This is a genomic window from Chryseobacterium foetidum (assembly GCF_025457425.1).
GTDB lineage: Bacteria > Bacteroidota > Bacteroidia > Flavobacteriales > Weeksellaceae > Chryseobacterium > Chryseobacterium foetidum.
Genome location: NZ_JAMXIA010000001.1, coordinates 3,514,293 through 3,571,963 on the forward strand (window position 1 = coordinate 3,514,293; position 57,671 = coordinate 3,571,963).

Genomic DNA, 57,671 nt, shown 5'->3' on the forward strand with positions numbered 1-57,671 from the left:
AGACTGGACGAAAAGAAAGCCCGAACATGGAAAATCGTACAGTGAATATGTAGAAAACTACGAAAATCTGCAGAAAACGTTCAATCCCACTCAGTTTAATCCACAAAAATGGGCTGATGCTGCAAAAAAAGCGGGAATGAAATATGTGGTTTTCACGACAAAGCATCACGATGGTTTTGCGATGTTTGATACCAAAGAATCTGATTACAAAATTACTTCTCCCAAAACTCCTTTTTCCAAAAACCCCAAAGCGGATGTGACGAAAGAGATTTTCAATACCTTCAGAAAAGACGGTTTTAAAATCGGAGCTTATTTCTCAAAACCCGATTGGCATTCCGAAGATTATTGGTGGCCGTATTTTCCACCAAAAGACAGGAATGTAAACTACGACCCGAAAAAATATCCTGAAAGATGGAACAGTTTTAAGAAATTCACATTCAATCAACTCAACGAAATCACTTCCAATTACGGTAAAATCGACATTCTCTGGCTCGATGGAGGCTGGGTTCGCCCGTTTCACACGATCGATCCAAGTGTTGAATGGCAACGAACCATAAAGGTCGAACAGGACATTGACATGGATAAAATCGGAATGATGGCAAGGAAAAACCAGCCCGGAATCGTCGTTGTCGACCGCACTGTTCCCGGAAAATGGGAAAATTACGTGACACCCGAACAGGCTGTTCCGGAAAAAGCGTTGTCGATTCCATGGGAAAGCTGCATTACGATGGGAGATTCCTTTTCATATGTTCCTAATGATAATTATAAATCGTCTCAAAAAATCATTGAAACTTTGGTGAAAATTATTTCAAGAGGCGGGAATTATCTGATGAACATTGCGCCCGGACCCAATGGTGATTACGATCCGGTTGTTTATGAAAGATTTAAGGAAATTTCCGGCTGGATGGATCATAATCAATCGGCGGTTTTTGCAACAAGAGCGGTTGCACCTTACCACGACGGAAATTTTTATTATACCCAAAGCAAAAACGGTAAAACGCTGAATGTTTTTCATTTGGATGAAAAAGCAAACTATCAGTCACCATCTACTTTAAGCTTTATAATTCCTGATAACTTTAAGCCAAAATCTTTGAAAGTTTTAGGTTTAAAACATAAAATTCAGTGGAAAAAATCAGGAAATTCAATTGAAATTACTTTACCGAATGAACGAGCTCAATTGAAATATTCAACTGTAATTCAAATAACACAATAATGAAGTTTAAATTAAAATTAATTGCAATTTCATTGTTATGTTCTGTAATTATTTCAGCACAAAAACCTTTATACAAAGACCCAAAACAACCGGTAGAAGTACGAGTTCAGGATTTGCTGAAACGCATGACGCCCGAAGAAAAATTCTGGCAATGCTTCATGATTCCCGGCGATTTGGACAACGTTCCGAAAGGTCAATATTCACATGGAATTTTTGGATTGCAGGTGAGTGCAGGAAATCAGGGTGGCGGGGTTGCCGGACAATTGCTGAAATACAATGCCAATGAAGATGCGGAAAGACTGGCGAAAAAAATCAATGCCATTCAGAAATATTTTGTGGAAGAATCCCGATTGGGAATCCCGATTATCCCTTTTGATGAAGCTTTGCACGGCTTGATGCGGGAAGGGGCGACGGCTTTTCCGCAGGCGATCGGTTTGTCGGCGACGTTCAATTCTGAGTTGATGAAAGAGGTTTCAACGGCGATTGCAAAAGAATCAAAACTGAGAGGAATCCGTCAGATTTTGACTCCGGTGGTGAATCTGGCAAGTGACGTTCGTTGGGGGAGAACAGAAGAAACGTACGGAGAAGATCCGTTTCTGACTTCCGTGATGGGTGTGAATTTCGTCAGTTCATTTGAAAATCAGGGAATAATTACTACTCCTAAACATTTTTTGGCGAATGTTGGTGAGGGTGGAAGGGATTCTTATCCGATTCATTGGAGCAAAAGATATCTGGAGGAAACGCATTTGGTTCCTTTCCAAAAAGCTTTTCAGCAGGGAAAAAGCCGTTCGGTGATGACTTCTTATAATTTGTTGGATGGAAGACCTTCAACGGCAAATCATTGGTTGCTGACCGAAAAACTAAAAAAAGAATGGGATTTTAAAGGCTTTGTCATCAGCGATGCAAGTGCGGTGGGAGGTGCAAATGTGCTGCATTTTACAGCAAAAGATTACGATGATGCTTCTGCACAGGCGATGAATGCGGGGCTTGATGTGATTTTCCAGACAGAATACAATCATTACAAATTGTTTATGCCACCGTTTTTGGATGGAAGAATTTCTAAAGAGAGAATTGATGATGCGGTTTCGAGAGTTTTGAGGGCGAAATTTGAACTGGGTTTGTTTGAAAATCCGTACGTTTCAGATAAAAATATCAATGAATTAAAGAAATTAAATCACAAACCTTTAGCGGAAAAAGCAGCGATTGAATCTTTTGTTTTACTTCAGAATAATAATCAGACACTTCCGATTTCGGAAAAGGTAAAGAAGATTTTAATTGTCGGAACTGATGCTGTTGATGCTCGACTGGGTGGTTATTTCGGACCTGGAAATAAAAAGGTGAGCATTTTGGACGGAATTAAAAATTTCGTCAAAAATAAAAATGTTGAAATTATCTATTCTAAGGGGATTGACTGGAATTTGAAGGAGTTTAAAACGATTCCGTCCGAATTTCTGTCTTTCGAAAATCAAAAAGGTTTGTATGGAAAATACTTTTCAAATTCTGATTTAAAAGGAAATCCTGCGTTTCAAAAACAAGACGAACAATTGAATTTTAAATGGACTTTATATTCCCCAAATCCTGAAAAACTGCAGCCGGACAATTACAGCGTTCGTTGGACAGGAGAACTCGAAGCTCCGAATTCAGGAAAATATCAATTGGGACTTCGTGGAAATGATGGTTTCAGATTGTTTTTAAATGGAAAACTGATTATCGACAACTGGGAAAAGCTGAGCTATTCAACTAAAACTTTCGATGTTGATTTTGTCAAAGGTCAGAACTATGATATTGCGATTGAGTTCCATGAAAACAGAGGAGAAGCAAATATTGAATTGATCTGGAATTATGGATTAAACAATTACCAAAAGGATTTTGATGAAGCGTTAAAATTGGCTCAAGATGCAGACTACATCATCGTTACCGCGGGAATTCATGAAGGTGAATTTCAGGATCGTTCTTCACTGAGTTTACCTGGAAATCAGGAAGAATTTATACATAAAGTTTCAAAATTAAATAAGCCGACAACTGTGGTTTTGGTTGGAGGTTCAGCGATAAAAACGACAGATTGGAAAGATAAAGTCGGAGCGATTTTAGATGTCTGGTATCCCGGCGAAGAAGGCGGAAATGCCGTAGCAAAAGTGCTTTTTGGAGCAGAAAATCCTTCAGGGAAATTGCCTGTTACATTTCCAATTGAGGAAGGGCAGTTGCCTCTGACGTACAATCATCATCCGACCGGGCGGGGAAATGATTACCACGATTTGAGTGGCGAGCCTTTGTATCCGTTTGGTTTTGGAATGAGTTATTCGACTTTTGAAATATCTGATTTACATTTAAACAAATTGAAATTTAATGAAAATGAAACGATTGTAGCCAAAATTAAAGTTAAAAATACAGGTTCAAAAGCCGGAAGTGAGGTGGTACAGTTGTATGTAAAAGATTTGCTGGCATCCGTTTCCAGACCGATTCTGGAACTGAAAGGATTTCAAAAAGTATATCTAAAATCCGGCGAATCACAAGAAGTTTCAATTGAAATTCCGGTCAAAGAACTTCAGTTTTTAGACGAAAAAATGAACTGGATCGTGGAAAAGGGAACGTACAGAATCATGGTTGGAAATTCATCAAAAAATCTTCCGCTAAAACAAAATATTGAGGTGGAATAGTGTTTTGGATCAAATATGATGATTAGCTGTAATGATAAAAAAAATAGTATTTCCTGATTTAGTTTACGCCTTTGTATATCTTAACAGCAGCCCATATTAAAAATTTTTTGTCTGACTTTGCGTTAAATTAAAAAATTATATAAAATTCTAATTCAACAATGTAAAACCATTTTCTTTTAGGGAACGGTTTTTGCAACTTTTGTGCAAAATAATTCTCACACATCACATCATTAAATTTATGAAAAAATATCTTCTACCGGCAGTCGCTGTGCTGTGTTTCAGTTGTAAGGAAAATAAAAATCAGAATACTTCAGAAACCGAAGTGGTGACCAAAACAGATACTTTAAAACTTCCCGCGCCAGATGAGAAAGGTGCTAAAAACAAATTCAGCAACGTCATCGGATGGCCAGCAGGAAAGACGCCAACAGCTCCTGAAGGATTTACGGTAACGCGTTTTGCGGAAAATATTAAAAGTCCGAGAAACATGATTCAGGCTGCAAACGGCGATATCTTTGTAGTACTTTCCAACTCTGAAAGAACAAAAACCGAAAAAATTAAAAATGACATCAGCGGAAAAAGTGATGCTGAGGTCGGCGGGAAATCTGCGAACCGCATTATTTTGTACAGAGATGCCAACAAAGATGGCGTTGCAGAATCATCTTCCGTTTTTCTTGATAATTTAAATCAGCCGTACGGAATGCTGATCATTAAAGATAAATTTTATGTCGCCAATACCGATGGACTTTGGGTCTATCCTTACAAAGAAGCTGATACGAAAATTACACAGGCGGGAAAGAAAATTGTTGACCTGCCAGCGGGAGGTTACAATAATCACTGGACGCGAAATTTAATTGCCAATAAAGATCAGTCTAAAATCTATATTTCCGTTGGTTCCGGAAGCAATGTCGGCGAAAACGGAATGGAATATGAAGTGAGAAGAGCCAATATTCTGGAAGTCAATCCTGACGGAAGCGGAGAAAAAATCTACGGATCCGGACTTCGAAATCCTGTCGGAATGAGCTGGAATCCTTCTACCGGAGAACTGTGGACGGTCGTAAATGAAAGAGATGAATTGGGCGATGAGCTCGTTCCGGATTATCTGACCAGTGTAAAACGCGATCAGTTTTACGGTTGGCCTTACGCTTACTTTGGAAAAAATGAAGACCCCAGAAGAAAGGGTGAAAAACCTGATTTGGTTGCAAAAACCATTGTTCCGGATGTTCCGTTGGGATCGCACACTGCTTCTTTAGGACTTACGTTTTACACAGGAAATCAGTTTCCTGAAAAATATAAAAACGGAGCTTTCATTGGGCAACACGGTTCTTGGAATCGTTCCTCGTTGGTGGGTTATCAGGTCGCTTTTGTTCCTTTTGCCAACGGAAAAGCTTCAGGACCGTATCAGCCATTTTTAACCGGATTTATTGCGAATGAAGAGAAAGGTGACGTGTACGGAAGACCTGTCGGAGTACTGCAAATCGCCGACGGTTCGATTCTCGTTGCTGATGATGTAAGCGGGATTGTATGGAGAGTGGCACACAATAAAAAATAATTTCACTCCTAATTTTAATTTAGATAAAATGATAAATTCAGCAATCAAAATGTGGTATGAAATCTGTAATACTTCTTTTAAAATACAATTGATTTTCTTTAAAAGAGATTCAATTATTAAAATGTAAAGTCATGAAAAAGTATTTAATATCAGCACTTTTAGTCGTAGGATTATCTACTACAGCTTTAGCACAGAGACATCCACCTCGTCCTACGCCACCGCCGCATCCGTCAAAAACTCAATTGACAAACAGTAAAGCGAGTGAACTGGATAAACGATACCGAACAGAAAAGAAAATGATTATGAACCATCCGCTGGCAACGAAGAAAATGAAAAATGAGCAGCTGAAGGCTTTGAATCTGAGATATCAGAATGAGAAGAAACTTCTCAGAGCTGCAAGATAATTTTAAATTAAAGTGAAAACAGAAAAAAGAGAATGCAAATGTGTTCTCTTTTTTAGTTATCGGTGAAAATCCACATGACTTTTTTCCGAACGTGCTCACATCCATTTGCTGAAACGCAAAACATCCAATATTTTTCCTTAAATTCGCATAAAATTTTAAACTAATGAATTACGATATTATTGTCATCGGTAGTGGTCCTGGTGGATATGTTACAGCAATCAGAGCAGCACAGTTGGGTTTTAAAACTGCAATTATCGAGAAAGAAAATTTAGGAGGAATTTGCCTTAACTGGGGTTGTATTCCAACGAAAGCTTTGTTGAAATCTGCTCAGGTTTTTCATTATATCAATCACGCTGAAGATTATGGTTTAAACAAAGTGGAAGCGAGTTTTGAGTTTCCGAATGTGATCCAGAGAAGCCGTGGTGTTGCCTCTAAAATGAGCAAAGGAATCGAATTCTTAATGAAAAAGAACAAGATCGACGTAATTCTTGGTACTGCTAAAGTTCAGAAAGGTAAAAAAGTTTCTGTAACCGATAAAGACGGTAAAGTAACTGAGTATTCCGGAACCAACATTATCATTGCTACAGGAGCGCGTTCAAGAGAATTGCCAAACCTTCCACAAGACGGTAAAAAAGTTATCGGATACAGACAGGCATTGTCTCTTCCTGAGCAACCAAAATCTATGATCGTTGTAGGTTCGGGAGCTATCGGAGTTGAGTTTGCTGATTTTTATAACACAATGGGTACGAAAGTAACTGTTGTTGAATTCTTGCCAAACATCGTTCCCGTAGAAGATGAAGAAATCTCAAAACACCTCGAGAAATCTTTGAAAAAAACAGGGATCGAAATTATGACCAACGCATCTGTTGAAAGCGTAGACACAAGCGGAAACGGTGTGAAAGCGACTGTAAAAACAGAAAAAGGAAATATCACTCTTGAAGCTGACATCCTGTTATCTGCTGTGGGAATTGCTGCGAACATCGAAAACATCGGTCTTGAAGAAGTAGGAATTCAAACAGATAAAGGTAGAGTTTTGGTGAACGAATGGTACGAAACTTCAGTTCCTGGATACTACGCCATCGGAGATATTATCCCGACTCAGGCTTTGGCACACGTTGCTTCTGCTGAGGGAATTACCTGTGTAGAAAAAATCAAAGGAATGCATGTTGAGAAAATCGACTATGGCAATATTCCTGGATGTACTTACTGTCACCCTGAGGTAGCTTCTGTTGGTCTTACCGAAAAGCAGGCTAAAGAAAAAGGTTACGAAATCAAAGTTGGGAAATTCCCTCTTTCTGCAAGTGGAAAAGCCACTGCAAACGGAAATACAGATGGTTTCATCAAAGTAATTTTCGATGCTAAATATGGCGAATGGTTAGGTTGCCACATGATTGGTGAAGGCGTTACCGATATGGTTGCTGAAGCTGTTGTTGCAAGAAAACTGGAAACGACAGGACACGAAATCATCAAATCTATTCACCCGCATCCAACGGTTTCTGAAGCCATTATGGAAGCTGCTGCAGCTGCTTATGGTGAAGTGATTCACATTTAATTAGAAATTTTTATTCTAAATATTCAAGCCACAGATTCGTCTGTGGTTTTTGTTTTTCCTAAACAATTTTTCTCTTTTATTTCACTTATTTTCTTAATTTTATTCCATCAATAAACTACAAATTAAAATAAAATTATGTTTAAAAAATTAGCTGCGGAAGCTTTAGGACTGGGAGATATTGGTAAAATTATTCCTGCTCAGGATTATGATAAAGTAGATTCTGATGATTATATTTTATCTGAAGACAATGAGAAAATTTTCTTTCTGATTAAATCCCGTAGAGACGAATATTGCTTCACCAACAGAGCTTTAATTCACATTGACGGTGCAAGTGCAATCGACAGAAAAAGGGTTTTAAGAAGATACGAATACTACCAGTTTCCATTTTCGAATTTGACTTTGCAAACTGCGGGAACCATCGATCTTGATGCTGAAATTTCATTCAATATCGGGAATGTTCCTTTAATGATCAGCGTTGCGAAAGCTCAGATTGATCAGCTGAAAGATTTGTACAAAGCATTATTGGCAATTCAGCAGGAAGTTCATCACAATCATTCACTGTTGAATTTTTCTAATGACAGTATTTTGAAAGCCATCGGCAGTGTCGCTTCAGGAAAGCAGGAAAACGTTTCAAAAAGTCAGGAATTAAAGGCAATCAACGAATATATCTTTGCATGGAACACCAACAGTTTCGACAGATACACTCAGAAAGATTTTTCTAAAATTTTTGAAAAGTATATTAATAATTAAGAGTTTCACACAACATAAAGCGACCACAGATTTTGTCTGTGGTTTTTTTAATCTAAATTCCACAAAAGGGTTATTGCAGAGGAATAAATAACTGACTAACTTTATCTCAACCAAAAAACAATAATTATGAAATACTTCGACTTCCACTGTCATCCGATTTTGAAGCAATTATTTAGCGACGAACCAAATATTGATTCATTTATTTCTAAAAACGATTTGGGAGCAATCCCAGACTGGTGCTCAGAGCTCAGAAATGTGGTTCAGACACAGACCAATCATTCTCAGCTTGCGGAGTTTAAAGATGAAGTGGTTGTAGGTGCAACTCTCTACAGTGTTGAAAAATATGTTGCCGAAGTGGTGAATCCTTTGCGCAAAAATCTTAAAAAAGAAGCACAGTTTAAACTTTCACAGACTCTGCTCAAAAGCATTGCTGACAATACCTACAAACCTTTTTCCGGTTTTTTAATGGAGAGAACTTTGGGAGAATATCTGCGGGCCTCGTCGTCATACAATATTCTTACAAAAAACAGCTTTAATAATCCACTTCCTAAAAATAAAGTAAATATCTTCTTTACCATTGAAGGTTGTCATTCTTTAGTTGACGAAAATAATTATTGTGACGCAACACATACTTATAAGCCAGCCGAAATTCTGTCAAATTTAGATAAAGTGCTCGAAAAAGTGAATATTCTTTCCATCAACTTGACGCATCTTCAACAGTCAAGTCTATGCAACCATGCTTTCGGGATGCAGGTTGCGAACATTGAGCCTTTTGTACCCAAGGGTAACGGACTTGAAAACGATGGCAAAGAAGTTGTTCAGGGAATTTTTGACAGAAAAATCTGCGTGGATGTAAAACACATGAGCTATAAATCCAGAAAAGATTTAATGAATAAAATTGATGCCGGAGAATTTAACGGTGTTCAGCCTGTGGTTTGTACGCATGCCGGATTTACAGGAATTACATTTAAAGACTGGACAAAATTCATTGATTTTAAAACTGAAAAACACGGAACATGGAGTCTTGATATTGCTAAACCGATTAATGCTAAGAGTAATCCGATGCGACCAGGATTCCCTGGGTTTAATGCTTCATCAATTAACCTTTTTGACGAGGAAATCGCCTGGATTGTTAAAAACAAAGGCGTAATTGGAATTTCACTTGATAAAAGAATTCTTGGATTTTCTAATGATAACTCAGGAAGTAATCCAGATGATGCTGCGCTCGATAAGGAATATTTTTCAAAAGCTGAATGGGATTCGTTGGGACTTAAAAAGCCTGTGAACAGACTGGAGGTTTCAGATGATTATTACCTTACTGTAAAGGAAGCAGAAGACAGCCCGGGCGACGAATATTTCCAATACAGTCATTTTTTCAATCATCTGAAGCATTATTTTCAGGTCTGTGTAAACAACGGTATTTCTATCGAAACTGCTCAAAAGCATATTACCATCGGTACAGATTATGACGGCTTGATCAGTCCATTCGGAGTTACGCCTACTGTTAAAGATATATTTAAACTTAGAAATTATACGAGTCTACATTTCAGAAATTTTCTGGAAGATCTTAGTGATGCCAAAATATGGTCAGACCAGATCAATATGGATGTCTTTATGGAAAACCTTTTTTACCGTAATGGATATAATTTTATCAAATCAAGATTTTAAAAAGCATTAAGATTCTAAACTTTTGATTTTTAATTTCACAAGAAAACATCTGTAAAAGCCAATCTTTGCAGGTGTTTTTTTTAGCCTCAACCTAAGTTTAAATTTAACCTAAACCTCAATCTTAACTTACAAAAACATCTGTAAACTCAAAACTTTTCCCGTTAAACAAACCTTTATCACTCAGTTTTAATTCAGGAATGACTAAAAGTGCCATGAAAGATAAACTCATATAAGGCGCTCTCAATTGGCTGCCCAATTCTTTGGCTCTTTGATTCAGTTTTATGTACAGTTCAGCCACCTCTTCAGCCGGAAGGTCGGTCATTATCCCTGCAATGGGTAATTCTAAGATCAATTCTTCGGTTTCTGTAGCTAAAGAAATTCCCCCTTTTGCTTTGATGATGGCGTTCACAGCTTTACAAATATCACTATCATTTGTCCCGACAACAACAATATTGTGGCAGTCGTGGGCAACACAGGATGCAATAGCTCCGCTTTTTAGACCAATGTTTTTAATAAAGGCAGTCGCAACAGGCGCATCATTGTATCGGTTGACTACAGCAATTTTCAGAATATCTTCGTCAATATTGGATTCCGCAAAACCATTTTTCACAAGTGATTGTGCGTGAATTTCATGCGTGATCAACTGTCCGTCAAGTGCTTCTATCACCCGAATGGTATCGCTCTCATTTTTAATTTTAAAATCAGAAGGTTGCTTTAAACTGCAGTTGAAATTATTCACAATCGGAGCTTCAACAGACTGAAGGAAAGATCGTCCGTTTTCTGCAACCAATTCTCCATTGATGTAGGTTTTTAAAATATTAAAATCTTCTGGATTATCAATTTCAATAAAATCTGCGTTGTCACCAACTTGTAATAAACCAATTGGTAAATTGTAGTGTTTAACGACATTGTAAGAAGCTGCACGAAGCACGTCTAATAAGTCATAACCAGCTGCTAAAGCACGTTTTACATGATCATTGATGTGAGATTCAATTAAATTATCGGGATGTTTATCATCACAACAAAACATGATCTGGTCAGGATAATCTTTCAAAAGTGGAATTAAACTGTCGAAATTCTTTGCCGCACTTCCTTCCCTGATCATAATTTTTACACCATGTTTCAGTTTTTCCAAAGCTTCGGTGTGACCGAAACATTCATGATCAGTGGTAATTCCGGCATCGAAATACATTTTCATGCCTTCGCCCATCAATCCCGGAGCGTGACCGTCAATGGGTTTGTTATGCTTTTTAGCAAAATCTATTTTCTTTAAAACTTCTTCATCTTTATAAATAACACCAGGGAAATTCATCATTTCAGCCAGGTAGACGATTTCTTTTCTGTTCAATAATTGGTTGATATCATCAGCATCAATCACAGCACCTGCCGTTTCAAAATTTGTAGCCGGAACACAGGAAGGAGCCCCAAAATAAAAATGAAACGGAACTTTCCGGGCATTTTCAATCATATAATCAACACCTGAAATTCCTAAAACATTGGCAATTTCATGCGGATCGGAAATGGTTCCCACAGTTCCGTGTTTTACGGCAATTCTGGCAAATTCTGAAGGGACGAGCATGCTGCTTTCAATGTGAACGTGCGCATCGATGAAGCCTGGAAGGATGTACGAGTCTAACTGCTCGTCAATCCTTTGTATTGAAGCAATTTTTCGGTTTACCACAGATACTTCAGCAGGAAAAATTTCCCTGGATATGATGTCTGTTAAATTTGCCTTTACTGTAAAATTCATTTTGATTTGATTAAAATAAAAAATTCCTAATCGTGAAATTAGGAATTATTATTGATTTTGTTTTAAATTAATTTTTCACAACCTGCGCATCCTGTCTTACGATAGTTTCGCCATTATTATCTATTACCACCAATGTGTACGGTGCTTTTTTAGAAGAACTGGTAAGATAATTTCTCCAAACCTGATAAAGGGTTCCGTTATTATTAAATTCAAAATAATAATTTCCTCCTGATCCATCCGGAATGACATCTCCGTCGGAAATAATCATCGCTGGCTTGGCAGATATTTTCGTATTCGCTCCCCAGGACTGATAGAGATAATTTCCGTTGGGTTGTTTGTCAATTTTTATTTTAAACTTTTTAGTTTTAATAATAACCGTTTTCGGTACTTTTTCCTGTTTCGGACTGGTGACTTCATATTTGGAAGTTGTCTTAATGTCACTTGGAGTGGAAAAGGCCAGACCTGACAAAATGCCTAAGCATAATATTATTTTCGAAATCATACTATTTGATTTTATTTTTAAAATGGAATCAAAACTAAAGCCAGTTGTTATTTCACATAAAGCCTCATCCTCGCTTCATATTCAGGTTTTACTTTGATAAATTTCCATATTTTTCTGTCATCGGGATTACTCATTCGGTAAAAAATAATCTTATCTGCAGAATATTTGAAATAGGGATGATTTTTCAGCCATTCTTCCGGAGCTTCTGTAAGTGAATATTTCTGCACCTTGGAAACATCGAGAGGAGCCGAACTGACTAGCTTTTGAGTAAGTTCCTTATCAATATTATAAGTATCCAGGATCTGTTCTTTGGTAACAAATCCTCCCAGTTTTTTCCGAAAACCAACGAGTGAACCGGCCGCTTTTTCATCAAAGCCATACTCTAAAAGTTGTTTAAATGTAATTGAATTTAAATCTGTTTTGGCGAAATCGGTCTCTTTAAAATTTTCAGATTTTGAAGCATTTTTTACCTGAGCAAGCTTGATGTAAGGTTTCATCTCATTGAATTTATCTTCATTAATGACGAAACAGTTTTTAATATCATCCAAACTTTTGAAACTGCCTTTGAGATTTCTGTCACGGTAATTGACAATTACATTTGCCTGTTTTTCAGAAAAACCTAAATTTTGCCAGCCTTCTTTATCCAGAGTATTTGGATCGAAAGGTTTGTAGTTAATTTTTTCTCTAATGGTATCTTTCTTAAATCTGTTTTTAGCAAAATTTTCGGGGGTTTTTGCCGGAAGAATGAGATAAGGCTCAAGTTTCAGATAATTTTCATCACTGATAATAAAACACTCTCTGAATTTTTCTTTACTTACAAAACTTCCGCCTAAAAACTTTTTATATTTCAAAATTGCCTCGGCCTGCCTTTCAGAAAAACCCATACTCTCCCAGTTCGATTGAGAATAATGATCAGGATTGAATTTTCCAGCAATGTTAAGTTCTTTCTTTTTAAAATCTCTGTTTTCAAAGTTGGTGAGTTCTCCCTCTCTATTGGTTTCCGGCAACAAAATGTATGATTCAATTTCACTGAATTTTTCCTCAGAAATAGAATAGCATTTTTTAAGTTGCTCCTTGGAAATGAATCTTCCGCCAACAATTTCTTTATACTTTAAAATTGTAGCGGTCTGTTTCTCAGAAAATCCCAGTTTTTGCCACTGATCGGCCGAAAGTTCGTTTGGATCAAACTCAGAAAGAGGTCTTGACTTAGGAGTTTCAGTCGTAAATCTAAGTTCGGGGAATTTCTCATCTGTACTTTTGGCGTATTTGCTGTACATCGACAGAACCGCCAACAGCATTGCAAGAATTGCAATCTTTTTGTAATAATTTTTTCGCACCATGAATTAAAATTAAGAATTATTTCAATTCAAAATTCAATATATGATGATTAATTTATGTAAAAATTTAGAAATTATTCGGAATCCCTTTCTGTAAGCGAATCTTTGAGTTTTAATAACTCAGCTTTCACAAACTCTAAACGGTCAATCAAAGTGACGGTCTCAGAAATTTTAGAATTGGTGGTTAGTGCGATTTTTGCACCGTCCAGTGTATAACCCTTTTCTTTTACCAAATGATAGATGATCTGCAGATTTTTGATGTCTTCCGGAGTGAAATAGCGGTTGCCTTTTTTATTTTTTTTAGGTTTAATGATTGGGAATTCCTGCTCCCAATATCTTATCAATGAAGTATTTACGTCAAATGCCTTGGCGACTTCGCCAATAGAATAGTAGAGTTTGTCTGGTAAATTGATCTTCATTCCCTTAATTTTGTCTGTAGAGCTCTTGCTGTTCACAACCTTGTCAAAGTTTTCTGCAAAATGCCGATAATTTTGTCAAAGTTTTCGCAAGAAATCCTTCTTTTTGATTTAAACTGAATTTCCAAAGATAATTATTTTTTAAACCACTTCACAAATCGTAAATTGTAAACTTTAAATTCAGAAGAATGAAAAATATAATGATTGGAGGGCTGGTTGGTTTGTTTTTGGTATTTCAAGGTTGCCAATCAACAAATTACAATGCTATGTTTGAAAACACCGAACCGAAATTAGTTTCAGATCAGTTTAAATTTACCGAAGGTCCCGCAACCGATAAAGCAGGAAATGTCTATTTCACAGACCAGCCTAACGATAAAATTTATGTCTGGAACTGGAAAACAGATAAAATCGAGCTCTTTTTAGACAAGACAGGTCGTGCCAACGGAACTTATTTCGATGAAAACGACAATTTAATTACCTGTTCAGACAACGAAGGCGAAATCTGGAAAATCAAAAAAGATAAATCGGTTACAGTTTTATCTAAAGGTTTTGAAGGGAAAAGATTAAATGGTCCCAACGATCTCTGGCTCGATGGAAATGGCGGAATTTACTTTACAGATCCGTTGTATCCAAGAGATTACTGGGAGAACTTTAAAGTAGAAATTCCTGAGAAAAATTTATACTACAGAAATAAGGAAGGAAAAATTTCCAAGCTTGAGACTTTCACTCAACCCAATGGAATTATAGGAAGCATAAGTCAGAAGAAACTTTATGTTTCAGATATTGATGCCGGAAAAACGTATGTTTATGATATTTTAGGAAATGGAAAACTTTCTGAAAAGAAATTATTCTGTGAAATGGGTTCAGACGGAATGACTCTGGACAAAGAAGGAAATCTATACCTGACGGGCGATGGTGTAACTGTTTTCAACAACAAAGGAGAAAAAGTTCATCACATCAAAATCCCTGAAGACTGGACTGGGAACGTAACTTTCGGTGGGGAAAAAAATAATATCCTGTTTATTACCGCTTCAAAATCGGTGTACACTTTACCGACAAAAACGTCTGCTATGAAATAGGTTAAGGTTAAGGTTAAGGTCAAGGTTGCGTTGCTCAGCCTTAACCTTTGCCTCAGCCTAATAAGCCACCTCCATTTTTACTTTCTTACCTTTTAATTTTTCGGTGCTTAATTTTTTTAGTAACTCTCTTACTTTGGTTCTCGAAACTGCTACGTAAGACGTTGTATCTTTCACCTCAATCAGACCTAAATCTTCTTTCTGTAATTCTCCTTTTTTCAGTAAATAACCAACGATATCTACTTTATTGACTTTATCTTTTTTTCCGGCACTGATGTAAATCGTTTGAAATGGCGGGTTCGCAGGAACTTTAGAAAATTCTTTTACCGATTCTTCAGGAGTATCTTTTCTGATGAAAGGAAATTTTTCTTCCTCAGTCATTACAAGATAAGCAAAACCTTTGGCGTTCATTCTCGCTGTACGGCCGTTTCTGTGGATGAAAGCATCTTCCGTAGTCGGCAACTGATAATGAACAATCGATTCGACTTCAGGAACATCTAAACCACGCGCCGCCAAATCGGTTGTGATTAAAACTCTTGCCGTATCATTTCTGAATTTCAGCAAGGCGCGTTCTCTTTCGTCCTGTTCCATTCCCCCGTGGAAGGTTTCTCTGGCGATTCCTTTATCCAAAAGCAGATCGGCAATACGGTCAACGGTTTCTCTGTGGTTACAGAAAATCAGCGTTCTTTTATTTCCGATTTTACAGATCAAATGAAATAAAGTGTCGAGTTTCTCCTCGGAAATCGTCATCACTTTTCTCAGCTGAATATCAGGTTTATTTTCTCCTAATTTTAAGAAATCAACGATTTTTTCATCTTTTAAACCGGTAAACTTCGGAATTTCATCCATCGGAGTTGCTGAAGTCAGGATTCTTTGGTAAAGATTGTACATGTTTTCGATAATGTATTCCATATCTTCATGAAAGCCTAATTCCAAAGCCTTGTCGAATTCGTCTAAAACCAGATTTCTAATGGTTTTTACTTCAATATTTTTATTTTTAAGATGATAAGCAACTCTTCCGGGAGTTCCTATTAATACAGCAGGAGCTTCTTTAAGATTGTTCATTTCAATCTTTTTATCGTGACCTCCGTAGCAAACTGTCACCTTAAAATCGGTACCCATCGATTTGAAAACCTGCTCAATCTGCAAAGCCAGTTCTCTTGCCGGAACCAAAATTACAGCCTGAATTCCCGTTGCTTCCTTCTTTAAATTCCTAAGAACCGGAAACAAAAAAGCCAGCGTTTTTCCCGAACCCGTAGGCGAAAGTAAAACAACATCGGTATTGTTTTCCGTAGTTTTGTATGTAGATTTCTGCATCTGATTCATATCCTGAATCTGCAGTTTTTTGTAAATAGATTCTAATTCCATTTTGCAAAGGTAGGGGATTTTGGTTTGAAATGTTTGATGACTTTCAAAGTGTTATTATAGTAAAAGTAGTAATGATTTTAATTTAAGTGAATACAATATTTATTTTTGATTTGTTATAGCTCTAAATACTTTTTTATTGTGCTTCCTATTATAGATTTTGCTTGCCGTTATCCAATAAATAAATAGGCTAAATAATATTGTTAAAAGGATGGGAATCCAATGGATTTTAAAAATTAGATAAGAAAATAGTAAGATTAAAATTAATAAAAATTCAATATAATATTTGTCCTTATCCGATATTCTTTGTTTTATAATTATTAGATTTCCTTTTCTTTTATTAATTCTTTCCTGAACTTTTTTTGTCAATTGGGTAGTACTATAATAAGGATTGTCTAAGTCTGAAAGTGTAAAACAAATTGAAAATTCCAATTCTAGACTATCCATAAATCTATAAAATCTACGAACACCTTTAAATGAATTTTTAATCTGACCTTTATTTTTAGGTGGAAAAGTTAAATAATCCAGAAAGTGAGATTCGTCAAAACTTGTATTTGGCTTTTCCCGCTTTTCATTGAAAATTTTTAAAATCTTTTCTTCTATTTCGTTTTCAATCATTTTTAGTAAGTTTATTTGTGTTTTACCAGAAAGAATTTTTTTCAAATATAAAAAATATAGGAGGTAATAATAAGCAAAACTAAAAAGACTATTTTAAAATAATTTGAAGAAATTTGTAAAACCTTAAACCTAAATCCAACATGTCTCCCGAAAAAACAAAACTCATGACCGACAGTTTCAACCGCTCAGAAACGTTGAAATTCTACAACGCCGAACTTCTTGAACTGGAAACCGATTTCTTTTCCATTAAAATTCCAAAAATGGAAATGATGACCCGAACTGCCGGAATGTTTAACGGTGCCATGATTGCTTCTTTGGTAGACGTTTCTTCAGGTTACGCAGCAGTAAGCCATTATCCTGAAGATGTCTATGTAGTGACAGTCGAATTGAAAGTAAACTATCTCCGTCCTGCCATCGGCGATGCTTTGGTTTCAAAAGCGTTTGTCGTAAAAGGTGGCTCAAAAATCTCTGTTATTCGCACAGAAATTTATACTGTTAATGAAAATCATTCATCAGAAAGTCACGTTGCAACTTCTCTTGTAACTATGATGAAAATAAAATAAATTTTATTGGAATAAATTTTGTTAAAGCAAATCCATTAAATTTAAAATCAATCAAAATTTTCTAATGACTTAGGAGTTCGAGGCGTTAAGAAATCGTAGATTCGACGTAGTCAAATTTGAAAAAAAATCCGTTAAGAAATTTCCACTGTTTGAGTGGCGGCAACAATAATTCTTATGATTAAAAATCGTAATTTCCGCCCGAGTTTGGAAATTTTAGGAGTTTTTTTTAAATTTTAGCTGAGAAATCCAGACTTGAATTTTTGGTTCTTTTGTTTGACTTCGTCGAATCTTTGATTTAAAGACAAAAGAACAATTAATATTAAAAATATGAACATAATCATTCGACTTTTCATCACCGCAATCGTAGCATTTCTACTAACAAAAGTGCTTTCAGGTGTGCATTTCGACGGCTTTACCGGAGCTGTAATTTTCGCTGTTGTTTTAGGTGTTTTAAATTTAATTCTAAAACCAGTTTTAAAACTTTTCGGACTTCCGTTGACGCTTATTACTTTAGGATTCTTCGCTTTGGTCATCAATGCAATCATTATTTTGGTAGCTGATTATTTTATTGATTCCATGAAAGTCGACGGCTTTTGGTGGGCATTTATTTTCAGTATTTTGCTATCTATCATTACATCTCTGGCGAATTCAATGTTTGCTGACAAAGATTAAATAATTTAGATACAATTCTAATATGATGCAACCCTGCCAGCGTTCAGAACGCTGGCAGGGTTTTTAAATTTGCTTATGACATTTGTGAAAATAATCGCTGGAAATTAATGTTCAAACTAAACTAAATCCACGATTTCCTCGCTCAATTTTATTTTAAATATTAACTTTGGCAATCTTTGAATTAAATGAGAATTAATGAATATTATGTTCATAAATTCTTTTAAAATGAAAATTATATGAAATTAAAACACAGTCTGCTTGCTTTGGCAGCACCTCTTTTAATGAATGCACAACAGGTAATGACTCCTGAAATTCTCTGGACTTTAAAGAAAGTTGGAGTTCAGGCAGTTTCTCCCGACCACAGTTCGCTGATTTATAAAGTCGGACAGGTCGATTTAAAAACTGAAAAAACAAAAAACGAAAACTATTTTTTAAATGCTGTCAATAATCAGGCTTCTAAAATTGATTTAGGAAAAAAAGCACTCGTTCAGTGGGATAAAAACGGTCTGTATGCGCAGGAAGGCGACAAAATTTTCCTTTCAAAAGACAGCGGAAAAACGTGGACGGAATTTTACACCATCGGCGAGGTGGACAATGTTGTCATTTCTCCGGACGGAAAGAAAATTGCGTTCAGCAAACAGGTTTTGGTGGAGAAATTAATGGGAAAAGATAAATATTCCGATACTCCAAAAACGACTGCGCAGGTTTATACAGATTTGAATCACAGACATTGGGATTATTTCAATGAAGGAAAATACAATCACGTTTTTGTCGTAAACATTTCGTCAAACGTAGATTCTGCGAAAGATTTGCTGGAAGGAAAAACCTGGGATTCTCCGCAAAGACCTTTCGGTGGCGCTGAAGATTTCGTTTTCAGTCCGGATTCTTCACAACTTTTATATGTGACTAAACCAAAAAGTGGTAAGGATTATTCTACCAGCACCAACACCGATATTTTTTCATACGATTTGGCTTCGGGAACAACTAAAAATTTAACTGAAACGAATAAAGGCTACGACGTCAACCCAAAATTCAGTCCGGATGGAAAATCTTTGGTGTGGCAGAGTATGGAAAGAGACGGCTACGAAGCCGACAAAAATGACATCAAAATGATGGACTGGAAATCTGGCAAGACTTCAAACTTAACAAAAGCCTGGGATGAATCTGTTTCGGGCGATGTTTTCTGGAGCGGAGATTCGAAATCAATCTATTTTACAGCGGCTTTCAGAGGAACGAAGCAGTTGTTTTCTTTAAATCCTAAAGATTCAAAAGTTCAGCAGATTACTAAAGGTGATTTTGATGTGAATGAAATTTTTGCAGACCAAAAAACCTCACTTTTAGTTTCAAAAACAGACATCAATCATGCATCAGAAATATTCTCGGTTAATCTGAAAAATGGAGAATTAAAGCAGATTACCGAAGCCAATAAAGATACTTATGCAAAATTAGCACAGGGAAAATCTGAATTGAAAATGGTGAAAACAACAGACGGAAAAGAAATGGGAGTATGGTTTCATTACCCGCCGAATTTTGATCCAAACAAAAAATATCCAACTTTAGTGTATTGTCAGGGCGGTCCGCAATCAGCATTAACCCAATTCTTCAGCACCAGATGGAATTTTGCATTAATGGCAGCCAACGGATATATTGTGGTAGCACCAAACCGTCGAGGAATGCCGGGTTGGGGAACAAAATGGAACGAAGAAATTTCAAAAGACTGGGGCGGACAACCGATCAGAGATTATTTATCAGCAACAGATTTTGCCAAAACGTTACCGTATGTTGACGGTGAAAGGGTAGCAGCAGTTGGCGCGAGTTACGGTGGTTACAGTGTTTTTATGTTAGCCGGAGTTCACAACAACAGATTCAAAACTTTTATCGCTCACGATGGTTTGTTTGATATGAAATCGTGGTATTTAACAACCGAAGAACTTTGGTTTGCGAATTGGGATTTAGGTTCTCCATGGGAAAAACCCTTACCGAAAGCGTACACAGAATTTAACCCAAGCAATTTTGTTGATAAGTGGAACAAACCCATCATGATTTTTCAGGGTGGTATTGATTTCAGAGTTGGATACGAACAAGGTCAGGAAGCTTTCCAGGCTGCAAAACTGAGAGGGTTAAAATCAAAATTTGTTTATTTTCCGAACGAAAATCACTGGGTACTTCATCCACAAAATGGTTTGGTTTGGCAGAGAGAGTTTTTTGATTGGCTAAAAGAAACGCTGTAATCATAAAATAGTCGTCAAATTCCCCTTTAAGAAAGGGATGGCAAAAATCTTAGATTTTTAACGGGATAATTATCCAACGAAAGAATATATTTAAAACGGGCATCGAAAGAAGTCCGTTTTTTTTCTTAAAATCATATCAAGAAGACAAAGGCAAATTTTTAATCTCCCAAATCAGATTTTCTCTCGCCATATTTTCATATTTATTTCTAAAATGCGTGGTTTTAAAAATAAAATCGAATTCTAAAAATGCACTAGTGCTTTCTTGCGTCCCGGTTTGTAAAGGAAATCCGGATAAACTGAATATTCTTTACGGATTTTTTCCGTGTATTTTTGATAGGTATTTCGGTCTGCTCCCAGAATTGAAAGATCGGCATCTGTAAGAAAATTGACATCCTGATCTGAAGATTTTTCATGCTTTTTTGTAGCTAAAATCTGTTTACTTATTCTTTGAAGTTGATTATCAGAAAGATTGTAGTTTTTCAATCTTACAACTGCCAATTCAGCACTTTTTTCCTCATTGTCCTTTGCAGTCGATTTGTAAATTACATCATGGTAGAAAACTGAAAATGTTATTAAATCAAAATCTGTAATTTCAGATTTCACTTCTTCCAGTTCCGAGAATATGTTTTCAAGATGTTCCAGATTATGATAGTGTCTTGAAGTTTTTGAATACTGTGTTTCAATCTCTGTCCAAAATTCTTCAGTCAGTTTCTTATCTGAACTGTAGTTTTGTGAAATCTCAAGAAATATGTTTTTCAGCACCATTGAATTTTAGTTTTTATAGTAAAAAATAAAAATGTTATATGGTTTTTGACATAGGAAAAGGAGGCGTAAAGAAATTTTAGAATATTTCCGTAAAGAAACTTCCACTGTTTAAGTGGCGGCAAAAAAGCAAATTGAGAAATAAATCGTCTGTCCGCCCGAGTTTTGGAAGTTTTAGGAAATATTTTAAAAATTTAGCCGGAGTTTCCAAGTCTTGAATTTTTGGTTCTTTTGTTTCAAGACAAAAGAACAAATAAAAAAAAGGAACTTTTCAGTTCCCTTTACATTTTACAAAGCCGATTTCAACTCAGCCCATCCGCCACCGTTGTAACCTTCTTTCAAACCTTGAGAATTAAGGTATTCCAACGCTTTTCCGCTTCTGTTTCCGCTTCTGCAGAAAAGAATTACCGGTTTTTCGATAGAAAGAATTTCATCCTGTCTGTCTTCCACCTCGCCCAAAGGGATATTTTTAGCACCTTCGATGTTTCCGTCCATTTCCAGTTCCATAGGTTCACGAACGTCGATTAACTCGTAGTTTCCGGATTTTATTACTTCTTCCAATGACATAATTTTAGTGTATTTAATGTTGATAAAATGATTTTATGGATGCTTTAATTAATGTAAAATCAAAGTCACACAAATTTATAAAATAATCTTAGTTTTGCAAGGTAAATAATGAATGCCAACGCCGAAAAATACAGTCAGCTCATCAAATCCAAAGCAAAAAGTTTTGGCTTTCAGGATTGTGGCATTTCGAAGGCGGAATTTTTGGAAGAGGAAGCCAGACCACTCGAAAACTGGCTCAAAAATAACTACCATGGCGAAATGAAATACATGGAAAATCATTTCGACAAAAGGCTTGATCCGAGATTGTTGGTGGAAGGTTCGAAATCTGTTATTTCACTGTCTTATAATTATTTTCCTCAAGAAAAAATCTCCACCTTAGACAATTTTAAGATCTCAAAATACGCCTATGCCGAAGATTACCATGAAGTCATCAAAGAAATTTTGAGAGACATGGTTGCTGAACTTCAGGAAGAAATAGGGGAGTTTGCTTTTCGTGTTTTTGTAGATTCAGCGCCTGTTTTGGAGCGGAGCTGGGCAAAAAAATCAGGAATTGGCTGGGTTGGGAAAAATGCCAATTTAATTACAAAACAAAGCGGTTCGTTTTACTTTTTAGCTGAAATTATCTGTGATCTCGAACTTGAATCTGACTATCCTACAACCGACCATTGCGGGAGCTGCAGAAAATGTATCGACGCGTGCCCAACGGACGCTATTATTTCCGATAAACTTATAGACGGAAGCAAATGCATTTCCTATGCAACAATTGAATTGAAAAACGAAATTCCTGATTATTTTAAAGATAAAATGGATGACTGGATGTTTGGCTGCGACGTCTGTCAGGATGTCTGTCCGTGGAATCGTTTTGCCGCTCCGCACAATCAGTCTAAATTTAAACCAAATGATTTCCTTAAAAACCTGAAAAAAGGGGAGTGGAAGGAAATTACTCAGGAATTATTCTCTGAAATTTTTAGAAAATCACCTGTAAAACGTACAAAATTTGCGGGTCTGAAAAGAAATATTGATTTTTTAAATGGAAATTCAATTTGAACAATTTTAAACCATTAAGGTCATTAAATTCTTAAGTTTTATTAAGGATTTGCGAGCAAATTTTAAGCGAGATGTAAATATGGTTTAGTATATAATATTCAAATTCTCAAGTCTTTTCACGTAGTTTTAACGACATAGGAAGCGAAGGCGTTAAGAAATTTTGAATTTTCGTTAAGAAATTTCCACTTTTTGAGTGGCGGCAAAAATATTTCTTAATGATTTCAAGACGTTGTTTCCGCCCGAAACCTTTAGGTTCGACGACTGGAAGGAGTCAATTTGGAAATTTTAGGATTTAATTTAAATTTTTAGCGGAAGTTTCCAAGTCTTGAATTTTTGGTTCTTTTGTTTGACTCCGTCGAATCTTCGATTTCAAGACAAAGGAACAGAAAAAGCTGCCCCAATACATCAAGACAGCTTACGAAAAAAAACAATGATAATGATTATCTTTTAATGATGTTTGGGTTTGCAACAGGTTGCTGATCCCATCCACCGCCTAAACTTCTGTATAAACTTACAGTGGCTTTCAGTTGTTCTACTTTAGTTTCCACCAGTTCAAACTTAGCTTCCAGCGCATCTCTTTGGGTAAGTAAAACTTCCATATAATCTGCTCTGGCATATTTGAAAAGGTCATTAGAAATGTCAATAGACTTCGTTAAGGCATCCACTTCCTGAGATTTCAGCTCATAACTGCTCTGCAGATTTTTGATACTGGAAAGCTGATTGGTGACTTCCACATACGCATTCAGAATTTTCTGCTCATACTCAAAAGCTGCCTGTATCTGTCTTGCATTGGCGTTTGCATAACCTGCTTTGATTGCATTTCTATTGATGATCGGTGCGGTAAGATCGCCTACAAGATTAAATACCAAAGATTTAATATCAAAAATATAAGCAGGATTGTAAGCATTAAAACCAACTCCTGCGGTAATATCTAATGAAGGATAAAATCTCGCTTTTGCAGATTTCACATCAAATTTTGAAGCTGCCAACTGAAATTCTGCCTGTTTGATATCGGCTCTGTTTTCAAGTAAATCTGAAGGCAGTCCGGCAAAAACAGTTTGCGGAACAAGATTATCAAACTGATCTTCTGAGCGTTCCACGTGTTGAGGAAATCTTCCGACCAAATAATTAATTTTGTTTTCAGTCTCTGTGATTTTCTGACGGATTTCAAACTGCATAGATTGGGTTTTCAACACCTGAGCTTCAAATCTTTTTACGGCAAGCTCATTTCCTCTGGCATTTTGTTTTAAAATCTTAACGACACGAAAAGCATCATTCTGAATTTTAATATTTTGCTCCAGAATTTTTAATTCATTATCTAAAGCCAAAAGTTCATAATAGGAATTGGCAATTTCAGAAATAATATTGGTGACCATAAAATTTCGTCCCTCAACCGTTGAAAGGTATTTCTGAACCTGTGCCCGTGTTGCATTATGAAGTTTCCCCCAAATATCGGTTTCCCAATGGGCATAAGCACCGATTCCGAAATCAAAAAGAGGCTCCGGCATTTCTTTTCCAGGTCTGATTTCAGTATTTTTCTCCATCGCCCCGATATTGGTGTAGCGACCCACTTTATCAACGCCAACTCCGGCTTTTCCGCCAACAAAAGGAAGATATTCTCCTTTTCTCGCACGGATTTCATTTCTCGACATTTCCACTTCCTGAAGAGTGATATTCAGTTCCTGATTATTTTGCAAAGCGGTTTCTATTAAACTCTGCAGCTTTTCATCGGCAAAATATTCTTTCCAGCTCAGTTTTCCGGTGTTGGTGCTGTCGCTCACTGCTGTCCCGAAATTTTCAGGAACATTTTTGTTTTCTGCATGTTTCGCAACTTCCATAGGTTTGCAGGCAGCTAAACTTAGCATTAGAACCGAAAGGCCTGCGTATTTATATAATTTTTTCTTATTCATAATGGATCATATCATCTGTTAGAGGTAATGATTCTTCATTTTTAATCATTTTTCTGCCATCAGCCATTTTTCCGAATATATAGTATAATCCAGGAATGATGACAACGCCGAGCACCGTTCCGAAAACCATTCCGCCCATTGCTGATGCTCCGATGGTGTGATTTCCGATAGCTCCCGCTCCGTGTGCAAAGATCAGCGGAATCAAACCTGCGATAAATGCAAATGAAGTCATTAAAATAGGTCTGAAACGTGCTTTCGAACCTTCAATCCCTGCTTCAAAAATCGAAAGTCCTTCCTGCCTTTTATGGACGGCAAATTCTACAATCAGAACAGCATTTTTACCCAAAAGACCAATCAACATAATGAGCCCGACCTGTGCGTAAATATCGTTCTGAAGTCCCATCGCTTTCAGTAAAAAGAAGGAACCGAAAATCCCGACGGGTAGCGATAAAATCACGGCAAACGGAAGGATGAAACTTTCGTACTGCGCCGCCAAAACCAGATAAACGAAAATCAGAACGACTAAAAAGACATAGACAGATTCATTTCCTTTTTTAGCTTCGTCAAAAGAAAGTCCTTCCCAGGCCACTTTATAACCATGAGGTAAATTTTTTGCGGCTACTTCATTAATTGCTTTAATCGCATCTGCAGTGGTGTAACCGTCAGAAGGAAGTCCACGAATCGCTGCAGAATTGTACATGTTGTAGCGCGTGATTTCATTCGGTCCCTGCGTTTTCTTCATGCTCATAAATGCGGAGTAGGGAACCATTTCGTCTCTGTCGTTTTTTACATAAAGATTTAAAATGTCTGTAGGCAGTTTTCTGAATTCAGGACCGGACTGTACATATACCTTAAAGAATTGCCCGAATCTGATGAAGCCCTGTTCGTAGGTACTACCCACTAAAATATTCAGGTTTTCCATTGCTTTTCCGATAGAAACGCCTTTCTGCATAGCGGCATTATTATCGAAAACCAATTCATATTGCGGATAATTTGCTGCGAAAAAGGTGAAAACTCCGGTCAGTTCTTTTCTTTTTTTAAGTTCATTGATGAAAGATTTATTTACTTTATCAAAATCCTGATAATCTGTAGTTCTGTTCATGTCTAAAAGTCTCATCGAGAAACCGCCAGACGATCCAAAACCGGGAACAGCAGGAGGTTCAAAGAATTCAATCGTGGCACCGAGTCCTTTGGTTTTTTCTTCCATTTCTTCCATTACTTCTTTCACAGAATGTTCACGGTCGCCCCAGGTTTTAAGGTTGATTAGGCACGTTCCGGCATTCGAACCACGACCTTCCGTCATAATTTCGTAACCGGCAAGTGAGGAAACAGATTCCACACCATCAACCTTCATACAGATGGCCTGTAAATCTCTCGATACCTTGTTCGTCTGCTCTAAAGTAGAACCCGGCGGCGTCTGGATAATCGCATAAATTGTTCCCTGATCTTCACTTGGGATAAATCCACCAGGTAACGTTTTGTTTTCAATAAAAATCCCTACACAAAAAACGGCAAGAATTCCCCAGGTAAGTCCTTTTCGGCTCACAATTTTTCTCAGGAATGAAGTGTATTTTCCTGTCAGTTTATCAAAACCTCTGTTGAAGGAATCGATAAATCTTGTAAACAGATTCTTTTTCTTTTCCTGACCGTGATTATTCTTTAAAATCATCGCTGCAAGAACCGGAGTAAGCGTTAAAGCAACTACTGCTGAAATCACAATTGCACTCGCCATCGTTATAGAAAACTGACGGTAGAAAGTTCCCACAGGTCCTGTCATAAATGAAATCGGTAAGAATACTGAAACCATTACTGCAGTAATTGCGATAATCGCTCCTGAAATTTCACCCATTACCTCTTTCACAGCTAAATAAGGAGTGAGGTGTTTTTCTTCCATTTTTGCGTGAACGGCTTCCACGACGACAATGGCATCATCCACCACAATTCCAATGGCGAGAACCAAAGCAAAAAGTGTCACCAGGTTTATTGACAATCCACACAATTGAATGAAAAAGAACGCTCCAATCAGTGAAACAGGCACGGCGATAATCGGAATTAATGTAGACCTCCAGTCACCTAAAAAGATGAAAACCACGATGGCTACGAGAATAAAAGCATCTCTCAAAGTATGAACCACCTGCTCAATGGAAGCGTCCAAAAACTGAGAAACGTCATAGGAAACTTTGTAATCCACGCCTGGCGGGAAGTTCGGACGCATTTCTTCGAGTTTGGCTTTTACTTCTTTGATAACGTCATTGGCATTACTTCCGTAGTTTTGTTTTAAAACAATGGATGCCGACGGATGCCCGTCAAGATTAGAATAAATATCGAAAAATTCACTTCCCAGCTCAACTTTTCCAACGTCTTTTAATTTTACATTTTCACCTTCGGAATTGGCTCTTACGATAATGTTTTCGTACTGTTCAGGAGTGTTGTACTGACCTTTATAAGTTAGAACATATTCTAAAGACTGAGCTTCAATCCCTGAACTTTGACCAATTCTTCCGGGACGTCCGATGATGCTCTGTTCGCCAATAGCCTTCATTACTTCATCTGTCGAAATATCGTAAGCACGCATTCTATCGGGATTCAGCCAGATACGCATCGCATATCTTCGGCTACCTAAAATTTGAGATTTTGCAATTCCATGAATACGGTTGATTTCAGGAATAATATTGACTGTGGCATAGTTGTAAAGAAACTTCTCATCCATGCTTTTGTTTTTGCTGTAAAGGTTCACATACATCAACATACTCGGCTGAATCGGGTTCACTACAACACCTTCTTTCTGTACCAAAATTGGTAGAAGCGGCATCACCTGGTCAATTCTTGTTTTAACCAAAACTACCGCCTGGTTGGGATCTGTTCCAGGCTCAAAAACTACGTTGACGGTAGCTTCGCCGGCACTTGTTGCGTCACTCGTTACATAACGCATTCCCTGCACACCGTTGATGGCATTTTCGATGGTAATTAAGGAAGATTTAACCAAAACATCAGCACTTGAACCTGGATAAGCTATGGTTACAGCAACTGTAGTCGGGGCAATCTGCGGAAACTGCTCGGTAGGAAGCTGTTTTATGGAAAGACCACCTACAAAGAGGATGATCACCGATATTACTATTGCAAATACCGGTCTGTGTATTATTTTTTTAAACATGATTTTCTGATTGGGTTACTCTGCGTACAGATCAAGATTTGACAATACTTTCTGTGGAGCGATGAACTGGGTTTTGATTTTCTGGTTTTCTGAAACCATTCTCAAACCTTCCAGTAAGATTCTGTCATCTTTCTGCAATCCGGACTGTACAACATAAATGTGCGGAAGTTCTGCAGCAACCTTAATTTCACGGGCTTTTACCACGTTGTCTTTTGTGATGACATAAACGTATTTTTTCTCAAGCTCTTCATAAGTTGCTTTCTGAGGAATCAGCATCGCATTTTTGAATGGAGTAGTGATCATAATGTTACCCGTCTGTCCGTAACGAAGGAGTTTTTCAGGGTTTAAAAATGTGGCTCTGTAGGCAATATTTCCGGTTTCATTGTCGAAATCTGATTCGATGGTTTCCACGATTCCGTCCTGATTAAACATTTGTCCGTTGGCCATCTGGAGTTTAACATGAAGTTTTTCTCCATTTTTACTGTTTCCTAACTGGCTTAAATATTCAGCTTCAGGAACATTGAAGTAAACCCACATTTTGCTGTTGTCTGAAAGTTCGGTAATCAAATCTCCATCATCGACAAGACTTCCAACTCTCACGTGGAAACGCCCAACAATTCCGCTGAACGGAGCACGGATTTCTGTAAACTGAAGGTGCGTCTGCATCGTGGCAACTTCTGCCTGAGCCTTTTCATATCTTGCTTTTGCCATAGCCTTTTCCTGTGGAGCAACAATGTCTTTATCAGCAAGATTTTTAGTATTTTGATATTCAATCTGAGAATATCTGGCCTCCGCCTGAGCTTTGCTTACGTCTGCCTGATACAGATTTGCCTGAATTTTAAAAAGAATTTGACCTTTCTGTACAAACTGACCTTCGTCAACGTACACTTTTTGAATATAACCTTTTTCCTGAGCCCGAAGCTCGATGTGATTGATAGAACGGATTTGCGCCACATAGGCTTTGTCGATGAGTGTGTCCTGTACGAGCGGACTTGTAATTTTGTAGGTCGTCGCTTCGGTTTTTTCCTCTTTTTCAGAATGACAGCTTGCCAAAACCAAAGACAGACACATGCTTACATACATAAGACTTTTCTTAACCATTATCATGAGTAAGTTTTTTTTACGGTAAATTATTTGAAATAAACTGAGAATACTTCTGCGACAACAGATATTGATGTGCAGGAAAGTTTTAGTAAAAAATACTCATGAAATCACAATCTGTAAACGCTGTACTGTATATACAGTGGATCTACAGGAAAGTTTTGAAAATCTGAATGTGCAAAGTAAACTGCACTTTTGTTGGTGTGAAATGTATTGACAAATGCAAAAACGGCAGTCCGGAGATGTGCTTTTGCAATTTTTAAAAATTCGGAACTGGATTCTGTTTCAGAACTGTCTTCATCTTCAGAATCAGAGTCTGTCAGTTCTCCCAAAATGTGCTGCTGCTGAGGATAATCTCTTGTGTATTGAGACGAACTTCTGTGCGGAACTGCAAATTTATTGTGTTGGGAATGCTGTTTTTTTTCTGCAGATGCACTGCGGAAAGTGGGAATCTCTCTTTTGGAAACTGCCTTTACGACGTGTTTGCGACTGTGCAGAGAACCCGTGCCTCCGCAAGCCAGAATCACAAGCAGTAAAAAGAAAAAATATTGGTAGAGACTTCTTTTCATTCCGGCAACAAAGGTAGATAATGCTTTAATTTTGAATTTAAACTAAAGATTAAAAAAATATTAAAAATGAAGGTCGGGGAAATTTTTAGGGAGACAATTCCCTTAAAGCTGTTGAGAGACAGTTTTTTGTGTAAAAATAAAAGGGGTTAAGAATCCGGACAATATTTTTTGATATTGTCATTTCCCTTTCAGAGAACGTAGAATAAAGAATTTATCTGGCCAGATAAAAATTTAAGAAGAAAAAAATCAGCGTCTTGTCTGTTTTCTTTTTGGAGCAATTTTCACTCTTAACTTAAATTTTTTCTGAGATTTGCTTTTTTTCTGCATATTTGTGGAGATTTGTTTTCTAAAGATAAAAAATTCTCATCTTTTCGCAAAACTTTTCGTGCAAAACTATTTGTGAAATTTTATTAATAATTCAAGATGAAAAAAATGATCTTTATTCTATTAAAAGCAATAGGAATATTGTTAGGTATTATTCTCCTTTATGCTCTGTTGGCGTGGCTTTTACCATTCATTGAAACTTCCGAAAAGAAAACCAGCGATCCTAAAAATATCCCGATCTACATCTACACCAACGGCGTGCATACAGATATTGTGATGCCTGTGAAAAACAATATCACAGACTGGAGTGAAAAAATCAGTTTTGAAAATGTAAAATCAAAGAAAACTGATTATAAATATGTGGGAATAGGATGGGGTGACAAGGGTTTTTATCTCGACACGCCAACGTGGGCAGACCTTAAAGCTTCAACCGCTTTCAAAGCGGCTTTTTGGTTGAGTGAATCGGCGATGCACTGCAGCTTTTACAATGAAATGAAAGAAGCAGATGACTGTAGAAAAATAATGGTTACTGAGCAGCAATATCAGGATTTGGTGAATTTTGTTGATGCTAAATTCGATAAGGATGCCAAAGGAAATTATATGTTTGTAAAAACCGATGCCGTGTACGATGATAACGACGCTTTCTATGATGCCAAAGGAACTTACAGTTTTCTGTACACCTGCAACACATGGTCGAATGATGCCCTGAAAGCTGCCGGACAAAAAGCTGCATTCTGGACGGCTTCAGATGTCGGGATTTTCCAGCATTATAAGTAGTTTTTTAAATTAAAAACGATAATTTATTTAAATTTTTCAGTAAATTTTAGTTTTCGTTTAAATTTTTTATTAAATTTATTCAACTAATCAACAAACATTTACCATGAAAAACTTTAAATTATTTGTAACCGGAATGATCCTTTTCACTGCTGGTTTATTAATGTCATGCACAGGATCTGGAACGAAATCGCTGGAAGGAACCAGTTGGAAAGGGATGGCCAATATTCCTGAACCCAATGAAATTGTGTTGAAATTTACGAAGACGCATTGCGAAGCTTACTTAAAAGATGCCATGATAGAAAGCATGAAATATACACAGAAAGGAAAAGATATTCATTTTGAAAAAGTATCCGGAGGCTCGCCCTGCGCTGTTGGATCGGAAGGAGATTACACTTTTGAGATCACAGGAGATAAAATACATTTCACCTCTGTGAATGACAAATGTGTAAACCGCGTCAATACTTTTAAAGAAGCCGTTTTTACAAGCCAGAATTAATATTTAAATAAAATGAAAATTACAAAGACTTCCGTTAAGAGGTCTTTTTTATGTTTTAATACTGAAAATAATTCCGGAACTGAAATAGTCATTTTTAAAACTAAAAGTTTAAATCTGAAAACTTTTCTGTCTTTTTATTGCTCGGTTGGCTTTTCTGATTGCCTTTCTCACTTTAAAATCAAACCATTTTTCTTTAAATAAATTCCGCATTGCATTATCAAAATGGCGGATGAGAACCAGATTTTTAAAACCACGCCACTTTTCTAGCCAGCTGGAAGGCAAAGCCCTTACCGAAACAGAGTAGCCTTCGGTTTCATATTGAATATAATGCCACCATCCGGACGGAATGTACAGCGTTTCACCAGGTTTTATAACTGCTTCGTAGCCATTCACAAACCTCAAACCTGGAAATTCTGCATAATCCGGCTCTTTTACATTGGTGATGCTGTGAAAATTGTAGGGAAGTTTATACAGCAAATCCGACTGTTCCCAGGGAAAAAGTCAGATCTTTTTAATGCCCTGAAACTGTGTAATAAACACGTGAGACATATCGATGTCGACGTGATTTCTCGTTATGGATCCTTCTCCACCAAAAAACATAAAGGGAAGCCATTTTAAAATTTTTCCATTCGTAACATCATTGTAATGAATGTCGTCTTTGAGTTCTGGCTTGATATTCAGTAAATTAAAAAGAAACAGACGGTTCTCAGTAGGTGTTGAAACAATGAGATCAAGATATTCTGAGAAAGTACTTTGACCAATCGGTTTGCTGGCGACGCGGTCTAAAGATTCAATTTCGCTTCCGTAAATATTGATTTTTTGATTGCCGGCAATTTCTTTGAAATATTGATAATTCCATTTTTGAAATGCAGGACTTTTGGGATCAACAAAATCTTCAAGAATTATAGGTTTTGCACGGTTCAGATGGTTTTTTAAAAAGTCTTTGGATGATATATTTTTGATTTTTTGTACCTCAGATAATCTCATTGTATGGATTTTAAAGAAGCAAATATAACAAATAGTCTACCAAAATTATAGACTAATTAATAAAATTAATCATGTATATTCTTACAGAATGAGATGATAAATGGGAGGAGTTTAGTCTGATTTTATTAAATTAGCACACCTAAAAATTATCAAAAAATGATCTCTACAAAGTATCTTGAAAACCTACAGAACGAATTACAGAATATCGAGAACGATGGTCTTTTTAAAAAGGAAAGAATCATCACGTCACAGCAAAGTGCCGAAATAGAAGCCAACGGCAAGAAACTTCTGAATTTCTGTGCCAACAATTACCTTGGTTTATCAAACAATCCGGAAGTAATGAAAGCTTCTCAGGATATGATACAGTCTCACGGTTACGGAATGTCTTCTGTACGTTTTATCTGCGGAACTCAGGATATTCACAAGCAGTTGGAGCAAAAAATTGCAGAATTTTTAGGCCTTGAAGATACCATTTTGTACGCAGCCTGTTTTGATGCCAACGGCGGTGTTTTCGAACCACTTTTTACTGAAGAAGATGCGATTATTTCGGATGAATTGAACCACGCATCGATTATTGACGGCGTTCGTTTATGCAAGGCAGCGAGATACCGTTATAAAAATAACAATATGGAAGATCTTGAAGCACAGTTGATTGCTGCTTCTGAAAAGAATCACAGATTTAAAATCATCGTTACAGACGGCGTTTTTTCTATGGACGGAATCGTTGCAGACTTAAAAGGTGTTTGTGATCTTGCTGATAAATATGATGCTTTGGTAATGGTAGACGATTCTCATGCAACAGGTTTTATCGGAAAAACAGGTCGTGGAACGCACGAAGCCAACGAAGTAATGGGTAGAGTAGACATCATTACATCCACTTTAGGAAAGGCTTTGGGTGGAGCTTTGGGTGGATTTACTTCCGGTAAAAAAGAGATTATTGATATGCTGAGACAGCGTTCAAGACCGTATTTATTTTCAAATTCATTGGCGCCTGGAATTGTTGGGGCAGCTTTGAAAGTTTTGGATATGATTTCAGACGATACTTCGCTTCGTGACAAGGTAATGGAAAATGCAGAATATTTCAGAGCTGAAATGAAATCCAGAGGTTTTGATATTCCGGATGGTGACGCTGCGATTGTTCCGGTGATGTTGTACGACGCGCCTTTGGCTCAGAAAATGGCTGAAAAGCTTATGGATGAAGGCATTTACGTGATCGGATTCTTCTATCCCGTTGTTCCGAAAGGAAAAGCGAGAATCAGAGTTCAGCTTTCTGCAGCGCATACGAGAGAACACCTTGACAAAGCAATTGCTGGATTTACAAAAGTAGGGAAAGAGCTTGGTGTGATTTCTTAATTAAAAAGACATGTTCTTCTACATTTGTAGAATAAAACAGAATTTCTATATTTACAGAAATTCTGTTTTTTTATGTTTAAAACTTTAATAATCATTTCTTTGTCCATTTTCATTTTTGTTTCGTGCCAGACAAAAAAAAATAAATCAATACAAGATGCTTTCAGATAAATCCCAACAACGCCACGGAAAGTGGAAGCTATAGTATTCTGGGGCAGATGGTAAATATACAGACATAGGCAGATACAGAAAAGGTGAAAGGGTAGGTGTTTGGAGAACTATTTTTCAAGATAAATTATATCAAAAAGATAAAATCAGAAAGTCGATTACCAAAACTAAACTGTACTATCCAAACGGGAAACTGATGGAAAAAGGTCAATCTAGAGTGGATGTTTCCGACAATGAAAGACACTGGTATTATTTCGGTAACTGGAAATTTTATGATTAAAACGGAAAATTAAAATATATCAAAAAATACGTTAAAGGCAGACCAGTTGACAGTATTTCTTTTGTTAAAGAAAGGTAATATCCGGCATACTTTTTAATTTCTTAACCATTTTAAAAACTTTAGCCAGATTTAATTTTAAGCTGTCAGATAATTTGAAATAAAAACCAACTTTACTACTAAAAGTTCATATCTACAAACTTGGTAGCAACAATTAAACATAATTTTAAGTTCAATCATTTTAATTTATATTTTATTGATTTTCAAAATATTAATTTCGTAAACTAATTTTTAATTTTCATTTTTCATCCATCAGAATCGTAGAACTACTACAATTTTTAATTTTTTTAAAAAAAGGGTTCTAATTCTCGCAAAGGTTATTTAATTTTAGTGAAGATTTTTAAACCAAACACAAATCGATATGAAAAATAGAATGACCAATGCAGACAGAATTGCAGAAAATCACATTGCAGAAATCAGCGTGTGGTGAAATTGGAAATTATCGTAGAAGGAAAAGTTATAAAACACTTCAAACATTTTAAGCTCAATCAAAGCGCAAAAACTCACCACCAATTCGAACTAACTTTAGCCCATGATTCACTTGGTGACAGACAAAATCATGACCTTCAGGAGGCTCAGAATTTTTTAGGAAAACGTCTTACCGTAGTCTTTAAATATAAAGATGCAGAAAACGAAAGCCCGGAAAGAACTTTTGTCGGCATTATTACCAAAGTAGCTTACAGCCAGGAAAAAATGAGCTTAGGAAATGTGGTACTCAAAGGTTTCAGTCCGACTATTTTAATGGATTCCGCGCCCCATACACAGAGTTTCGGAGGCGATCAGAGCGTGAATACTTCAATTATTGCTGAAAAAATCATCAAAGAAACCATGGGCTCCAATAAGTTTGACTATGTGGTTGATGCCCAAAACAAAGCCTACATCAATTACAGTGCGCAGTATAAAGAAACGCACTATAACTATTTGGCGAGACTGGCAGAAGCTTATGGAGAGCAGTTTTTTTTTTATGGTGAAGTGATTTACTTTGGTAAACTTCCGTCAGGCGACAAACCCATTCGTCTGACCTACGGAAGTAATGTGGGAGATATTTGTGTAGAATTAAAAGCCGTTCACACAAAACCAGAATTTTTCGGCTACAACAGCAGTAAACATGAAAAACTGCAAAGCTCGACGGCACAAATCAAACATTTGGGACAGCTGGCGAATCAGGCCTACCAGACGAATCAGGAAATTTTTAAAACAAATTCACTGGTTCCCTCTCCTGTGAATGCCAACCTTCCCTTAGACTTAGACGACTCTCAGAAGGGAGCAGCGGGAAGTGCAGCCGTGGAAGTATTTACCATATCGGGAACCACTAGTGTTCCTTTCCTGCATCCCGGCTGTGTAGCTGATATCGAGATGCGAAAATCAGACAGCAACAAGACCTCTTATTTTACAAAACTGATGATTACAAAAGTTTCTCATGAGGTAAATACCAGAGGTTTTTACACCGGATCTTTTGAGGCCATCGCAGAAGGCACGGGCTTTTTGCCAAAACCCGACTTCACCATTCCTTCAGCAGAACCACAGATTGCAACAGTCATCTCAAACACAGACCCTCTAAACCAAGGTCGCATTCAGGTAAAATTTGACTGGCAGATGAATGACACCACCCATTTCATCAGAATGATGAGCCCCGATGCCGGCGGTACAGATGCCATCACCCGAAACCGAGGATATGTTGCCATTCCCGAAGTGGGCGACCAGGTAATGGTAGATTTCGAATACCATCACCCCGATTTTCCTTTTGCCATGGGTGGTATGTTTCATGGGCAGGTTGGTCTTGGAGGCGGTGTGAATAATCACATGCGCTCTATCCAAACCAAAAGTGGTATCAAGGTTTTAATGAATGATGACGAAAAAAGCGTAACCATCTTAGATCCTAGCGGAAATACGTATTTTATGGATGGGAATGGGAATATTACCGTTACGGCACCGAAGAATATGACCTTTAATGCGGGTGAAAATTTAAACATTAACGTTGGAAAAGATATGAAAACCAATGTAGGGAATGATAACAGCATCAATATTCAGAATAACCATCAGTTTAGCTCACTTAATTATAAGCAAACCGTGAGTGAAAATAAGACCATTAATGTAACAGGTGACCTGAAAGAAACAACGTCTACTACCACACATCTGGCAAAAAACGGAGATATTTTAATTCAAAGTTCTGGAGTTGCCAAGATATTAGGAAAGATTGATGCTAAAGTAAATAAAGGATAAAACTTGACTGAAGGTTTTTTAAAATTTTAAATTATTTGAAAATTCATGAAATACTCAATTCTTACAGTTCTTTTAGTGCTGTTCACTTCAGCTTTCTACAGATCACAACAGATAAGATTTCCTGAGGGTTTTATTTTGGGAAAGCAAGATTTTTTAAAAGATCAAATTTTTATCTCAACAAACTTATTAGTACAAAACGGATTTGATGTCAAAAAAAATCCGGACGTCACAGAAAACAAAAAAGTAATATCACAATTTGCAGAAAATTTCAATTTAGAAGATATAAGCAAGATTTATTTTGAAATTTATGCAGATAAAGTAAATCAAAACGAAGAAGGCATCTCTATAGCTGTACTGGAATTTAAGACCATAGATAAACTGAAAAATAACATGAAGACTGTAGATGAAATTGGATTGTTTATTCCAATCTATTTTGTGATTGATAATTACGTTATTGTGATATATAGCGAAAATCGATATTTAATAAACAAAATATCCAATTTTTATACGGAAAGATTAGGGGCAAAATATTATTCTCCTAAAAAGTGAAGAATTTCTGTTAAGAGAAAATTACAGAGAGTGAAAAGTGAAAAAAAATGAAATTTAGTTTCGGAATATTTTTCGATATTAATAAAAATAATCTTAAACAATAATAAGTAAAGCAATTACCTATTTATTGAGCCTACTATTCTTTATCTCCATTTCATGTCAGGAAAAGAATACGACTAAAAAATTAAAAACGATGACAAAATATGAATGGACAGAAGGTACATCTGCACCTTTAGGTTATCCTATGGAAGTATACAAAGGTGGAATGGAGTATGAAGGCAACGGCTGGGTTAGTTTAGGTTTTGGGATTGTCCCTGGACGTTACGGATGGGGGTCTGTGAATCATGGGATGAACAGCGGTCTAAAGGGGTTGCCAACACGTTTGGATTTTATTTGGATGTCTTATATGGAAAACCAGTTTTACCTGATAGATACCGATATCGATACCGAAAAAATAAGAGAATATTTTAGTAAAGGATATGACATTAAAGGGGCAAGTGGGAAAACGCAACATTTAAATTATAATGAAATATGTGTTGGGATGGCTCCCGGCGGTGTTGTGGTTGTTTGGGTAGTAGGAGTTGGCTGGCAAAAAGAAGTTGGAAGGTATCAAGGAAAAAAAGTAACTATTCCTGAATCTGAAATTGCCACATTAGACAGTCATCAAAATCGTTTTTGGAGGAAGGATTATTTGGATATAGTACATACAAGTGATAAGATTATTCCTAAAAAAGTACAAGAAGAAAACAAAGGAAAACCTATACCATTCGGGATTTGGGATGTTTATAGAACAAGATTTTCTTGGAAACCTGTATTTGAACTTCCTGTGGGCGTAAAACTTCATCCATCAACAATGGTTAGTATTGATTTGATAAATGGTGAGCATGAGAAATTTGACGGATTAAAAATGCCATTATCAGATTATGATAAACGGGCCATTCCAACATCTGTCTCCATGACAGTTTTAGACAAAGATAATAATAGATATGGAGCCTCTTGCGAAATGAATGAAAATTCGAGTTTTGAAGCGTTCAATAAAGTTTTTGGAGATGATCCTGAAAGTACTAAAGCAGAACTTGTCGTAAATGTGAATGAAGCTTTCAGTTTTTTTACCATTAAATTAAAAGGTGAAAACGGGAAAGAGGCATTCATTAAGACAGACAGTGTAGAAATGTTTAAATCTAAGAAGAAATAATTAAATATTAATTATCATAATATGGGAAAAACATTTGTTTATAACACAGGCAATGCAAAATCTTCAATTGATAATTTACAACTGGAAGTAGGTGTTTTCTTTGATGGTACCTTAAATAACCTTAAAAATACGGAGCTTCGACAAAAGTATAAAGACGGGAAGAATAAAATAGAAAGCACAGATTCTGATGAAGAGGTCTTGAGAAAAGAAAAATTATTAAATGAAGCTACACAAAATCAACAAGAAGAATATGAAAACAGAAAAATGAAGAGGGATGATCCTGAGACTGGGAGCGAGAGAGATCAATATCTTAAAGCAATCTACAGAAGCAAACTGGATAGGCAAGGCGTGGATAATAGTTTTAGCAATGATTTCACAAATGTTGCCAGGCTGTATAAATGCTGCGAGCAGGATAAATATGCAATCTACGTTGAAGGAATAGGAACAGTAGATAATCGAAGAGATGTAGATGACGGTTTTCAATATGGATCAGGATTTACAGGAGTAAGAGGAAAAGTGAGACTTGGATGTTCAAGATTAGCTGACAGAATAAAAGTATTAATTGATCAAAAATCAAATGAAAATAAAGACTTAGATATCATCTACATTGACGTTTTCGGATTCAGCAGAGGAGCAGCTGCTGCCAGAAATTTCTCTTACGAAATCAACGGAAACAAAAGACCTGAAGACATAGAAATAAAAACTGCCAGAAAATTAGTTGGTTACAGAAATAGCAGATCCTACGGAAACGATGGCGTTATCCCTGAATATGAAACCATTTGGATTGATAAAGATAATACAGAAGTAGATCCGGATTTCCTTGTAGATGGAAGGTTGCCAAAATTTGGTTTTTTAGGATACTATCTGTTAAGTAAGGATATTTTGACTAAGGAAGAACTCAATAATTTAGATTTACAAGTCCGTTTTATAGGAGTTTACGATACTGTTTCCTCGTATGAGGAATTTGGTAATATGGGTACAGTAAAAAGAGTAGGTGTAAAAGGAACAGTTCATTCAACAATGGGTTCTGGTCATTATTTCGGAAATGATGTAGAACAGCTACAATTAAAAAATCCCGGACCTTTTTTGAAAGCTGTACATTTTACGGCAATGAACGAACATCGTGAAAATTTTTCCCTTACCAAATTTCCGGGCAGTCTGGAAAAAGAATTCCCGGGTGTACACTGCGATATAGGTGGTGCTTATGAAAGCGGAATGGAAGTAGTAGATGAAATTGAGACTTCCAATCATAAACCTCTGTGGTTTCTTAATAATAGACGACAGCATTTAATAGATGAACATTGGTTTAAAGACGAACAAATAGAGATCAATAATAAACTTTGGAATGCTCTTACCATGGGTACTGTGTATAGCAAAATTACAGGTAAACGTTTTTTGAGAAAAGAATATAGCTACATTCCGCTTCATTTTATGGAAAAGTTGGGTGAAAATTATTATTCACATCAAATCATTTTGCCGATAGAAAATACTTTTTCTATTGAAAGTGACCAATATTTACCATCAGCTAAAAATTATTTATACCATTATGTTTTTGAAAACGGAGAGAAATGGAATTTTAAAACAGATGAACAAGTAAAGCTTGAAAGAGAATTAAAAGAAACGGAACGTCTAAAAGCAGAAACAACTGCTGCTGCGATTGATAACGTGTATGTAAAACCACGATTGGAAGTTCCTATACTACTTCCAGAATCAGAGAAAGAAATCATCAAAAATCAACCAAAATTCGATGAAAACGGAAATGAAATTAAAACGGTTGAAATAGAAGGTGTTACCGTGACAGGATATTCTAAACAAACTCTATTAAGAATCTTAAGGAATAAATATTTGCATTGGTCGGCAAACAGAGATTGGTTGGGGATGGATCCTAACAGTAATTATGAACGACAAATATATTAGCAAAAAATAATGGATATTTTGCAGAACTTACATCAAAAAGTATACAGGTTGGAAACTATTGTTAAAGAGCAGAAAAATATATTTTACCTGATTGAGAAGAAATATGTAAGAAATGTAGAGATTTATTATTTAGGAAATATTGATGAAAGACATCATTTTCAAGTTTTGGTTGTTGAATTCGAATTTTCTGAAGAAGATACAGCAAGGACAAGATTACTGAAAAAAGTCAGCTATTTATTTGATGAATTGGAATTGACAGTCGACGATTCAGGAAATATTTTAACAGTAGAAAATTTACTGTTTCTACGTTTAAGGTGGGCAAAAATACAGTCGGAATTATTCGAATTTCATAAAGGAGAACCTATAAATAATTATTTCAATGAATTAAACAGCGTATTGAATAGTGAAGCTAAACTGATCGAGTTTTTGTCGGGTTATAAAATGTTTGGTTTGCTTTTTAACGGATTGTTGAATTCATTTCAGAATACAAAAAACAGACATTCACCAGAAGGTTTTACAGAAGTTCTATCAATAAATACGGATGAAGAAAAAAGACGAATTAAAATAACAGCAGAAAATATTCAAAATACAGAAATAAATCAGTTTCAAGGAATATTGAAATACAGAAAGAATATTTACGAAGAAGGTTTTATAGAAATTAAAAAACACAATTACCATTTAAAACATTCATTATTATGGATAGGTTAAATAATAACGAATCCGGTTCTTTGGAAAACATCACTGACAATGAAAATCAAAACCAATTTTCTGATGAATCTACGACATTAAATGATACAGATTTAAAATACGACATTAAATGATACAGATTTAAAATCTGAAAACAGCCGTAAAATGGAAGAAAAGCGTGCTGAAAGAGAAGAGGCGGATAAAAAATCAGATGATTTGCTTTTGGCAATAGATGGAGCCAAAATAAAATTCAATGCTCATTTGGGTAAGTTTAAGGTTTTAAGTGATGTCCCTACAACACAGGGAAAACTTACCGGAACAGTTGTCGAAAAACAGATTCCCAACTTTACGTTTTATGATGGTTTCAAAATGATTTCCCTTACAGAATGGCAGGATTTTGGAACCGCATTGGTACAGGACAATTACGTGTTGTTAAAGAAATCAAAGCTTCCGGGAATTGGAAAAATGCCCGGAAATATTCCACCGGAAACGGGAATGATTGAATTCGTTGATTCTGGACAAATCAATGAGCCGGAAAGCCTTATCGCAGAAGGTGCGCCGATTCCGGAAAATAATGAAGATAAAAGATGCTATTGTAACAGAGATTTTACGGAAGAAGAAATAAAAAATATTATAGTAGCATTAAGGAAAGGGGAAATAGTAGGATATAACTCGAAAAAAGTTAAAAAAATAGTTAATGGAAAGGAGGTAGTAGTTACTGAAAAAATACCAATTACTGTTTATGATTCACCTAAGACCAGAGATTCTTTATTTGCCAACCAAAGTGATGTAATTAGATCTGAGCATATTTCAGTTGTCGATTCTTCTTATTCAAAAATTACTCAATCTTTTAATAATATTTTTATTAGATATGGCATAAATACATGTATTAGAAAAATACATTTTATAGCCCAAACATATCATGAGTCTCATCGGTTTAGAGCAACTTTTGAAGGTAGGAGTGAGAGTAACGTACCCAAAAATTATAAAGGTGGTTTTAATTTTCAAGGTAGAGGAATAAAGCAAATAACTCATGACTATAACTATTTAGAATATTACGATTTTGTAAATGGAACTTCACTATTTAAAGATAAGTATGGCCAACATAAATTAGGAGAAGGTGTTTCTGAGTTTGTATTACGGGTAAAAGATAAAGAACTTAACTCTGAATTTATTAATAACAAATTAGCACCATTTGCAAAAAAGCTTTCGTCAGAATTATATCATGTTTTTAATTCTGCTGGATGGTTTTGGAGTTCTAGAAAAATAAATAGTTTAGCAGACACCGACGATGTATTGGGTGTGTCAAGAAAAATTAATGGAGCTTCTGGTGGGATACCCAATGGTATGAAAGAAAGAACAAATTATACTAATAATTTAAAGAAGATATTCAATTATGAAAAATGTGTTAATAAGTAGCATTTTTATAATTTTTTCTTTTTGTATTGCGCAAAAGGAAAAAATACATCACGGTAAATATATTATAACCCTTGAAAATAAAAAATGTTCTGATCAGGTTATTTTAAAGAATAATCTATTCCATAACAAACTTTTATTAATATGGGATGGTAAAGACTGTGATAAAACTATCAGGAGTTATATCAAAAATGTTGATTATAGAAATGATACCATTATAGTGAATATTTGGATGGAAAATATCGATGAACTAAAGGTGAAAATTGTTGAAAAAAACAGAAAACTTTACATTTCTGAGTTGTCAAATAAAACGCATTATTTTGATGAAGATAAACAATGTAGATACAATTTAAATTATTTATTACCAAGAAAAACCAATTTGTCACCCATAATATACCGGTGGTTAAATGAGAATAAATGTAACTGATGGAACATAAATTTGAAGACTGAATTATTTCGCAAAGTTAAAAAACTAAAATATTCAACTTTAACCGATTCACGAAGCAAATATCCTTATGGATTAAAGGAGCGACAAGAATTTACTAAAAATCTAAAATTATTATTTAAATATGATTGTAATCTTCCCCAAAAAGCCAATTATGAAAGAGCAAAAATTGCGTTCGGAATTAAAGAGCATTACGAAAATCTAAAAAAATGAGAACTGAAATAAAAAAAACGCAATTCTAATATTAATATTTATAACAATTGTATTGCAGGCTCAAAACGTTTCTGTTCTGAAAGATTCTGTATGTATAAATTCAAATGATTGCCTGCAACTTCAGGAATAAAACGTTAGGCTATATAAAGCTGTGCAAAATACGTTTCCGGTTTTAGATGGATTATTATTTGAAGACCCTGAAAAAAGATTAAATGCAAAAAAGGATACTCTTAGAAAACTGATTGCTAATGAAGCTTTAAAAGAGTCTCAATTTGGTTTTGAAAGGTATACCATCATTTGTAGCAAAAACAACTTGACTAATATTTCTATTGGAATTCAATCTTACGGCTCCTCTTGGGAAGACGAAAAGTACTATCTGTTTGATACCGAAAATTCTGTAAATATTGGTAGTCGATTATTTATCAATTCTAAAAAGCTTTTAAATTTTTGCTACAAAAAATTAAAGGTTCAAGATGATGTGATATGTAGTTCCACAGACTTATCTCAATATTTTTTTGAAATAGATACAAGTGGAAATGTGTCGGGAATCACATTTGTTTTCAATGTTGATCAAAATTTTTTAGTTCAGGCAATCGTAAATGTAAAATTTCATTTTCCTGGAAAGAGATTAAAAAGTTTATCGTTCCAAAATATAAAATTAGGTTTGCTCAAAAGTAATTTTCATCGTCATCCCTCTTGGTAACACTGATGTAATAAATAAAATTGAAAAAGGCTATGTCGTAATCATCATATAAAAATTCGATAACCTGAAAAATCTTTCAACCAGCATTATTTATCCTAAAGATTTCAGATTAAATTCGCTTTTTTTCTGAAATAACTTATCTTTGCCCATAAAATTTTAAGATGCTGTACACCATCATCAAAGCGTTGCATATTATCTTTATGGTCAGTTATTTTGCGGGGATTTTTTACCTCGTGAGAATTTTTGTCTACTATAAAGATACCGATGCGTTTGATGAGCCTAAAAAAAATATTCTCAGAGAGCAATATACTTTTATGGCGCGAAGACTCTGGAATATCATCACGGTTCCGGCTGGTGTTATCATGACTGTCTGCGGTTTAGTTATGATCTTTTTGAATTTCAACTTGATGAAAACGCCGTGGTTTCATTTGAAATTAACATTCCTTGTCGGATTGGCAGTTTATCATTTCTGGTGCTGGAAAAAAGTTTTAAAACTGAAAGAACTCAACGGGAATACCCTAGAAACGGCCAATATAAAACTGAGACAGGCCAATGAGATTGCTACTTTTATTCTTTTCTTAGTCGTATTTACAGTTATTTTAAAATCGATGGCAATTGAATACTGGTGGCAATTAATCTTCGGATTTTTCGTTCTTGTATTTTTGATTATGATGACGGTGAAGTTGGTGAATAGAAGTAAAAGAGCCAAGTAAAAAGTAAAAAGAGCCAGGTAACAAGTAAAAAGAGCCAGGGGAATTGCTTTTTTAGATTATTATTTACAATTAGAAATGTTTATAATTTTAAATTTAAAAGCATTTTTGGAAACCACGAAGTGGTTTAATGTTAGTAGCCGTGGGTGCAAACCCATGGTGCGGTAATCCGAATCGAACACAACCATGAAATGGTTGAATTTGAAAAAGGGTGAAACACATGGAAATTGGTAATTTCTATCAAAATAAAAAAACTGAATTTGAGCACGAAATTTTAAATCTCAAACCTCAAACCTCAAATATCAAATTAATTTATGTTTGCAATTTTAAAAAAAGAACTTTGGAGTTATTTCGGGAACTGGAGCGCGTGGATTATCATCGCTGCTTTTAGTCTGATAACGACGCTGTTTCTGTTTTTCTTCGAGAATGATTCCAATATTTTCGACATTGGTTCTGCTTCACTGCAGAGCTATTTCGTTTTGGTGCCGTGGCTTTTAATGTTTATTATTCCGGCATTGTCGATGAAGACTTTTGCTGAAGAACAACAAACCGGAACATTAAACTGGCTTTTCTCACAACCGCTGAAAATATCAGATTTAATTACAGGAAAATTTCTTTCGGTTTGGGTTGTCGGGATTTTATGTTTAATTCCTTCACTCATTTACCTTTATACAGTCTATGTTTTAGGCGTGCCTATCGGTAATATCGATATGGGAATGACGATGGGAAGTTATTTGGGTTTAATCATATTGATCGCAGCTTTCGCAGGAGTCGGGATTTTGGCCTCATCCATTTCCCAGAACCAGATTATGGCTTATTTACTGGGCGTTTTTATGTCTTTCATTATGTATTTCGGAATCGAACAGTTGGCTAGCTATAAACTTTTAGGAGGTGCAGATTTTATCCTTCAGAATGTAGGCTTCTACCAGCACTTTTTAGGATTTACAAGAGGTTTGATCGACTTTAAAGATGTTGCTTACTTTATTTTCATTATCGGAATTACGTTGTTTTTGTCTAATTATTTTATCACCAAAAAGAAGTAGAACATGAAGAAGATAGATTTTAAATCGCCTCTTGGAATTTTAATTTTTATAATTCTGCCGTTGGTTATCGTACTTGCTTTTTCAGGCATCAGATTAGACCTTACCAAAGAAAAAAGATACACGCTTTCAGACAGCACCGTTAAAGTTTTGGAATCCATCAAAAAGCCTGTAATGGTTGAGGTTTACCTTGAAGGAGATTTTCCGGCAAGTTTCAAACAGCTTCAGAATGAAACCAAATTTATGCTGGAAGAGTTCAGAAAGATCAATTCAAATATAGATTTCAGGTTTACAGATCCGATTAAAAACAGAATTCCTGAAGACACCCTGATGGCGATGGGAATGCAAAAATCTATTCTTCCGGACGAAAAAGAAGGGAAGATTACGCAGATTGAAGTGTATCCTTATGCCGTTGTAAAGTATCAGGGAAGAGGAATTTCAATTCCGTTAATTGTTCAGCAAAACAATATCAATGCGCAGGATCAGCTCAGAAAATCAATTGAAAATCTTGAATATAATCTGGCTTCCAACATCAAAGCTGTTGCTACGGATGAGAGAAAGAAAATTGGTGTTTTGGTTAATCAGGACGAGCTGAGTCCGTCTGAATTTGAAAGTTTCATGCAGATTGCCAATGAAAATTATCAGGCAGGACCGGTGATTCCGAAAAACACAAAAGAACTTTCACTGGAAGATCTGCCGATGCTGAAACAGATGAATGCTTTAGTGATTGCAAAACCACGAAAAGCCTTTACCGATGGTGAAAAACTGATCCTCGATCAATACATTATGAACGGCGGAAAAACGTTATGGATGATTGATGCCGTCAATGCGGAAATGGATACGCTGACGAGATCTAAAAAACTAATGCCTTTCCCAGTCGATATCAATATGACCGACTTCTTCTTCAATTACGGACTGAGAATCAATCCGGCTTTGGTAAAGGATGTTAAAAAGTATGCATTGCTGAAAATTGTTACGGGAGAAATTAACGGAAACCCACAGTTCAGCAGTCTTCCGTGGCCTTATTTTCCTTTGGGAATTGCAGAAAACAATCATCCGATTACAAAAAATATCAATCCGGTAAAATTTGAATTTCCGACATCGATTGATACTTTGGGTGGAAAAAAGTTTAAAACAAAGGTTCTATTTGAATCCAGCGAGAGAACTTTACTGAAACAGGTTCCAAACTATGTTGAATTGAAGGAAATCGCGAGTGTCGACAGCCTCGGGCAGATGGAAAGACCAAGCACACCGAAGATCTTTGCAGTGGCTCTGGAAGGAAAATTCAATTCTGCATACGCTTCAAGAATTGAAAGAAAAGGCTATCCCAACTTTAAATCTGAAAGTCCGGAAAACAAGATGATCGTGATTGCAGACGGAGATTTAGCAAGAAACAAAATTGTAAAAGGTCAGCCTTTACCTCTCGGAATTGACAGATTAACAGATGAGCAGTTTGGAAACGAGCAGTTCCTGAGAAATGCCCTCGACTATCTTTTAGACGACAGCAATTTAATAGAATTACGAAACCGTAACATCGAAGAACGCCTTCTCGACAGATACCGAATCACCGAAGAAAAAGCAAAATGGCAGTGGCTGAATTTGCTGCTTCCATTAGCCATCATCGGTCTTTTGGGAGGATTATTCTTCTGGCTGAGAAAGAAGAAATTTGGATAAATGATATTGAAAAAGAGAAACTTGCGGGTTTCTCTTTTTTGTTTAGGATGCTAACATTGAATCTTCACCAGTCATATTACGCCTCCAAAAATCATTTTTTCGTGCTTTGTAAAATTTATCCTGATTGTAAATTATAAGCTCATTAAGTTGATCTTTGCTAAGGCTGTTTTGTTGTTCCAAAATCATGTTTTTGGTTTCCAGATAATACTTGTTTTGTAAAAGTTGAATGTTAACATTTTTCACATTCCCTGTTTCAACTCGGTAGGTTTCTACAAATTCTTTTTGCTCCTTGATTTTCTTTGATTGTGCCGTGGCAAGTCCTATACCAAGGATAGAAAGCAGAACAATCGTGATTTTTTCATTTCGTATTGATCATTTATCAGATTAAATATAACAATCAAATCTGTTGTGTGTGATTTTTTTTAATTTTCAATCAAACCTTCAAAAATCATTTCAATATCCTTCACGTCATAAGTTATCTCCCCGTAAACAAATTTTACAATTCCGTTTTTATCTAAAATAAGATTTGTGGGAAACGCCGAGATTTTCAATTCATCAATTTGTTTTTTCGAATTTGGGATATGTTGAAAATTAAAAGGTTGATTCTTCATAAATTCCTCAATTGTTTTATCATCATTGAAAGTGATCGTAATAAAATTTGCTTTATCTTCGAATTTTGCTTTTAACTCATTTAGTAAAGGGATTTCTTCAATGCACGGCGGACATTTTGTAAACCAAAAATTAATAAAAGTAGGTTTTCCGGAAAGAAAATTTTTGTCGAAATTTTTCTGGTTTTTATTTAAAAATTTCTCAATCTGAAATCTTGTTCCAATGTACTTCTTTGTTTCTCCATAAGGATCAAAACCGTCGGGAGTGGTAGATATAGTGGTCAATCTGATATATTGAATCACTGAATCTTTCTTCTTTTCTGTTTTCAGAAGGAGTTCTTCCAATTTTCCACTTTTTGAAGTAGTTGCTTTCCGCTTTAAGTAACTGGTTTTGTCAACAGGTTTATCGCCATTTATTTTATAATACATGGTTTGAGCATAAGTACTTAAACTGATTGACAGCATTGCGGTGAATGATAGTTTTGTAATTTATTTCATCAATATTCTTTAAAATCTAGTAATTACAATCAAATATAAAACAAATACATTTTAAAATCACTCTCTCAAGAAAAATTATATCGAAGTTCCGACAGTCTCAAACAGACTGATTTTCGCTTCTTTAGAATTCCCAACGATATCATATGAAAAAATTGAGAAATACTATGAAATGCAAAATCATTTCATAAGATTTGAAGGTTTTGTCTTGGATGTACGATTTAGAATATCAGCTTAAATTTAGGTCAAGACTACTTCCATTGATAGTTCTCAGACCAGGCATAAAATCTCTCAATTTCTTTACTGTTTTCCTGATGATATTTCAAAACATCATCACTCTGCGTCGGATAAGAAATAATGTAAGCAAACGCTTCTACCAATTTCTTCTCTTTCATTTCAATAAAATAAGGTGCGAGAAATTCTCTGTAGAAACCTTTTTTTCCTTTTTGAGATTCTTGCAGTACAGATGTGATTGTGTCTATTTTATACTGTAATTTTTGACAGTCGGTTTTGTCTATATTTTTTTCATCATAATCAAGCGCTACAGCAAGAGGTAAGATAAGTTCAACAACCGAAAAATCGTCGGGAGTTTTTTTATTTTTTTCAGACTTTTCTAATGTTTTAGCATCTATTGATACAGAAACGCTTTTGTCACTTTTTTGATCAACACCTTTTTTAATTTGATTTTGCAAAAATTCTAATTGTCCGGCAGCACGCTGAGATTTATTGTCAACGCTTAAATATCGTAGGGAGCATAACATAGATATTGCTCTGTTATTTTCATTTAGTACGGCTAATGCATTCAGAGTTCCGGGATGATCAGGATTAAGCTGAAGCGATCTTTGGAAAGATTCTAATGATTTATCAATCTGTTTGTTATTCACTAAAGTGATACCTTTATTAAAATGGAGTTGGTAAAAATCCGGATATTTTTTTAATCCTTCATCATATATTTTCAAAGCTTCCAAAGGTCTTTTAGAATGATCCAGACTGTTTCCATAGTTCAGATAAACGATTTTGTTATCTTCATTTTTAAAATTAGCGATGATGAACTGACAGATTTTTATAGCTTCATCGTAGTTTTTTGTAGCTTCAAGAGTCATGGATTTTTCCGTAAGGGCAAGTAAGTTATTCTTGTCCAGAATCAACGCTTCATCATACTTTTTTAACGCTTCATCATATTTTTCCTCGTCATGCAGTTTGATCCCTTCTGTCACTTTTTCTTCCGCACCGATTTTATTTTGTGAAAATCCGAAAAACGGAAGTAAAATTAAGAGCAGTTTAATTTTTCGCATAATATTATTTTAGTAATTAGTTTTGTTTTTCTAAAGATAATTATTTGCAATGAAAAATCTCAAAGATTATTCAAAAGACATTGATATTTTTAAACATCCTTTATAAAATCCTCATATTCATAATAAAACCTTTCAAAACCATCCATTTTTTCAACAAAGAATTCAAAAGCTTCTCGCCATGTATTTTTGTTAAAAACAGAAACTCCTTCTTTTTCTACCCAGATTCTGCTGATGACTTTTCCGTTTTCCAGAGTGTAGAATTCTTCTTTTTGAAAATCACCGATAAAATCTTTCAGAATGTCTTCCAGCGACCAGATTTTGTTGTAATAAGCATCGCGAAAAACTTCATCCTTCATCTCGATATCCAGAGAAACCTCGGCTTTTTTCTTGTCGGCGAAAAATTTAAACGAAAAATCCTTGATTTTGGTATTGTACAAAATCCATTTTCTCGGAAAAGATTTCCCGAATGCCGTCCAAAATTCTTTCTTTAATTGCTGTGCTTCTTCTTTACTGAACATGAGACAAAGATAATATTTTTGCTGGAAGAGGGAAGAGGGAAGCTGGGAGTGAAAATAATTGTAAATAAAATTAATAGGATTAATCTAAGCTCCCTTATGCTTCGTGCTTCCATCTTCAACCTTCCATCTCCTAACATCCAACTTTTTTTCCTATTTTTGCTGTAATGCTGTCAAAAAAATCTCAATATGCTTTTAAGGCACTTTCATATCTCGTGGAAAAGAGAAATGAAGGCCCAATTCTTATTTCAGAAATTGCAGATCACAAGAAAATTCCATTGAAATTTCTTGAAAATATTCTCCTCGAACTGAAAAAAGCAGACATCCTCGACAGTAAAAAAGGAAAAGGCGGCGGCTATCTTTTCAAAGAAAATCCTCAGAATGTAAGTCTTGCAAAAATTATAAGGCTTGTCAATGGTCCAATTGCGATGCTTCCCTGTGTAAGTCTGAATTTTTATGAAAAATGTGCCGACTGCAACGAAGATCACTGCAGTTTACACGATGTTTTGATTGAAGTAAGAGACGCTTCACTGAAAATTTTGGAAGAAAAAACATTATTAGATTTGAAAGATTAATATGGCTTTTATTTAATTTTAAAAGTCTACTTATTTGGTAGGATAATATTTTTGTTGGATATTTGCTGGTATCAAACAGAAAAAATGTTTTCAAAAGAAGATATAAACACCTTACAGCAGCTCACTTTAGAAGACGGATTAGAATTTATTTCGTCTAAAATTTCAGAAGGAATTGTTTTCTCAACTTCACTTGGTCAGGAAGATCAGGTCATTACCGACGCTGTTTTTAGGAATGATTTGCCGATTAAAGTTTTCACGTTAGATACGGGAAGGCTTTTTTATGAGCACTACGATTTACTTTCAAAAAATAATTCACGTTATAAGAAAACTACAGAAGTTTATTTTCCTGAATCAGCAGATGTAGAAAAATATGTTGTTGAAAAAGGAATCAACGCTTTTTATCATTCCATAGAAAACAGAAAAGAATGTTGTTTTATCCGAAAAGTAAAACCACTCAACCGTGCTCTCGAAAACGCTAAAGTCTGGATTACCGGACTTCGTGCCGAACAATCTGAAAACCGTGAAAATATGCCGATTCTGGAGTGGGATGAGGAGAGAAATTTATACAAATACAACCCTTTAATCAACTGGACTTATCAGGATGTTTTAGATTATTTAAAACAAAATAATGTTCAGGAATTGTCTTTACATAAAAAAGGCTTTATCAGCGTTGGCTGTCAGCCTTGCACCAGAGCCATCGAAGAAGGCGAAAACCCAAGAGCAGGACGATGGTGGTGGGAAACTTCACAAAAAGAATGCGGTCTGCATTCAAATTAATTCAAATTTAATCTTTCAAATAATAATGAGCGACTATAAACTAAATTATCTCGAACAACTGGAAGCCGAAAGCATCTACATAATGCGTGAAATTGCGGCTCAGTTTGAAAAACCTGCTTTGCTTTTCAGTGGCGGAAAAGATTCGATTACACTGGTTCATCTGGCGAAAAAAGCTTTTGCTCCGATGAAAATTCCTTTTCCTCTCGTACATATTGATACCGGACACAATTTTCCGGAAGCATTGCAGTTCAGAGATTATTTTGCTGAAAGTCTGGGAGCTGAACTGATTGTAAGAAAAGTTGAAGACACGATTAAAGCTAAAAATTTAACCGAACCAAAAGGAAAATTTGCATCAAGAAACTGGTTGCAGACGCATACTTTATTAGATACGATTGAAGAATTTCAGTTCGATGCGTGTATTGGCGGAGCAAGGAGAGATGAGGAAAAAGCAAGAGCAAAAGAAAGATTTTTTTCTGTTCGTGATGAGTTCGGGCAATGGGATCCAAAGTTACAGCGCCCGGAATTGTGGAATATCTACAACGGAAGAATCAACAAAGGCGAAAACGTAAGAGTTTTCCCAATTTCAAACTGGACTGAACTGGATGTCTGGAATTATATTAAAAAAGAAAATATTCAGTTGCCATCCATTTACTTTGCTCATGATCGTGATGTAATTGAATATGACGGACAATTAATTGCGGTTTCAGATTTTATTCAGATTGATGAAAATGATCAGATTAAAAACAAAAAAGTCCGTTACAGAACTGTTGGAGATATGACCTGTACTGCCGCCGTTGAAAGTTCAGCAGAAACTTTGGATGATGTATTAGGTGAAATTACCGCGTCCAGAATCTCCGAACGTGGCGAAACCCGAATCGACGACAAAGCAACAGAGGCCGCGATGGAAGACAGGAAAAAAGGAGGATATTTTTAAGCTGGAAGCTGGGTGAGGGAAGCTGGAAGTTTATAAAGCGAAGTTTTAAAATTAATGTTAAAATCAAATTTGTTTTCACTCTTAACCTTAACCTTAGCCTCAACCTTAACCTAATTACTCATTACCCATTACTAATTACTCATAAAACAAACACGTGGACATACTAAAATTTATCACCGCAGGAAGTGTAGACGACGGCAAAAGTACGTTGATTGGCAGACTGCTCTACGACAGCAAAAATATACTGATTGACCAGCTTGAAGCATTGGAAAAGCAGTCCAAAAATAAAAATGAAAACGGAATTGATCTCGCCATTCTCACCGACGGTCTGAGAGCCGAAAGAGAGCAGGGAATCACGATTGATGTCGCTTACCGGTATTTTTCGACGCCGAAAAGGAAATTCATTATTGCTGATGCGCCTGGACATATTCAGTACACCCGAAATATGATTACAGGAGCTTCAAATTCACAACTGATTGTGATTCTGATTGATGCAAGGCAAGGCGTGATTGAGCAGACAAGAAGACATTCGATTATCGCTTCGTTATTAAAAATGAAAAATGTTGTGGTTGCCATCAATAAAATGGATTTGGTAGATTATTCTGAAGAAATTTATAATGACATCAAAGCACAATACGATTTAGTTGCCAAGAAACTGAAGCTTGAAAACGTCAGTTATTTTCCGATTTCAGCTTTTCATGGAGATAATATTGTTTCAAAATCTGAAAAAACAGATTGGTACAGAGGCGAACCTCTTTTGAACTTTCTTGAAAATGTTGAAATTCATGAAAATCAGGCTAATGAAAATCCCAGATTTCAGGTGCAGTATGTGATTCGTCCGCAAACGGATGAATTGCATGATTACAGAGGTTATGCAGGAGAAGTGATTTCGGGAATTTATAGGAAAGGTGATGAGATTACAGTTCTTCCACAAAATATTCAGACTAAAATTTCAAAAATTGAAACCGGAGGAAAAGAAACCGATTTTGTTTTTACCAATCAACCTGCGGTGATTCATATTGAAGACGATATTGATATAAGTCGTGGTGATTTTTTAGTGAAAACCAATCAGCAGCCGAAAGTTGAAAATGAGGTTGAAGCCATTGTCTGCTGGCTCGATAAAAAAGAACTGAACGAAGGTAACAAATATTTCATTCAGCATAAAAGCAAAACGCTAAAAGCCATCATCAAAGAAATCGACTATAAAATTGATGTCAATACTTTAGAACAGACACCAATCACTGAAAGTATTAAGCTGAATGAAGTTGTGAAAGTAAGATTAAAAACTGCATCACCCCCCTTGGTTTTTGACAGTTTTAAAGACAGTAAAGCAACCGGAAATGCGATTCTGATTGATGAAACGAGCAATTCGACCGTTGGCGCGATGATGATTTTGTAATTTTATTTTAACACATTATATGGTGATTACTCCGAAAATCCAGTTTAGAATTAATTTGCTTTTGGTGACAATTGCAGTTTTAATTGTTGCGTTTTTTACACTTTACAGTTTAGGATATTTGGATGAACTTCAAATTGTTTTGGCGAAAGACAATTATATATTTTACTGGATGCTTTTGGTAGGAGTTTTTGCTGAAGTTGTTGCGGGCTCAATGGGAATGGGCTACGGCGTGATTTGTACAACGACACTGATGTTCTTGGGAATTCCACCTCATATTGTGAGTGCAAGCATTCATTCTGCGGAAAGTTTTACAACTGCCGCGGGAAGTATCAGTCATATTAAACTTAAAAATGTAAGTAAAAGTTTAGTGAAAAAACTGGCCATTCCTGCCATCATTGGGGCTGTTCTTGGTGCTTTAAGTCTGACATATTTAGGTGAGTATTATTCAAAAATTACCAAAACAGTTATTGCTTTTTACACTTTGTATTTAGGTTTCAAAATTTTCTCAAATGCTTTTAAGCCTAAGCAAAATAAATCTTTAAAAAAGAAAACCAACTTAACTAGACTGGGCGTCATCGGTGGTTTCATCGATTCTTTTGCAGGTGGAGGATGGGGACCTTTGGTGACGGGTACTTTAATTAAAAATTCTTTCACCCCAAGATTTGCTGTGGGAAGTTCAACGGTTGCTAAATTTATTTTAACAATTACCGCAGCTGTAACGTTTTTTTTTACTTTAGGAATTCAGCATTGGAATATTATTTTAGGACTTTTAATTGGAGGAATTATCACAGCGCCATTTTCCGCAATGCTCACCTCAAAACTTCCTGTGAAAAATATGTTTATTATTATCGGAACTTTGGTTATTGTGATGAGCTCGATTACTATTTTTAAATCGGTTTTTTAGTTTCGGGATAAGTGATACGGGATGCGTGTTTCGGGATTTTGTATGGAATTTTATTTTAAAAGTGATTTGAGATAAGAGAGGTGTTTTTTGTGAAAAATTTAGCAAAATTGAATTCAAATAAAAATCAAAATTAATCTACTTTAACAGCCTAAAAATAACACATGAATTTACATATTGTTGCGCTGTTCAGATTCAAAGAGAATCATCTGATGGAAGCTGTAGAATTATTTCAAAACCTTGTAAAAGAAACCAGAAAAGAGGAGGGATGTCTTCAGTATGACCTGATCGAAGATAACGAAAACAAAGGAACTTTTTTCCTCGTCGAGTTGTGGGAAACGGTTCAGCACCACAATCATCACAACGGGACAGATCATCTTCTGGAATTTAGAAAGCATGCTTCTAAAATATCTGAAGAATCCGCACAGGTTTATAAAGGGTTTAAGATTTATTAAAGAGCCAGATTGCAAGGGCCAGGGCAAAAGTAAAAAGAGCCAGGTTGAAAGAGCCAAAGCAAAATTGAAAAAGAGCCAGGGCAAAAGTAAAAAGAATCAGGTAAAAAGGAAAAAAATCAAAGAAAAGATAGGAGAAAATTGTTTTGATAAATTAATTTTGCTAATCATCAATCATCAATCATCAATCATCCAACACCCCGCTCAAAAACAAAAGGCAGTTTCAGAAATTCTGAGACTGCCTTTTTATTAGAAAAAATAGAAAGTATTATTTTTTGATAAACTTCGATTTCTGAGTTTTACCGTCCTTAGTTTCGATAAGGATGTAATAAACTCCTGTTTGAAGTGTGCTGATGCTGAATCTGTTGTAATCTACAGTTCCTGCAGCAACTTTAAGTCCGCCGGCAGAATAGATTTCTACAGATTTTGGAGATTCTTTTCCTACAAACTGTAAAGCTGTGTTTTCTGCATTTACAGCAAATTTAATATCGTTGTTTGATTTTGTAAGATCTGAAGTTGCCAAGACAGCTGCACTGTTATATTTCACATTATCTATGGCTAAAGCCGCGTGAGAAGAACCTGGGAAAGTAGGAGCCGGATTGCGGAATCTGAAAACGATGTATTGATTTGAAGACTGAGGAATTGTAAACGGAGCTACAGTTACAGGAGCAGTTCCGGAAAAAGTAAATGACTGAATCATTTGATAAGAAGCCGGTACGGCAGTATTAGCGGCAAGGTTAGAAGGATTGTCTACCAGACCTACCTCCAATGTCATACCACCTGTAGGAGTTGCAGTAAAAGTAAACTGTTTAGTTCCATCCGGTGCAACAATTTGAGGTGTTATTGCAAAGATATCTGCCGTCAAAGATCCTCCCGCATACATTTGAAGATATTTATTTCCTGTAGCCTGATCAACATAGACGTTTCTGTCTACATTTTTTTTAGCAACCCATCCGCTCACCATATTGTCATAGTTCGCTGGTGTAGAAACCACCGCTGATTCAAAATCTTCATTAAGAGTTGCCAACTGTGCATTTGCTGAAATTGCTGTGAACATTAAAGCTCCAAAAAGTAATTTTACTTTCATAACATTGTTATTATTTAGAATTATTCTACAAAAGTAAATATTTATTTTTAAACATTCTAAATAAAAAGATGATATTTGTCTTGTTTTTATGTTAAATCTACGTTTATGACTCATAAAGAATCAATAGTAGTCTGCTTTGTAAGTACTATGAATAAAGGGTTTTATTTGATTTTTAATCACTGATTATTGACATGGGAATTTTATTACAATCCGCCAACCGGGAAAATGTCATACCATAAAATCTGCTATTTATTTTTATCTGTTCTAAATAAACCATTATATTTGTCAAAATTTTTTTTCCACATGAAGAAGAGAGTACTGTCGATTTTGGCATTATCAGCGATTACGAGCATCTATGCTCAAGAGAAAGATTCTGCAAATCAAAAAAATATAAGTGAGGTAGTAATTACCGGACAATATATGCAGCAGTCGATCAATAAATCAATTTACAAGGTTGAAGTAATTGATGCTGAGATGATTAAAAATATGGCGGTTACCACAGCTGCGGAAGTTCTGAACCAAAACCTGAACATTCAGATTGTTCCAGATGCAGGCGACGGAAGTTCACAGGCCAATATCATGGGATTGGGAGGTGCTTACACCAAAATTCTGATCGATAATATCCCGGTGGTTACAGACAGGGGCAGTGGAAATCAAATGGATTTAAGCAAAATCAACGTCAACAATATCGAGCGTATCGAGGTGGTGAAAGGTGCAATGGGCGTTGAGTACGGAAATAACGCTGTAACGGGCGTTATCAATATTATTACAAAGAAAAACTACAGTAAAAAAGTTAATGTAAACCTTTCACTTCAGGAAGAAACTGTTGGGAAAGATTACGACTGGTTTAAGAAAGGAAACGGAAGACATATTCAGTCTTTAAACTTAGGATATAAAATCAATGCCAACTGGACGGTAACTGCCGATATCAATCACAACGATTTTCAGGGTTATAAAGGAAGATTTAACGGATATAAATATTTCAGCCCTGCAAACGACGGAAACCGTGGCTACGAATGGCTTCCCAAAGATCTTTTAACTACAAATGGAGCGGTAAGATATTCTAAAAACAATACTACATTATTTTATAAGGTCAACTATTTAAGAGAAAATATCAACTTCCGAAATCAGATTGTAAATGAATTTTCTCTGGGCGGAGGTAATAAAACCTACACTTCAGACGACACAGATTATTTCACCAAAAGATGGATTCACCAGTTGAATGTTCAGACAAAACTGGGTAGAATCAATTATATGGGAGATTTTTCTTATCAGACTCAGGAAAGAGAAAGCCAGAATTATAAATACGATGTTCCTAACCGTACAGAGATAACAAGAGACAGTAAAAGCATGTATTATGACTCTAAGGTGCTGTATTCCCGTGGGTTATTCAGTAATTTCTTAGACAGTGAAAAATTCAATTTTCAGTTGGGATACGAGCTCGACAGAACGAGTGGTTATGCAACGGGTTCTACAGTAGCCTACAATCCTCAGGAAATAAATAATGTTAACAGATCTGTATTCAGCTACGCTAATTTTATTTCTGCTGAATGGAAAGTTTCAGACGATTTCTCTTTAAGACCGGGATTCCGTTTGGCGTTGAGCGACAGATTCGATTCTCAGCAAAACTATTCATTAACTGCCAGATACAGCACTTCAGAAAAGTCTGATCTCCGCGCTGTTTTTGGATCTTCTAACAGATTTCCTACCTACGAAGAATTATACACCTATGTAGTTGATGCCAATCACGACATCAGAGGAAATGAAAATTTAAAACCCGAAACAGGATATTCTGTAGGGTTATTTTGGGACTATAAAACTAAAAATTCTAATGCCTGGAATTTCGATGTAAGCCTTTCCGGGATGTATCTGGATGTACAGGACAGAATTGAAAATGTAGTTATCAGCAACAGCCCACTGCGTTTTACTTTTCTGAATATCAACAAATACAGTTCAATGATTTTCGGGGGCGGATTTACTGCAAAACGC

The 57,671-nt window shown here is 35.8% G+C and carries 50 protein-coding genes and 1 pseudogene (2 of these 51 cut by a window edge); 33 read left to right on the forward strand and 18 right to left on the reverse strand.

Annotated elements, in window-relative coordinates; translation table 11 throughout:
- The 7 genes from NG809_RS16255 to NG809_RS16285 all read left to right on the forward strand — a co-directional run.
- Positions 1 to 1,213 carry the 3' portion of an alpha-L-fucosidase gene (locus tag NG809_RS16255; RefSeq protein WP_262152322.1) on the forward strand. Its footprint begins 230 nt before the window's first position, so 1,213 of the gene's 1,443 nt are visible here — the last part of the coding sequence; the start codon falls outside the window, past its left edge; its stop codon occupies positions 1,211 to 1,213.
- On the forward strand, positions 1,213 to 3,870 hold the full coding sequence (locus NG809_RS16260; RefSeq protein ID WP_262152323.1) for a glycoside hydrolase family 3 N-terminal domain-containing protein: 2,658 nt from the start codon (positions 1,213 to 1,215) through the stop codon (positions 3,868 to 3,870). The genes NG809_RS16255 and NG809_RS16260 overlap by 1 nt, the downstream gene beginning before the upstream one ends.
- Positions 3,871 to 4,108: 238 nt before the next feature.
- Positions 4,109 to 5,419 (forward strand): PQQ-dependent sugar dehydrogenase, encoded by a 1,311-nt coding sequence (locus NG809_RS16265; protein ID WP_262152324.1) that lies wholly within the window; start codon positions 4,109 to 4,111, stop codon positions 5,417 to 5,419.
- Positions 5,420 to 5,550: 131 nt separating this feature from the next.
- On the forward strand, positions 5,551 to 5,823 hold the full coding sequence (locus NG809_RS16270; protein WP_262152325.1) for a hypothetical protein: 273 nt from the start codon (positions 5,551 to 5,553) through the stop codon (positions 5,821 to 5,823).
- 163 nt (positions 5,824 to 5,986) lie between these two features.
- Positions 5,987 to 7,375 (forward strand): dihydrolipoyl dehydrogenase, encoded by a 1,389-nt coding sequence (gene lpdA, locus NG809_RS16275; RefSeq protein WP_262152326.1) that lies wholly within the window; start codon positions 5,987 to 5,989, stop codon positions 7,373 to 7,375.
- Between the two features lie 135 nt (positions 7,376 to 7,510).
- Entirely contained in the window at positions 7,511 to 8,125 is a 615-nt protein-coding gene (locus tag NG809_RS16280) for a PH domain-containing protein (RefSeq protein WP_262152327.1), read from the forward strand.
- Positions 8,126 to 8,251: 126 nt separating this feature from the next.
- Positions 8,252 to 9,793, forward strand: coding sequence for a membrane dipeptidase (locus NG809_RS16285; RefSeq protein ID WP_262152328.1), 1,542 nt, complete (start codon positions 8,252 to 8,254; stop codon positions 9,791 to 9,793).
- A gap of 121 nt (positions 9,794 to 9,914) precedes the next feature.
- Here the strand turns inward: NG809_RS16285 and ade are convergent, their stop codons facing one another.
- The 4 genes from ade to NG809_RS16305 all read right to left on the reverse strand — a co-directional run bounded on the left by ade (position 9,915) and on the right by NG809_RS16305 (position 13,801).
- Positions 9,915 to 11,543 carry an adenine deaminase gene (gene ade, locus NG809_RS16290; protein ID WP_262152329.1) on the reverse strand — a complete coding sequence of 543 codons (1,629 nt, stop codon included), beginning with the start codon at positions 11,541 to 11,543 and terminating at the stop codon, positions 9,915 to 9,917.
- Positions 11,544 to 11,610: 67 nt separating this feature from the next.
- Entirely contained in the window at positions 11,611 to 12,045 is a 435-nt protein-coding gene (locus NG809_RS16295; RefSeq protein WP_262152330.1) for a hypothetical protein, read from the reverse strand.
- 47 nt (positions 12,046 to 12,092) lie between these two features.
- The gene (locus tag NG809_RS16300) at positions 12,093 to 13,385 is read right to left on the reverse strand and encodes a helix-hairpin-helix domain-containing protein (RefSeq protein WP_262152331.1); all 1,293 of its coding nucleotides are present in this window, start codon (positions 13,383 to 13,385) and stop codon (positions 12,093 to 12,095) included.
- Positions 13,386 to 13,456: 71 nt separating this feature from the next.
- Complete coding sequence (locus NG809_RS16305) at positions 13,457 to 13,801, reverse strand: MerR family transcriptional regulator (protein WP_056078312.1); 345 nt, start codon at positions 13,799 to 13,801, stop codon at positions 13,457 to 13,459.
- Between the two features lie 185 nt (positions 13,802 to 13,986).
- On the opposite strand from NG809_RS16305, the gene NG809_RS16310 reads away from it, so the two are divergent.
- Positions 13,987 to 14,877 carry an SMP-30/gluconolactonase/LRE family protein gene (locus NG809_RS16310; protein WP_262152332.1) on the forward strand — a complete coding sequence of 297 codons (891 nt, stop codon included), beginning with the start codon at positions 13,987 to 13,989 and terminating at the stop codon, positions 14,875 to 14,877.
- Between the two features lie 57 nt (positions 14,878 to 14,934).
- On the opposite strand, the gene NG809_RS16315 is transcribed toward NG809_RS16310, so the two are convergent.
- Both NG809_RS16315 and NG809_RS16320 read right to left on the reverse strand, forming a co-directional pair.
- The gene (locus NG809_RS16315) at positions 14,935 to 16,242 is read right to left on the reverse strand and encodes a DEAD/DEAH box helicase (protein ID WP_262152333.1); all 1,308 of its coding nucleotides are present in this window, start codon (positions 16,240 to 16,242) and stop codon (positions 14,935 to 14,937) included.
- Positions 16,243 to 16,341: 99 nt separating this feature from the next.
- The gene (locus NG809_RS16320) at positions 16,342 to 16,857 is read right to left on the reverse strand and encodes a hypothetical protein (RefSeq protein WP_262152334.1); all 516 of its coding nucleotides are present in this window, start codon (positions 16,855 to 16,857) and stop codon (positions 16,342 to 16,344) included.
- Between the two features lie 140 nt (positions 16,858 to 16,997).
- Here NG809_RS16320 and NG809_RS16325 point away from each other — a divergent pair, with 140 nt between their 5' ends.
- The 3 genes from NG809_RS16325 to NG809_RS16335 all read left to right on the forward strand — a co-directional run bounded on the left by NG809_RS16325 (position 16,998) and on the right by NG809_RS16335 (position 20,323).
- Complete coding sequence (locus NG809_RS16325) at positions 16,998 to 17,420, forward strand: PaaI family thioesterase (RefSeq protein WP_262152335.1); 423 nt, start codon at positions 16,998 to 17,000, stop codon at positions 17,418 to 17,420.
- Between the two features lie 327 nt (positions 17,421 to 17,747).
- Positions 17,748 to 18,092 carry a phage holin family protein gene (locus NG809_RS16330; RefSeq protein ID WP_262152336.1) on the forward strand — a complete coding sequence of 115 codons (345 nt, stop codon included), beginning with the start codon at positions 17,748 to 17,750 and terminating at the stop codon, positions 18,090 to 18,092.
- 236 nt (positions 18,093 to 18,328) lie between these two features.
- Positions 18,329 to 20,323 carry a S9 family peptidase gene (locus NG809_RS16335; protein ID WP_262152337.1) on the forward strand — a complete coding sequence of 665 codons (1,995 nt, stop codon included), beginning with the start codon at positions 18,329 to 18,331 and terminating at the stop codon, positions 20,321 to 20,323.
- A gap of 240 nt (positions 20,324 to 20,563) precedes the next feature.
- Here the strand turns inward: NG809_RS16335 and NG809_RS16340 are convergent, their stop codons facing one another.
- Together NG809_RS16340 and NG809_RS16345 are read right to left on the reverse strand one after the other, a co-directional pair.
- Positions 20,564 to 21,088, reverse strand: coding sequence for an HD domain-containing protein (locus NG809_RS16340; protein WP_262152338.1), 525 nt, complete (start codon positions 21,086 to 21,088; stop codon positions 20,564 to 20,566).
- Between the two features lie 285 nt (positions 21,089 to 21,373).
- Positions 21,374 to 21,652 carry a rhodanese-like domain-containing protein gene (locus tag NG809_RS16345; RefSeq protein WP_056078334.1) on the reverse strand — a complete coding sequence of 93 codons (279 nt, stop codon included), beginning with the start codon at positions 21,650 to 21,652 and terminating at the stop codon, positions 21,374 to 21,376.
- 108 nt (positions 21,653 to 21,760) lie between these two features.
- Here NG809_RS16345 and queG point away from each other — a divergent pair, with 108 nt between their 5' ends.
- Positions 21,761 to 22,699: a tRNA epoxyqueuosine(34) reductase QueG gene (gene queG, locus NG809_RS16350; RefSeq protein WP_262152339.1), complete on the forward strand. Its 939-nt coding sequence runs from the start codon at positions 21,761 to 21,763 to the stop codon at positions 22,697 to 22,699.
- 440 nt (positions 22,700 to 23,139) lie between these two features.
- On the opposite strand, the gene NG809_RS16355 is transcribed toward queG, so the two are convergent.
- From NG809_RS16355 to NG809_RS16370, 4 genes are all read right to left on the reverse strand, one after another.
- The gene (locus tag NG809_RS16355) at positions 23,140 to 24,609 is read right to left on the reverse strand and encodes a TolC family protein (RefSeq protein WP_262152340.1); all 1,470 of its coding nucleotides are present in this window, start codon (positions 24,607 to 24,609) and stop codon (positions 23,140 to 23,142) included.
- On the reverse strand, positions 24,602 to 27,763 hold the full coding sequence (locus tag NG809_RS16360; protein ID WP_262152341.1) for an efflux RND transporter permease subunit: 3,162 nt from the start codon (positions 27,761 to 27,763) through the stop codon (positions 24,602 to 24,604). The genes NG809_RS16355 and NG809_RS16360 overlap by 8 nt, the downstream gene beginning before the upstream one ends.
- Positions 27,764 to 27,778: 15 nt before the next feature.
- The gene (locus NG809_RS16365; RefSeq protein WP_262152342.1) at positions 27,779 to 28,864 is read right to left on the reverse strand and encodes an efflux RND transporter periplasmic adaptor subunit; all 1,086 of its coding nucleotides are present in this window, start codon (positions 28,862 to 28,864) and stop codon (positions 27,779 to 27,781) included.
- A 110-nt stretch (positions 28,865 to 28,974) separates the two neighbouring features.
- On the reverse strand, positions 28,975 to 29,433 hold the full coding sequence (locus NG809_RS16370) for a hypothetical protein (protein WP_262152343.1): 459 nt from the start codon (positions 29,431 to 29,433) through the stop codon (positions 28,975 to 28,977).
- A 423-nt stretch (positions 29,434 to 29,856) separates the two neighbouring features.
- On the opposite strand from NG809_RS16370, the gene NG809_RS16375 reads away from it, so the two are divergent.
- Complete coding sequence (locus NG809_RS16375) at positions 29,857 to 30,534, forward strand: TIGR02117 family protein (RefSeq protein WP_262152344.1); 678 nt, start codon at positions 29,857 to 29,859, stop codon at positions 30,532 to 30,534.
- A 103-nt stretch (positions 30,535 to 30,637) separates the two neighbouring features.
- The gene (locus NG809_RS16380; protein WP_262152345.1) at positions 30,638 to 31,030 is read left to right on the forward strand and encodes a hypothetical protein; all 393 of its coding nucleotides are present in this window, start codon (positions 30,638 to 30,640) and stop codon (positions 31,028 to 31,030) included.
- Between the two features lie 108 nt (positions 31,031 to 31,138).
- On the opposite strand, the pseudogene NG809_RS16385 reads toward NG809_RS16380, so the two are convergent.
- Together NG809_RS16385 and NG809_RS16390 are read right to left on the reverse strand one after the other, a co-directional pair.
- Positions 31,139 to 31,519, reverse strand: a pseudogene (locus tag NG809_RS16385) (cupin-like domain-containing protein); the annotation flags it as partial.
- Positions 31,520 to 31,531: 12 nt separating this feature from the next.
- On the reverse strand, positions 31,532 to 32,017 hold the full coding sequence (locus NG809_RS16390) for a hypothetical protein (RefSeq protein ID WP_262152347.1): 486 nt from the start codon (positions 32,015 to 32,017) through the stop codon (positions 31,532 to 31,534).
- 156 nt (positions 32,018 to 32,173) lie between these two features.
- Here NG809_RS16390 and kbl point away from each other — a divergent pair, with 156 nt between their 5' ends.
- From kbl to gldG, 12 genes are all read left to right on the forward strand, one after another.
- Positions 32,174 to 33,370 (forward strand): glycine C-acetyltransferase, encoded by a 1,197-nt coding sequence (gene kbl / locus NG809_RS16395; protein WP_262152348.1) that lies wholly within the window; start codon positions 32,174 to 32,176, stop codon positions 33,368 to 33,370.
- Positions 33,371 to 34,298: 928 nt separating this feature from the next.
- Positions 34,299 to 36,095, forward strand: a complete 1,797-nt coding sequence (locus NG809_RS16400) for a type VI secretion system Vgr family protein (protein WP_317619154.1) — start codon at positions 34,299 to 34,301, stop codon at positions 36,093 to 36,095.
- A 45-nt stretch (positions 36,096 to 36,140) separates the two neighbouring features.
- Positions 36,141 to 36,644 carry a hypothetical protein gene (locus tag NG809_RS16405; protein ID WP_262152349.1) on the forward strand — a complete coding sequence of 168 codons (504 nt, stop codon included), beginning with the start codon at positions 36,141 to 36,143 and terminating at the stop codon, positions 36,642 to 36,644.
- Between the two features lie 127 nt (positions 36,645 to 36,771).
- Positions 36,772 to 37,839, forward strand: a complete 1,068-nt coding sequence (locus NG809_RS16410) for a DUF2931 family protein (protein ID WP_262152350.1) — start codon at positions 36,772 to 36,774, stop codon at positions 37,837 to 37,839.
- A 21-nt stretch (positions 37,840 to 37,860) separates the two neighbouring features.
- Entirely contained in the window at positions 37,861 to 39,756 is a 1,896-nt protein-coding gene (locus NG809_RS16415) for a DUF2235 domain-containing protein (RefSeq protein ID WP_262152351.1), read from the forward strand.
- 48 nt (positions 39,757 to 39,804) lie between these two features.
- Positions 39,805 to 40,464, forward strand: a complete 660-nt coding sequence (locus NG809_RS16420) for a hypothetical protein (protein ID WP_262152352.1) — start codon at positions 39,805 to 39,807, stop codon at positions 40,462 to 40,464.
- Positions 40,452 to 40,577, forward strand: a complete 126-nt coding sequence (locus NG809_RS16425) for a hypothetical protein (protein WP_262152353.1) — start codon at positions 40,452 to 40,454, stop codon at positions 40,575 to 40,577. Before NG809_RS16420 ends, NG809_RS16425 begins: the two co-directional genes overlap by 13 nt.
- A gap of 31 nt (positions 40,578 to 40,608) precedes the next feature.
- Positions 40,609 to 41,862 (forward strand): hypothetical protein, encoded by a 1,254-nt coding sequence (locus tag NG809_RS16430; protein WP_262152354.1) that lies wholly within the window; start codon positions 40,609 to 40,611, stop codon positions 41,860 to 41,862.
- 806 nt (positions 41,863 to 42,668) lie between these two features.
- Entirely contained in the window at positions 42,669 to 43,220 is a 552-nt protein-coding gene (locus tag NG809_RS16435; RefSeq protein WP_262152355.1) for a hypothetical protein, read from the forward strand.
- A 161-nt stretch (positions 43,221 to 43,381) separates the two neighbouring features.
- Positions 43,382 to 43,933, forward strand: coding sequence for a CopD family protein (locus NG809_RS16440; RefSeq protein WP_262152356.1), 552 nt, complete (start codon positions 43,382 to 43,384; stop codon positions 43,931 to 43,933).
- A 311-nt stretch (positions 43,934 to 44,244) separates the two neighbouring features.
- Positions 44,245 to 44,973 (forward strand): ABC transporter permease, encoded by a 729-nt coding sequence (locus NG809_RS16445; protein ID WP_262152357.1) that lies wholly within the window; start codon positions 44,245 to 44,247, stop codon positions 44,971 to 44,973.
- A 3-nt stretch (positions 44,974 to 44,976) separates the two neighbouring features.
- A complete protein-coding gene (gene gldG / locus NG809_RS16450; RefSeq protein WP_262152358.1) occupies positions 44,977 to 46,644 on the forward strand; it encodes a gliding motility-associated ABC transporter substrate-binding protein GldG in 1,668 nt (555 codons plus the stop codon).
- 422 nt (positions 46,645 to 47,066) lie between these two features.
- On the opposite strand, the gene NG809_RS16455 is transcribed toward gldG, so the two are convergent.
- The 3 genes from NG809_RS16455 to NG809_RS16465 all read right to left on the reverse strand — a co-directional run bounded on the left by NG809_RS16455 (position 47,067) and on the right by NG809_RS16465 (position 49,560).
- The gene (locus tag NG809_RS16455) at positions 47,067 to 47,717 is read right to left on the reverse strand and encodes a TlpA family protein disulfide reductase (protein WP_262152359.1); all 651 of its coding nucleotides are present in this window, start codon (positions 47,715 to 47,717) and stop codon (positions 47,067 to 47,069) included.
- Positions 47,718 to 47,998: 281 nt separating this feature from the next.
- Positions 47,999 to 49,042, reverse strand: a complete 1,044-nt coding sequence (locus tag NG809_RS16460; RefSeq protein WP_262152360.1) for a tetratricopeptide repeat protein — start codon at positions 49,040 to 49,042, stop codon at positions 47,999 to 48,001.
- Positions 49,043 to 49,131: 89 nt separating this feature from the next.
- Complete coding sequence (locus tag NG809_RS16465) at positions 49,132 to 49,560, reverse strand: DUF4268 domain-containing protein (RefSeq protein WP_262152361.1); 429 nt, start codon at positions 49,558 to 49,560, stop codon at positions 49,132 to 49,134.
- A gap of 164 nt (positions 49,561 to 49,724) precedes the next feature.
- Here NG809_RS16465 and NG809_RS16470 point away from each other — a divergent pair, with 164 nt between their 5' ends.
- The 6 genes from NG809_RS16470 to NG809_RS16495 all read left to right on the forward strand — a co-directional run bounded on the left by NG809_RS16470 (position 49,725) and on the right by NG809_RS16495 (position 54,598).
- On the forward strand, positions 49,725 to 50,132 hold the full coding sequence (locus tag NG809_RS16470; protein WP_056031138.1) for an RrF2 family transcriptional regulator: 408 nt from the start codon (positions 49,725 to 49,727) through the stop codon (positions 50,130 to 50,132).
- Between the two features lie 84 nt (positions 50,133 to 50,216).
- Positions 50,217 to 50,909, forward strand: coding sequence for a phosphoadenylyl-sulfate reductase (locus NG809_RS16475; RefSeq protein WP_262152362.1), 693 nt, complete (start codon positions 50,217 to 50,219; stop codon positions 50,907 to 50,909).
- Positions 50,910 to 50,934: 25 nt separating this feature from the next.
- A complete protein-coding gene (cysD, locus tag NG809_RS16480; protein ID WP_262152363.1) occupies positions 50,935 to 51,843 on the forward strand; it encodes a sulfate adenylyltransferase subunit CysD in 909 nt (302 codons plus the stop codon).
- A 154-nt stretch (positions 51,844 to 51,997) separates the two neighbouring features.
- A complete protein-coding gene (locus NG809_RS16485; protein ID WP_262152364.1) occupies positions 51,998 to 53,242 on the forward strand; it encodes a sulfate adenylyltransferase subunit 1 in 1,245 nt (414 codons plus the stop codon).
- Positions 53,243 to 53,261: 19 nt separating this feature from the next.
- Positions 53,262 to 54,146, forward strand: coding sequence for a sulfite exporter TauE/SafE family protein (locus NG809_RS16490; protein ID WP_262152365.1), 885 nt, complete (start codon positions 53,262 to 53,264; stop codon positions 54,144 to 54,146).
- Between the two features lie 161 nt (positions 54,147 to 54,307).
- Positions 54,308 to 54,598: a putative quinol monooxygenase gene (locus NG809_RS16495; protein WP_262152366.1), complete on the forward strand. Its 291-nt coding sequence runs from the start codon at positions 54,308 to 54,310 to the stop codon at positions 54,596 to 54,598.
- Between the two features lie 265 nt (positions 54,599 to 54,863).
- Here the strand turns inward: NG809_RS16495 and NG809_RS16500 are convergent, their stop codons facing one another.
- Positions 54,864 to 55,682: a T9SS type A sorting domain-containing protein gene (locus tag NG809_RS16500; protein WP_262152367.1), complete on the reverse strand. Its 819-nt coding sequence runs from the start codon at positions 55,680 to 55,682 to the stop codon at positions 54,864 to 54,866.
- 303 nt (positions 55,683 to 55,985) lie between these two features.
- Here NG809_RS16500 and NG809_RS16505 point away from each other — a divergent pair, with 303 nt between their 5' ends.
- Positions 55,986 to 57,671, forward strand: partial view of a TonB-dependent receptor plug domain-containing protein gene (locus NG809_RS16505; protein WP_262152368.1) — the 5' portion only. The gene runs 450 nt beyond the window's last position; only the first 1,686 of its 2,136 coding nucleotides appear in the window; its start codon is at positions 55,986 to 55,988; its stop codon lies beyond the right edge, outside the window.

Bases quoted from the DNA above. Each gene is read 5' to 3' on its own strand.
- NG809_RS16380 (WP_262152345.1), top strand. From the start codon at position 30,638: ATGAAAAACTTTAAATTATTTGTAACCGGAATGATCCTTTTCACTGCT.
- NG809_RS16360 (WP_262152341.1), bottom strand. From the start codon at position 27,763: ATGTTTAAAAAAATAATACACAGACCGGTATTTGCAATAGTAATATCG.
- NG809_RS16390 (WP_262152347.1), bottom strand. From the start codon at position 32,017: ATGAGATTATCTGAGGTACAAAAAATCAAAAATATATCATCCAAAGAC.
- queG (WP_262152339.1), top strand. From the start codon at position 21,761: ATGAATGCCAACGCCGAAAAATACAGTCAGCTCATCAAATCCAAAGCA.
- gldG (WP_262152358.1), top strand. From the start codon at position 44,977: ATGAAGAAGATAGATTTTAAATCGCCTCTTGGAATTTTAATTTTTATA.
- NG809_RS16305 (WP_056078312.1), bottom strand. From the start codon at position 13,801: ATGAAGATCAATTTACCAGACAAACTCTACTATTCTATTGGCGAAGTC.
- NG809_RS16405 (WP_262152349.1), top strand. From the start codon at position 36,141: ATGAAATACTCAATTCTTACAGTTCTTTTAGTGCTGTTCACTTCAGCT.
- NG809_RS16460 (WP_262152360.1), bottom strand. From the start codon at position 49,042: ATGCGAAAAATTAAACTGCTCTTAATTTTACTTCCGTTTTTCGGATTT.
- NG809_RS16260 (WP_262152323.1), top strand. From the start codon at position 1,213: ATGAAGTTTAAATTAAAATTAATTGCAATTTCATTGTTATGTTCTGTA.
- NG809_RS16470 (WP_056031138.1), top strand. From the start codon at position 49,725: ATGCTGTCAAAAAAATCTCAATATGCTTTTAAGGCACTTTCATATCTC.
- NG809_RS16495 (WP_262152366.1), top strand. From the start codon at position 54,308: ATGAATTTACATATTGTTGCGCTGTTCAGATTCAAAGAGAATCATCTG.
- NG809_RS16365 (WP_262152342.1), bottom strand. From the start codon at position 28,864: ATGGTTAAGAAAAGTCTTATGTATGTAAGCATGTGTCTGTCTTTGGTT.
- kbl (WP_262152348.1), top strand. From the start codon at position 32,174: ATGATCTCTACAAAGTATCTTGAAAACCTACAGAACGAATTACAGAAT.
- NG809_RS16445 (WP_262152357.1), top strand. From the start codon at position 44,245: ATGTTTGCAATTTTAAAAAAAGAACTTTGGAGTTATTTCGGGAACTGG.
- NG809_RS16500 (WP_262152367.1), bottom strand. From the start codon at position 55,682: ATGAAAGTAAAATTACTTTTTGGAGCTTTAATGTTCACAGCAATTTCA.
- NG809_RS16265 (WP_262152324.1), top strand. From the start codon at position 4,109: ATGAAAAAATATCTTCTACCGGCAGTCGCTGTGCTGTGTTTCAGTTGT.
- NG809_RS16315 (WP_262152333.1), bottom strand. From the start codon at position 16,242: ATGGAATTAGAATCTATTTACAAAAAACTGCAGATTCAGGATATGAAT.
- NG809_RS16440 (WP_262152356.1), top strand. From the start codon at position 43,382: ATGCTGTACACCATCATCAAAGCGTTGCATATTATCTTTATGGTCAGT.
- NG809_RS16325 (WP_262152335.1), top strand. From the start codon at position 16,998: ATGTCTCCCGAAAAAACAAAACTCATGACCGACAGTTTCAACCGCTCA.
- NG809_RS16310 (WP_262152332.1), top strand. From the start codon at position 13,987: ATGAAAAATATAATGATTGGAGGGCTGGTTGGTTTGTTTTTGGTATTT.
- NG809_RS16490 (WP_262152365.1), top strand. From the start codon at position 53,262: ATGGTGATTACTCCGAAAATCCAGTTTAGAATTAATTTGCTTTTGGTG.
- NG809_RS16430 (WP_262152354.1), top strand. From the start codon at position 40,609: ATGGAAGAAAAGCGTGCTGAAAGAGAAGAGGCGGATAAAAAATCAGAT.
- NG809_RS16335 (WP_262152337.1), top strand. From the start codon at position 18,329: ATGAAATTAAAACACAGTCTGCTTGCTTTGGCAGCACCTCTTTTAATG.
- NG809_RS16270 (WP_262152325.1), top strand. From the start codon at position 5,551: ATGAAAAAGTATTTAATATCAGCACTTTTAGTCGTAGGATTATCTACT.
- NG809_RS16370 (WP_262152343.1), bottom strand. From the start codon at position 29,433: ATGAAAAGAAGTCTCTACCAATATTTTTTCTTTTTACTGCTTGTGATT.
- NG809_RS16355 (WP_262152340.1), bottom strand. From the start codon at position 24,609: ATGAATAAGAAAAAATTATATAAATACGCAGGCCTTTCGGTTCTAATG.
- NG809_RS16425 (WP_262152353.1), top strand. From the start codon at position 40,452: ATGGATAGGTTAAATAATAACGAATCCGGTTCTTTGGAAAACATCACT.
- NG809_RS16455 (WP_262152359.1), bottom strand. From the start codon at position 47,717: ATGCTGTCAATCAGTTTAAGTACTTATGCTCAAACCATGTATTATAAA.
- NG809_RS16285 (WP_262152328.1), top strand. From the start codon at position 8,252: ATGAAATACTTCGACTTCCACTGTCATCCGATTTTGAAGCAATTATTT.
- NG809_RS16295 (WP_262152330.1), bottom strand. From the start codon at position 12,045: ATGATTTCGAAAATAATATTATGCTTAGGCATTTTGTCAGGTCTGGCC.
- NG809_RS16330 (WP_262152336.1), top strand. From the start codon at position 17,748: ATGAACATAATCATTCGACTTTTCATCACCGCAATCGTAGCATTTCTA.
- NG809_RS16475 (WP_262152362.1), top strand. From the start codon at position 50,217: ATGTTTTCAAAAGAAGATATAAACACCTTACAGCAGCTCACTTTAGAA.
- NG809_RS16340 (WP_262152338.1), bottom strand. From the start codon at position 21,088: ATGGTGCTGAAAAACATATTTCTTGAGATTTCACAAAACTACAGTTCA.
- NG809_RS16465 (WP_262152361.1), bottom strand. From the start codon at position 49,560: ATGTTCAGTAAAGAAGAAGCACAGCAATTAAAGAAAGAATTTTGGACG.
- NG809_RS16415 (WP_262152351.1), top strand. From the start codon at position 37,861: ATGGGAAAAACATTTGTTTATAACACAGGCAATGCAAAATCTTCAATT.
- NG809_RS16320 (WP_262152334.1), bottom strand. From the start codon at position 16,857: ATGATTGAAAACGAAATAGAAGAAAAGATTTTAAAAATTTTCAATGAA.
- NG809_RS16375 (WP_262152344.1), top strand. From the start codon at position 29,857: ATGAAAAAAATGATCTTTATTCTATTAAAAGCAATAGGAATATTGTTA.
- cysD (WP_262152363.1), top strand. From the start codon at position 50,935: ATGAGCGACTATAAACTAAATTATCTCGAACAACTGGAAGCCGAAAGC.
- NG809_RS16345 (WP_056078334.1), bottom strand. From the start codon at position 21,652: ATGTCATTGGAAGAAGTAATAAAATCCGGAAACTACGAGTTAATCGAC.
- ade (WP_262152329.1), bottom strand. From the start codon at position 11,543: ATGAATTTTACAGTAAAGGCAAATTTAACAGACATCATATCCAGGGAA.
- NG809_RS16280 (WP_262152327.1), top strand. From the start codon at position 7,511: ATGTTTAAAAAATTAGCTGCGGAAGCTTTAGGACTGGGAGATATTGGT.
- lpdA (WP_262152326.1), top strand. From the start codon at position 5,987: ATGAATTACGATATTATTGTCATCGGTAGTGGTCCTGGTGGATATGTT.
- NG809_RS16300 (WP_262152331.1), bottom strand. From the start codon at position 13,385: ATGGTGCGAAAAAATTATTACAAAAAGATTGCAATTCTTGCAATGCTG.